The organism is Exiguobacterium flavidum (assembly GCF_003344535.1).
Classification (GTDB): domain Bacteria; phylum Bacillota; class Bacilli; order Exiguobacteriales; family Exiguobacteriaceae; genus Exiguobacterium_A; species Exiguobacterium_A flavidum.
Genome location: NZ_QPKS01000002.1, coordinates 253,300 through 304,056 on the forward strand (window position 1 = coordinate 253,300; position 50,757 = coordinate 304,056).

Consider the following 50,757-nt stretch of genomic DNA (forward strand, 5'->3'; position numbering starts at 1 on the left):
CCGATCGAAGTGACGGACGAGGTCGAGGAAGGATACGTCCCTGAGACGGATCTCGACCAGCTCATCCCTGACGCGCCGGAGTATGGACAGTACGGCCTTGAGACGGGAGAGGAAGAAGCGCCGGAGACGGACCTCGACCTTCCTGAAGTCGAAGCACCGGCACCGATCGAGATGAAGGACGATATCGTTTCTGATCCTCCAACGCTCGAGACGACAGAAAACGAGCATCTGATACTGAAGGAAATGGAAGAGATTGGAGAAGTATCCACGTCGGACGAGGGCTCGTCAGATGAGGGTATCGTGGCACGGGACGAAGCAATCGAGAAAGTCGTCCTTGCCCCAGCTATCAAAAAACCTACGGGACCGCCTGTCAACGTCATCATGACTACAAAAGACTTGATGGCGATGTACCGGACGCGACGTGAACAAAATAATTTACATGGTAAAAAATAAGCCGGTTTGTTATAATGATACAGGTTTTGTGTCCAAGCCCGATGACACGAACCGGAACGTGAATTGGAGGGCTCTTAAATGACAAAATATCATTTCGTCGGGATCAAAGGCACTGGAATGAGTGCGCTTGCCCAAGTGTTACATGAGATGAACCATGAGGTACAAGGTTCTGATTACGAAAAATCATTCTTTACTGAAGACGCATTACGCGCGAAGGGCATTCCGTTCTTCCCGTTCAATCCTGACAATATCCAATCGGATCAGGTCATCATTCAGGGGAACGCCTTCGGCGACGATCATCCTGAGATCATCCGCGCCCGTGAACTCGGCCTGACGATTTACCGTTATTATGATTTTCTCGGTCATCTTGCTGATGAGTACCGTTCTGTCGCAATCACGGGATCGCATGGTAAGACGTCTACGACTGGGCTGCTGTCCCATGTCTTCCAAGGCATTTTACCGACTGCTTACTTGATCGGCGATGGTACAGGTGCCGGTGCAGAGGATGCGAAAGCGTTCGTTTTCGAAGCGTGCGAATACAAGCGCCACTTCCTTCACTATCGCCCGGATTACGCGATCATGACGAACATCGATTTCGATCACTCGGATTACTTCACTGGTCTTGAGGACGTCATATCGGCATTCCAAGAAATGGCGATGCAAGTTAAACGGGCCATCGTCGCTTGTGGAGATGACGAAAACTTGCAGAACATCCAAGCGAACGTCCCTGTTCTTTATTATGGATTCGGTCAAGACAACGACTTCCGTTCGGAGAATGTGGAATCTACAACGAATGGTACGACTTTCGATGTGTATCTTCGTGACGATTTCTATGGAAACTTCCAGATTCCAGGTTACGGAAAGCATCACGTCTTGAACGCGCTTGCGGTCATCGCAATCTGTCAATATGAGGGGCTCGACAAAGAAGAGGTGGCTTCACGCCTTGCTTCTTTCGGAGGAGTAAAACGCCGGTTCAGCGAATCGACGCTCGGATCGCAGACGCTCATCGATGACTATGCCCACCATCCGAAGGAAATCAGCGCGACGATTGAATCGGCCCGCAAGAAATATCCTGGACGTGAGGTAGTAGCGATTTTCCAACCACATACCTACACGCGCCTGAAGTCGTTCATGGATGATTTCGCAGCATCGCTTCGGGAAGCGGATGCGACTTATCTATGTGAAATTTTCGGATCTGCCCGTGAACAGGAAGGAAGCGTCCGGATTGAAGATCTTCAAGAGAAGATTCCGGGAGCTGAAATCCTGTCACGTGAAGGCGTCGACATACTGAGCAAACATGAAGGAGCAGTCCTTCTGTTCATGGGAGCTGGAGACATCCAGACGTATCAGCGTCAGTATGAACAACTTTCAAAAGCATGACCTCACAACGCCCAATCTCGTATTGGGCGTTTTTTTTAGGTTTAACTTTTGTTATTTAAGGATAAAAATAAAGCAGCACAGATAATTCGACGAGGGGAGAAATGAACATGATCAGTACGCAGGCGAAGAAAGCTTTGAACCAGCAGGTGGCGAACTATGGGGTCCTGTTCGTCAAATTGCACAATTACCATTGGTACATCAACGGTCCGGAATTCTTGACACTTCACGTGAAGCTTGAGGAGCTGTACACTTGGGTGTCCGAACAGTACGATGTCGTAGCGGAACGCCTTCTCATGAACCATGGCGAGCCATACGCGACGCTCAAGGAATACCTCGAGCATGCGACGATCGAGGAAGCGAAACGCGGTCTGTCGGCAGACGAGATGGTGGAATCGGTCATCAGCGACTTCTCGCAGATTCGCAAAGAGATGCTCGATGCGATCGAACATCTCGAGACTCACGACATGACGGTCGAGGACGATCTGCTCGCCCAGGCGAAGGAAATCGAGAAGCAGATCTGGATGCTCCGCGCGACGCTTGAGAAATAAAAAAGTGCCGCAAGCTGCGGCACTTTCATCATTATTTCAAGTTTTCAGGATTGAGGACTTCGAGTTCAGGCAAGACGAACCGCCCGTCTTTTCGGATGAGGACGTCGTCGAACCAGATTTCGCCGCCGCCGTAATCCGGACGCTGGATCGAGACGAGATCCCAGTGAATCGATGAGTTGTTGCCATTGAAAGCTTCAGCATAGGCTTGACCAGGCGTGAAATGGAAACTTCCATCGATTTTCTCATCGAACAGGATGTCTTTCATCGGATGTTGGATGTACGGGTTGACGCCGATCGCGAATTCACCGACATAACGGGCACCTTCGTCCGTGTTGAACACGTCGTTGATGCGCTCCGTGTCGTTCGCCTTAGCGTCGACGATCTTTCCGTTCTCGAATGTCAGCACGACGTTCTCGAACGTGAATCCTTGATAAGGTGATGGCGTGTTGTACGAGATGACACCGTTGATCGAGTCACGGACAGGCGCCGTGAAGACTTCGCCGTCCGGGATGTTGGCGCTGCCTGCACATTTGATGGCCGGGATGTCCTTGATCGAGAACGACAAATCCGTGCCTTCTCCGACGAGGCGGACCTTGTCCGTCCGGTTCATCAATTCGACGAGCGGCTCCATCGCTTCGCCCATCTTTTTGTAATCGAGCGTACAGACGTCGAAGTAGAAATCTTCGAACGCTTCCGTCGACTTGTTCGCAAGTTGAGCCATCGAAGGTGATGGATAACGAAGGACGACCCATTTCGTTCCTTTGACGCGGTCTTCCGTATGCATCTTGCCGAGCGTCTGACCGTAGAGCTTCATCTTGTCGGCAGGGACGTCAGACAGTTCATTGATGTTATCACCGGAGCGAAGACCAATATAGGCGTCCATCGCTTGCATCTGTTTCCGTTCAATGTCGGCCATCAGCGCAAGTTGTTCTTCGCTTGCACCACTGTACAGCTTCCGAAGCACCCGGTTGTCCTTGAGGAGGACGAACGGGAAACCGCCGGCAGCATATGCTGCCTCGACGAGGGCTTCGACGAGCTCACGCTGGATGCCGAAGTTCTCGATCAGCACGTTTTCTCCTGGTTGTAGATCTACTGAATAGTTGATGAGATTGTTCGCTAATTCCGTTAGACGTGGATCACGCATATGTATTCCTCCCAAATATGTAGGTTTCATCCTCTATTGTAACGGAAATAATAATTTTGGAATAGAAGGAAAGAAACGTCCCGTGTCGAACTGCAAGTAGTACACGACAAAGACAAGAAAATGGAGGCACACAACATGGAAATCACTTTAGGCGGAATCGCCGGTCTGATTGCTGCAATCGCATTCGTAGTACTCGTCATCTTCCTCGCCCGCGTACTGTCTGGCGCAGCGAAGACACTTAACAACGTAGCGGATACGACTGCCGGGCTCGAGCGTCAACTCGACGGCATCATGATGGAGACGACGGCTCTTTTACATAAGACCAATCGTCTCGTCGATACGATCGAAGAGAAATCGGAATTGCTCGCTCCTGTAGCGAACTCGATCGAAGAGCTCGGAACATCTCTCAATAAGGTGACTGATTCGGTCCGAAACGTATCGGATACGGTCGCTGGAGCGGCTGATACGAACAAGGAACAAATCGCTCAGGCTGTGAGATGGGGATCAGTCGCAGTGGAATTGTTCAAGAAGAACTCTCCTGCGCCTGCTTCGACTGGTGCACAACCAACGACCGCTACGACGGTCGTTGAAAAGAAGCCGCGCCGCCGTTTCCGCAAGAAGGATGAGACGCCGGTCACACCGGAAGTCGTCTCTGTACCGGATGTAGCAAGTATTCCAGATAATCTGAAGGGAGATCGTTGATCATGACGAAAAAACAACCATACCAAGCACCTGTTACAGGTACGCATACAGGAACTGACACATCTAAAGGCAATGGAGGATTCATGACAGGAATCATCCTCGGCAGCCTGATCGGTGCTGCGGCAGCATTGCTATCGAGCCCGAAATCAGGACGCGAGGTGCGGACGCTCCTCGACGAGCGTACTGCTCCGACGCGCCAGCGTCTGACAGAGCAGACGCAAGTCGTTCGCGAGAAAGCAGAACCGCTCGTCGGTGAGTGGATTCAAATCGCGAAGGATAAGGCGGCTCCGATGATCGAAAAGGCGAAAAAGAACCCTTCGGTCCAGGAAGCAGCAAAATACGCAGGCTACGAGAAGGATCAAGCGAGCATCGACGCTGCTCTTGCAGACGCAGAGAAACTCGTCCAGGAAATCGAAAAAGAGATCGGAGACGACGTCAATGGCTCTTCAGTCGCTGCGCGTGTCGACTCTGAGACGGTTGCTGAACTCTCAGACTTCAAAAACGGTCTTGAAAAGAACGGTGCAGAAGACGCAGAAAAGTCGAACGATCCGCAAGCTGACCTCAGCAAACCCGCTGACGAGAAGCAAGGCGAGAAAAAACCGAAACAATAAGAGTATAGCTTCGACCTGAAAGCGTGGCGTTCATGGAAACGTCACGCTTTCTTTCTATACAATTTTAGGGCGTTCCGTTATAATTAGGTGCTATTAGTGGTAGTATTCGTAAGATGAATGAGGTGGACGAAACGATGGACCAACAAGCTGAATTGAAAAGATTACGAGAAGAACTCGATCAAGTGAACGCAGACTTACTTGATTTGATCAATAAGCGAGGCCGCTTGGCTGTAGAAATCGGTGAAGTCAAACGGGCGCAGGGACTTGATCGCTATGATCCGATTCGGGAACGACAGATGCTCGAGTCGATCGCAGCGAATAACGAGGGTCCGTTCGAGACGAAACGACTCCAGCACCTCTTCAAGGAGATATTCAAGGCGTCGCTCGAATTGCAGGGCGAGGACCGGACACGTAAGTTGCTCGTCTCGCGCAAGCAGAAGCCGACGAACACGGTAGTCGAAGTCGGTTCTGATTTGATTGGCGACGGAACGCAGCAGCTGATTGCCGGACCGTGTGCCGTCGAGAGCGAAGAACAGGTATTCGCGGTCGCAGCGCAGTTGAAGAAACATGGCATCCGCTTCATGCGGGGCGGTGCTTATAAACCTCGTACATCACCGTATGATTTCCAGGGGCTCGGCCTAGAAGGGCTCAAGTTGCTCAAGAAGGCGGCTGATGCACACGGACTTAAGGTCATCACTGAAATCATGACGCCGAGCGCAGTGGAGTCGGCGCTTCCGTATGTCGACATCATCCAAGTCGGAGCACGCAACATGCAGAACTTCGACTTGTTGAAGGAGGTCGGCCGGACAGATAAGCCGGTCTTGTTGAAACGCGGTCTCGCGGCGACGCTTGAAGAGTTCATCTACGCTGCCGAGTACATCATGGCCAGCGGAAATGATCAGGTCATTCTTTGCGAGCGTGGTATTCGGACATACGAGCGCGCGACCCGCAATACCCTCGACATATCAGCAGTGCCAATATTGAAGCAAGAGACACACCTGCCCGTCATCGTCGATGTGACCCATTCGACAGGGCGCAAGGATCTGTTGCTCCCGGCAGCGAAAGCGGCCTATGCAATCGGTGCAGATGCCGTCATGGTAGAAGTTCACCCGTTCCCGGCACTTGCCTTGTCGGATGCGAACCAGCAACTCGACTTCGAGGAGTTCGATCAGTTCGTCTTCGATCTCCGTCACACGTTTCCGGCACGAAATGTTCAATGATTTTCATGAAAGGCTGTGCTTAAGCCAATGAAAACGTTTTACAATGAAGGAAGAGTGGGAAAAGGAACATATCCTTTCCAATCTTCCTTTCGTCTTGCAGAAAAATGAAAATAAATGTTGAAAATGAGATGACAGTCTCAACTAAGGAGGAATTGCTTTGAACAGCAATATTACGATTTACGACGTAGCGCGGGAAGCGGGCGTCTCGATGGCGACGGTATCCCGCGTCGTCAATGGAAACCCGAACGTAAAACCGTCTACGCGTAAGAAGGTACAGGACGCGATCGACCAGCTCGGCTATCGTCCGAACGCGGTCGCACGCGGACTTGCGAGCAAAAAGACGACGACGGTCGGTGTCATCGTGCCGGACATCTCGAACATCTTCTTTGCAGATCTCGCACGAGGCATCGAGGACGTCGCGACGATGTACAAATACAATATCATTCTCTGTAACTCCGACCAAAATCCGGAGAAGGAGATTCACTTGCTCAACACTTTGCTCGGTAAACAGGTCGATGGAATCATCTTCATGGGCGGGCGTTTGCATGAAGATCTCGTACGCGAGTTCAAAACGTCGCCGGTCCCGATCGTCCTTGCTGCGACGCTCAATCAGGAATATGAACTTCCTGCCGTCAACATTGATTATGAGAGCGCAGCGCATGATGCCGTCACGATGCTGATCGAGCACGGGCATAAGCGGATCGGATTCATCACTGGACCACTTGAACAGCAAATCAACGGCGAGAAGAAGTTCGCCGGATACCGGAGCGCTCTCGAAGAGGCGGGTCTTCCTTTCGATGAGCAGAACGTCGTGCTTGGAAACTATACCTACGACTCCGGAATGAAAGCGATGAATCAGCTGCTCGAACTTGGTGATGATTGTCCCCGTGCCATCTTCGCGGGAACGGATGAGATGGCTCTCGGTGTCATCCACGCATTGCAGGACGCTGGGCGGAAAGTTCCGGAAGAGTTCGAAGTCATCGGACACGACAACACGCGCCTCGCGACGATGATCCGTCCGAAGCTGACGACGGTCGTCCAACCGATGTACGATATCGGTGCCGTATCGATGCGCTTGCTTACGAAAATCCTCAACAAGGAAGAAATCGAGACGAACGATGTCACGTTGCCGCACCGGATCGAGAAGCGCGACTCGACACGTTGAGCGAAGTATTTTGAATGAAAGAGGAAGGCAGTATCCCGATGTAGGGACACTGCCTTCCTCTTTTGTTGCGTTTTAGTTCGAGCTGACTTCGATGATTTGATCCTCATGATGGTGAAGCTCGGCGTTTTCGACGTGAAGTCTGAGCGTCGTCTTGCCGGCAGCAATCAGCGGCAAAGTCCCTTCATACTGATCGGCGACGAGTTTGAGCGGGATATACGTATGTTTCTCGACGCCTTCTTCGATCATCTCGACTTGGACATTCGCCTTCAAGACTTTTTGGTCCTTGAAGATGTGATAGGCGACGGGGAGTTCCTCGCCGACGTTCGCCTTGTCAGCTCCAGCATAGTGGATTGACAAGCCCGACGAATGGGAGTGACCGGCGGAGTGTCCCTCTTCCTCGTTCGCTTCTTCATGGGAATGATCCATTACCGTGAAGTCGAGCTTGTCCATGTGATGGATGCCGTTCTTATCATTGATGTGATAGAGGCCTTCATAATCACCGACGTCGAACTTCTGATTAGCCTCATAGTTGCCGGTCTTCGTCATCTCGGCCTTGATCTTCTCGTGCTTCGAATCCTTCTTGCCGGCAGGCCAGATTTCGAACGTCACGTCCTCGAGTGAGTCTGCAGTCTTTCCGTCTACTTTCGAGACTGCGAGGAAGCGGACTGCCTCGCCTGAATCCGTCTTCGCTGCGATTTTGACATCGACCTCGACTTGCGAAGAAGCAGCATTCGTCTGGTGTTCAGCATGTTTCGTGTCATTGCAGCCTGAAAGCACGAGTCCGGCCACAAAAACACCTGCCAAAGTGATCATGTTTCTTTTTTTCATAAATTCTTCCCCCAAGGATACCGGAATGGTACAGCTTGTTAAGTATATCAACAAGTTGTGAAATGCTCGCGAAGTATTTGTGAACAGTCAGGGGACTTTCACAGGGAAGGGGGTTCCGTGCTATAACGTTCTTTCTTCTCATCATCGATGAACGGCCATAACAGACGTTTCACCGTCTCCCAGTTCTTCTCCTCGATTTCCTGACGCCGGGGAATCGGTTCATATAGAGGCAATTCGTCCGACCAGCTGTCCGGTACGGTCGCACTCTCCTTGCGCCAGCGCTCGACCCACGATGGCGGCAGATTTCCGGAAAATGGAGGACGACCGGCGAGTGCCGCAAACACTTGGCTCCAAGCGCGGGGGACGACACGATACCAATCATAGCCGCCGCCCCCGAGCGCGACGAGTCGCCCTTCCGTATAACGGTTCGCAGCTTCGACTGCGATTTGTGGGATCTGCTCATAGCTCTTCATTGAAAGCGAGAGGTGTGTGAGCGGATCGAGAGCATGTGCGTCCGCCCCGTTCTGGGTGATGATCAGGTCTGGACTGAACATCTCGCATGCCTCGAACAATGCTGTCCGGTATGCATGAAGGAAGGAGTCGTCCTCCGTGAAGGCGTCGAGCGGCACGTTCCAGCTGAATCCGTATCCCTGTTCGTTGCCTCGTTCGGTCACCATCCCTGTACCGGGAAAGAGATAACGGCCCGTCTCGTGAAGTGAGAGCGTCATGACGTTCGATTGATTGTAGAACAGCCACTGGACACCGTCGCCGTGGTGGGCGTCCGTATCGACGTAAAGGACCCGGCAATCATATTTTTCGATCATCGCAGCGATTGCGACGGCGGTATCGTTGTAAACGCAGAAACCGGAAGCACGCCCGCGAAAGCCGTGATGGAGCCCTCCACCGATGTGGAACGTACGCCTGTAAGTACCGTTCATGACAAGTTCGCAAGCCTCGATCGTACCGCCGACGAGCAGGGAGGCCCCTTCGTGCATGCCGGCAAACATCGGGGTGTCCTCGGTTCCGAGTCCGTACATCTGGGCTTTGAGAGGTGAGAGTTTACCGGTTCCGGCTTGCTTCACCGCCTCTATGTAGTCGGCATCATGGACTCGGAGCAGCTCATCGTCCGTCGCGTGTCTTGGCGGGATGCAATCGATTCCTTCGAGCGCGCCTGCTGCCTCGAGAAGCGAGTGGGTCAGCTCGAGGCGGACCGGATTGAAGGGATGCGTATCGGAAAACCGGTAGGCCGTCTCCTCCTCGCTGTAGATATAGGCGAAATCTTTCATCGGCCGAACTCCGGGCCAAGGACGTCAAAGCCTTCCTTCTTCAACTTCTCGATGATGCGGATCGGATTCATCGTCTGGACCCGGAAGGCGACGATGCGCACGTACGGGTCGTCCGTCGGATAGACGAGTACGTTCAGGATGTTGACGTTCGTCTTCGCGAGCAAGGTCGCGATTTTTGCGAGCGTGCCGGCCGTGTTCTCAACCCGTACCTCGATTTGGGAACTCGGCTCGAGCGCGCCGGTCAGCTGAACGAACGTCCGCAGCAAATCCGTCTCGGTCAGGACGCCGACGAGGCGGCGTCCGCGGACGATCGGCAGGCAGGTCAGGCGCTGTTCGTAAAAGAGTACGGCTGCATCCTCGAGGAAGTCGAGCGGATGGGCCGTGACCGGATTTACGATCATGATGCTCGATACCGCGTTTTGCCTGTCATATTCTATCCTCTCAGGGTGGAAGACACTGAATGCGCTTTGAAGTTCCTTCAATCCGACGAGACCGACGACCTCCCGCTTCGCGTTCGTGACGATGAGATGGCGAATATTGTGCTTCTTCATCAGTTCTTCCGCGTGGGCGATCGAGTTCGTCGGCTGGACCGTCACGCAGTGCGTGTTCATGATTTGTTCGATAAGCATATAGTCCATCCTCCTCAATCGTACATGAAGCGCCGTCTCAGGCGGAGCGAGTTGAAGTGCTCGACGACGTCTTGCGAGACGTTTTTGCCGATGCGGGCCATCAGGCAGTTGGCCGGATGGGAAGCGATCTCCGGATCATCGGTCGGGAAAAAGACGAGTCCGCCGTGATTCATCATCTTCTCCATCACTTTCCGGTAATCCCAGATGGAAAGACCGCTTCCTTTCAAATCCCAGTGCCAGTAGTATTCCGTCGTCAGGATCAAGTAATTTTCCATCGCAGGGTCGAGCATCGATACTTCGAGAAGCTTCTTTCCGATTTGTTGACCGCGGAATCGCGACGACACCTCGATCGCCCCAAGTTCGAGGATGTAAGGATTGTTCCCTTCGCTCCACGTCTCGTATGGGTCAGGATAGAGATACGTCACGTAACCGATGACATCCTCTCCTTGACGAGCGACGATGATGCGTCCTTCCGGAAGAGCAGCTATCTCGACGAGCGCCTGATGTTGCTCGAGCGGTTCCCGAAATGCGGTCAGACCGGAATCAAGGCGATAGGACGCGAGGGTCTCGCTCGGGACAGGTCCTTCGATTTCGACCGGACCGAGCGACGTTTCATGGGTTCGATGATTGAACTGTTTCTCAAACATGTAAGCGTCACCACCTTCAGCTTCATTATAGACGATTGATTCCGGGAGAAGAGAGGGATTTTTTGACAAACTGTCGGAAAATTCATTGAATTGACTTCCAACTAGCTTATAATAAAGGGGATTACAACGAAGGGGAGGACTTGACATGAAAGTTTTGAAAGCGCTTCCGGGGGAGCATTGGCTCGCGGAGTATGATGCATCAGTCGATTCATATGACTGGAAAGAAGCAGAACAGTATTTTTCATGGGCGACCACGGGGAAGGTCAACATGGCATACGAAGCAATCGACCGTCACGCAGAAGGGGAACTTGCGGATAAGACGGCGTTGATCTATTATGACGGCACGACGGAACAGACATTTACTTACGCAGAAATGAAGCGCTTGACGAACAAGGCGGCGAACGTTCTCGTCGGGGCAGGGGTCACGCCTGGCGATCGCGTCTTCATCTTCATGCCGAGATCACCTGAGCTCTATTTCGCGCTACTCGGCGCACTGAAGGCGGGAGCGATCGTAGGTCCGCTCTTCGAAGCCTTCATGGAACAGGCGGTGCGCGATCGCCTGCTCGACTCGGAAGCGAAAATGCTCGTGACGACGAAGGCGCTCCTGCCGCGTGTCCCGGTCGAGGAGCTCGGTTCGCTCGAGACGATTTTCCTCGTCGATGAAAATGTCGAGGAGGAAGGAAAGGTCCGTGACTTCCGCAAAGAATTCGAGATGGCGAGCGAGGAGTTCGAACCGGTCTGGCTCGATCGTGAGGATGGTTTGATCCTGCACTATACTTCCGGCTCGACTGGAAAGCCGAAGGGCGTCCTCCATGTGCAGAACGCGATGATCCAGCATTTGATGACCGGACGCTGGGTACTCGATCTGCAACCGGATGACATCTACTGGTGCACCGCGGATCCGGGCTGGGTCACGGGGACGAGCTACGGCATCTTCGCTCCGTTCTTGAACGGCGCGACGAACATCGTCGTCGGCGGGCGCTTCAACCCTGATTTCTGGTACAGCGTCATCGCGAAGTATGGCGTGACGGTCTGGTACAGCGCACCAACTGCGTTCCGGATGTTGATGGGCGCAGGTGCTGAGGTGGCAGACAAATATGATTTGTCCTCGCTTCGCCATGTCTTGTCCGTCGGAGAGCCGCTCAACCCGGAGGTCATCCGTTGGGGCCAGGAATCATTCAACCAGCGGATTCACGATACATGGTGGATGACGGAGACCGGCGCGATGATGATTTGCAACTACAAGTCGATGGACATCAAACCTGGATCGATGGGGAAACCGATCCCGGGCGTCAAGGCGGCAATCATCGATGATCAAGGCAAGGAGCTGCCACCTTTCCGGATGGGGAACCTTGCGCTCAAGACGCCATGGCCATCCATGATGCGCGGCATCTGGAACAACCAACAGAAATACGAATCGTACTTCTGGGACGAGTGGTATGTATCGGGTGATTCGGCATATATGGATGATGAAGGGTACTTCTGGTTCCAGGGTCGCGTCGACGACGTCATCATGACAGCCGGAGAACGGGTCGGTCCGTTCGAGGTCGAAAGTCGCCTCGTCGAGCATCCGGCCGTCGCCGAAGCTGGGGTCATCGGGAAACCTGATCCGGTCCGCGGTGAAATCATCAAGGCCTTCATCTCACTCCGTGCAGGATATGAAGCGACGGACGAGTTGAAGAAGGAAATCCAGCAATTCGTCAAGGAAGGTCTCGCCGCACACGCTGCTCCGCGAGAGATCGACTTCCGCGACAAGCTGCCGAAGACGCGAAGCGGTAAGATCATGCGCCGTGTCCTGAAGGCATGGGAACTCAATCTCGAGACGGGCGACCTCTCGACGATGGAGGACTGATCCCTTTCTTTGAAATAGCGTCAAATATACAAATACCCCCTCGCTCCTGTTGCAGGCGAGGGGGTATTTCGTGTTCGATGATCGGACGGGGAGAGAACCGAGTGGATTATTCGGTCTCGTCCTTTTTCTTGTCATCAGTTGCAGGAGGTTCAGGCTTCTCCTCCTTCGGCTTTTCTTCACTTGGTTTTTCTTCTGGTTTCTCTTCAGGTTTCTCTTCTTCCGGTTTCTCAGCTGGTGGATCTTTCTTTTCTTCGGCAGGAGGATCCGGTTTTTCTTCCGGTTTCTTCTCATCCGTCGTCTCTGGCTTCTTCTCTTCAGGCGCCGGTTTCTGCTCGACCTTCTCTTCCTTCGGTTTCTTTTTCGGCTCTTCCTTGAATGAGCCGGAGTTCTTGAAGTCGTCTTCCTTGACCGAGGACGGCCGGACGAAACGAGCACCGGATTTGAAATAGGCATCATTCGCCTGATACGTCAGATTGGCCATCTGAGACCAGAGTGTCTGCGTCCGTTGATAGTAGTTATCGCCAGTAAGCGAGATGTTCTGGTCATGTCCTGTCCAGACTGCGAGCGTGACGCCAGGAGTCGACGCGACGAGATAGGAGTCGACACGGTCGTTCGTCGTACCCGTCTTTCCTGCCCAGTCGCCTGGCGCTTTCAAGAAGGCGTTCGCATACCGTGCTGTACCGTTCGTAAAGACGCCGCGCATCATGTCGAGCGTCAAATAAGCAGTACGGTCTTCATAGATGCGTTTCTTCTTCACTTTTGCTTTGTAGATGTTCTTGCCGTCCTTCGTGATCTTGTCGATGACGTGCGGCTTGACGTATTCACCGTAGTTGGCGAGTGTCGCATATGCGCCCGCAAGCTCGACCGGTGTGATCTCCATCGTACCGAGAGCGGCTGATGGTGCGTATCGGATCGCGTCCGGTACGGAGACGCCCATGTCGACGAGTTTTTGGATCGAGTCCGACATGTTCATCTCTTCGTATATCTTGACGGCAGGGACGTTCAGCGAGAGCTCGAGTGCTGTTCTGACCGTTACGTTCCCGCGGTACATGCCGCCTTCGTTCTTGATCGGCTTCTCCGGTTTGACCGGAACGTTCTGATAGTAATATTCCTCATCATTGATGGTCGACGCCGGTGTGATCAGCCCGTTTTCGATCCCATTCGAATAGACGAGAATCGGCTTGGCTGTCGATCCGATTTGCCGCTTCGCCTGGAAGGCGCGGTTGAAATCGTCCGCCTGTCCTTTGACGTACCGGCCACCGACGAACCCGAGGATCCGTCCAGTCTCGTTCTGGACCATGACTGCGGCAGTCTCTTCCGGATAGGCCTTCGTGACGTTCTTCTTCGTCTTTGGATCCTTGTATGTCAGATACTTCGGCTCGGCCGTGAAGTTTTTGCTGTCTTTGGCAGGCTTTTGCATCGCCTCGTGAATTTTCTTGTCGAGCGTCAAGTGGATTTTATATCCGCCCTGGCGCATGGCCACAAGTGCCTGTTCTTCGTATTTAGAACGGATGTCCGCCAGTTCCGTCGGCTTGATCTCGTCCTTTTTAAGCCCGTCCTTCTTCATGAAGTAGTCCGTCATCAGGTCGAGTGCTTCCTTTTGAGCGAGATCGACGACATATGGATACTTGTCACGTGCCCGTTCCCTCTGCTTCGAGAAGTCCTTCTTGATATCGTACTTCAATGCAGATTCGTATTGCTTGTCTGTGATCTTTCCTGCGACATGCATCCGCTTGAGGACAGTCTGCATTCGGTTGATGCTCGGAGTCAGATCCTTCTTGACGACGCCGCCTTGCAGGAACGGCGTATAATAGTACGGGTTTTTCGGAATCCCGGCAAGGAACGCTGCCTGCGGGATGTTCAGCTTCGAGGCAGGTTTGTTGAAGACGCCGCGTGAAGCAGCCTCGATGCCGGCGATGTTCCGCCCGAGCGAGTTACGCCCGAATGAGACGACGTTCAGGTAGGCTTGCAGGATTTCGTCCTTCGTCATCGCGTTCTCAAGGCGTAGCGCAAGCAGGATTTCCTTCGCTTTTCGTTCGAACGAGACTTCGTTCGTCAAAATCTGGTTCTTGATCAGCTGTTGCGTCAGCGTACTGCCGCCGGTCCGGGAAGATGAATTCGAGACTTCCTGGAGGATGGCGCGCAGCGTCGCTTTCGGTACGACACCTTCATGCTGATAAAACTCCGCGTCCTCTGTCGAGAGAACGGCATTGATCAGGTGAGGCGAGACTTTGCTGAGGGCGATCGGTGCGCGCTCTTCGTCCGTCGAGACGTTCGTCAGCTTTTCTCCGCTCCCCCAGTAGATCTCACTCGTCACGGCATAGTTATTGACTTGTTGTTTCATGTCAGGCAGTTCAGGAGCCTTCGTATCCTTGACGAGCGACGCGAAGTATCCGCCTGCCGCACCGACTGAGAAGCTACCGATCAACAGAACACCGATCAGGAGCAGCAGGATCAGGTTCCAGGAAACGTCATAGGTGATATTCGACCAGTTCCGAACGGTTTTCGTTCGGGGATGATTCCAAAACTTCGACCAATTCTCGAGCATAGATGATCTCCTTTGCGTATAGAAACTTTTTCATGAACATTCATTTAATCATAGGTGGAATAATTATACCATACCGCAATCCTTCAAAACGTACTTGACACCGGATTCGGCAAAGACGTAAGATGGAATCAGTTTTATAGACGACATGCCTTGATCGGAAATCAGTAGTGTGACGCTCCCTGTAGTAAAAGAGACTTGGTGGTGGTGCGAACCAAGACACAGCGATCCGCGAATTACGCTTCCAGGAGCATCTTGAGAAATCAAGCGGTCCGTCCCGTTATCGACGAACTAAGTGGCACAGATTGTGCAATTAGGGTGGTACCACGGAATTTTCCGTCCCTTCGTTCTCGAAGGGGCGGTTTTTTTTATCTTCATTTTAGAATACCCATAAATACAGAGGAGGCTGTTCAGTTATGAACCTATTACAAGATTTAGAATTTCGCGGCTTGATCAACCAGATGACAGATGAGAAGGGGATCGAGGAATTGCTTCAGACGCGGACGACGCTCTACACCGGATTCGACCCGACGGCGGATTCGCTTCACATCGGACACTTGCTCCCGATTCTCGTCCTCAAACGTTTCCAGGAAGCCGGACACCATGTCATCGGTCTCGTCGGCGGAGCGACTGGGATGATCGGCGACCCGAGCGGACGCTCGACGGAACGTTCACTCAATACGTCGGAGACGGTCGAGCTGTTCTCGAACCGGATCAAGGACCAGCTGTCGCGTTTCCTTCCGCTTGAAGGGGAGAACCCGGTCACGATCGCGAACAACCTCGACTGGACGCGTGACTTGACGGTGATCGACTTCCTGCGTGATATCGGAAAACACTTCCCGATCAGCTACATGCTTGCGAAGGACTCGGTCGACTCACGCCTCGAGAACGGAATCTCGTTCACTGAGTTCTCTTACATGCTCCTTCAGTCGTTCGATTTCCTGAAGCTCTACGAGAATGAAGGATGCCGTCTCCAAGTCGGCGGGAGCGACCAGTGGGGCAACATCACAGCCGGCATGGAGTTGATCCGCCGCGTCGGGCATGAGAAGAAGGCTTTCGGGATCACCGTGCCGCTCGTGACGAAATCAGATGGTCAGAAGTTCGGCAAGACGGCTGGTGGAGCGGTTTGGCTCGACGCAGAGAAGACGACGCCTTACGAGTTCTTCCAGTTCTGGTTCAACGTCGACGACCTCGACGTCATCAAGTTCATCAAGTTCTTTACTTTCCTGTCGCATGAAGAAATCAATGCCCTCGCGGAAGAAGTCGCGGCTGCTCCGGAAAAACGTGTCGCACAGCGCCGTCTCGCAGAAGAGATGACGAAGCTCGTTCATGGTGAAGCCGGACTCTCGCAGGCAGAACGCATCACGGCTGCTCTCTTCAGCGGTGACATCAAATCGCTCGAAGCAGCAGACATCGAAGACGCGTTCAAAGGGATGCCGCGCTTTACGCTCGGTGAAGCGACGAACCTCGTCGACGTCCTCGTCGAAGCAAAGATCAGCCCGTCAAAACGTCAGGCACGTGAAGACGTGACGAACGGTGCCATCTACATCAACGGGGAGCGCGAACAGGATCTTTCGAAGGAACTCTCGCGCAACGATGCAATCGGCAACTTCACGATCGTCCGCCGCGGCAAGAAGAAATACTTCGTGCTCGAGCACGCATGACTTGAAGTACAAAAAAGCAAGAAGAAGTTCCATGGCGGAATCTCTTCTTGCTTTTTGTTTGCTCTCAAACAGTTCGGAACAGGCGGACCGGCAAGAGGCGGATGGCGATCGCTGTCGCGAGAAGTGCTTTCAGGAGGTCGCCGATGATGAACGGGATGTTGATCGCGAGCGCGTCAGTGAACGGAAGATGGAGGACTGCCATCAAACCGAGGGAACCGATCAAATAGACGAGACCGATACCGAAGATGATCATACCGATGAAGAGCGGAGCGAACCGTTTTGTCCGTTCGGCGACGTAACCGATGAAGTAAGCTGCAATCGGGAAAGCGATCAGGTAGCCGACCGTCGGACCGACGAACGGCGCGAACCCGCCTTTTCCGCCAAGCAACGGAAGACCGGCCGCAGCAAGCATCAGGAAGATCAAAACAGCGAGCGAACCGCGTTTCGCGCCGAGCACGGCGCTGACCGTCATGATGGCGAGCGTTTGCAGCGTGATCGGTACTGGACCGAGCAGCTGAAACTGTGGCAAGAGGCTGACCGCTGCGATGATAGCGGCGCCGAGGGCGATGAATGTCATGTCTTTCGTTTTCATGGGATGAGACCTCTTTTCGTTTGTGTTAACCAAATATAAAATAAGGTTAACACAAACGGGGGGAGAGGGGAATACATGGAACGACAAAAAAAGACACCCGCGCAAGAGCGCGAGTGTCTGATAGAACAAATTAACGTGAGTAGTACTCGACGACGAGTTGTTCTTGGATCTGATCGTTCAATTCAGAACGCTCAGGAAGACGGACGTAAGATCCTTCGAGCTTCTCAGCATCGAAAGTAACGAAGTCCTTAGTTGCTGGTGCAACTTCGAGTGCTTCTTTGATAACGACAAAGTTCTTCGATTTTTCGCGAACTGAGATCGTTTGTCCTGGTTTTACGCGGTACGACGGGATGTCGACGCGTGCGCCATCAACTTGGATGTGGCCGTGGTTGACGAGCTGACGAGCAGCGCGGCGTGTACGAGCCATACCCATACGGTAAACGAGGTTGTCAAGGCGTGATTCAAGGAGGAACATGAAGTTCTCACCGTGGATACCAGGCATTTTGTCCGCGTCGTTGAAGATGCGGTTGAATTGACGTTCGTTAACGCCGTACATGTGACGAAGTGTTTGCTTCGCTTGAAGCTGAAGACCGTACTCCGAGATTTTACGACGGCCGTTGCCGTGTTGACCTGGAGCATAAGGACGTTTTGCGATTTCTTTACCAGTTTCGCTCAGTGAGATACCGAGACGACGTGAGAGTTTCCAAGCTGGACCTGTGTAGCGAGCCATAATGGGACTCCTCCTTCTGTTTCGTTATTATTTGCGAAAAAATAATAACGCCATCAAACCCGCATTACGCCCATTTCATGGTGCGGTACCCTCGCTTGATAGCAAAGTTACACGATACCCCTCCGGCAGAGCCGAGTCATGAAATGTGATACGTAAGCAATTTGACCGCTATCGTTATCATTTCTGCACTTTTACAAGTATACGTCGAACGATTCGGTGTGTCAATCAAATATGACGGAGAAGAACTTCACAGAATTTCTCGAGCCCCGCGCGGTCTGTCTCATCGAAACGATCGAACTCCGGGCTGTCGATATCGAGCACACCGATCGTCTTGCCGTCCTTGACGAGCGGCACGACGATTTCCGAGTTCGATGCTGCGTCGCAGGCGATGTGGCCCGGGAATTGATGGACGTCCGCAATCATTTGCGTCGTCTGGTCCTTCGCGGCAGTTCCGCAAACGCCGCGGCCGAACGGGATACGCAGGCAGGCAGGCAGTCCTTGGAACGGACCGAGGACGAGTTCGTCGTCACCGTCCGTCAAATAGAAGCCGACCCAGTTTATGCGGTCGAGGAACTGGTTGAGGAGCGCGCTTGCGTTCGCAAGGTTCGCCGTCTGGTTCGTCTCGCCCGTAGACAGGGCATCGAGTTGCTTTGCCAGCAGATCGTATTGTTTCGTGCGGTCACCGTCATAAGTCGTCGTTTGGAACATCATATTTCCTCCTCAGAGATAGCATTATTTTCTCATCTTATCGGGAAAATCAGGAGGTGACAATATTTGCGCTCGTCCCGTATGCAAAAAAATAGTAAGAATTAACAGGAACGATAGCGGTAAATCTATGCAAAGCGCTTGCGCTATACTATTATAAGTATAAGATTATAGCGAAAAAAATAGTCGCTTGAAGGTTGGAGGTCGTAGCGAATGTTGTATGTGGTGATCGGCGTGATCGTCATCGTCTTGCTCGTCATGCTAATGAGCATGATCAGTCGAAAAACGTACTACCGTAGAATCGACGAATTGGACATGCGGAAACAAGGGGTAGTCAGTGCCTCCGTCCCGCAGGAGTTACAAGAATTGAAGCAGTTGCCGATGGCGGGCGAGACAGAGACGAAGTTCACCGCGTGGCATGAGGCATGGGAGGAGCTGTTGACCGTCCATGTGGCGCAGATCGACGAGACGCTCTACCGGACCGAGGAAGGGCTCGACCGCTATCGTTTCTTTGCCGTCAAGAGTGATCTCGACGTGACGGAGCAGTTGATAGCCGATCTCGAGGGACTGATTAGCGGAATGCTGAGAGAGATGCACGCCTTCAAGATGAAGCAATCGGAACTCTCCGAGCTTCAGACGCAGGGCGAGAAGGAAGTCGCACAGCTCCGCAAGATGCTCCTGCTCCAAAGCAGTTCGTTCGGTCCGGCCTTGCCGGCGCTTGAAAGCCAGCTAGAGGAGACGGATGAACTTCGTCTGAAGATGCTCTCGCTCCAGCAGGCAGGTGAAGTGACGGAAGCCCATCAATCGAGCGAATCGCTCGGGAACAACGTCGCTATGCTTCGTCAAATGACAGAAACGTTGCCGAAGCACTGGAAGATGCTCTCGCTCGAGCTTCGTCAGCGGATCGATCAGCTCGGCGCTGGTTATAAGGAGATGACGCTCGACGGTTATCCGCTCGAGGCACTCGGTCTTCACGGGGAGATCAAACGACTCGGTGAGAGACGCCTTGAACTCGTCAACCGTTATGAACTGCTCGACCTTCCAGGTTTCGAGGGTGATGTCGAACAGCTCGCGGCAGACGTCGATCAGATGTATGACATGTTCAGACACGAGGTGGAAGCAAGACACTTCGTCAAGAAAGAGCATAAGGAACTCAAACAGAAGGCACTCCGGATGCGCGATAAGGTGCGTCAGCTGTCGGCGGAAGTCGAGACGCTCCTGAAGAGCTACGAAGTCTCAACGGAACTCGGAGACCATTTCGAGATGATCGAACGGGACACGGAATCGCTAGAAGGATATACGAACGACATCGAAGTCGCGATCCGCGAACAGCTCATCCCGTATACGATGCTGCAGGACAAGATGCGTGAAGCGATCCGCCTCGAGGAACAGCTCGTGTTGCAGGTCGAGCGTTTCATCATCGAGATCGAGACGCTGCGCAAGGACGAGACCGACGTCCGTCAAAAAATCACGGCATGGCGCCGTCTGCTCGCTTCCGCGAAACATCAGTTGAAGAAGCTCAGCATGCCGAAGGTGCCTGACGACCTGTCGGAGTCGATCGCCGAGTCATCCGCGTCGCTCATCCAGCTCGAACAGCGATTCGAGGAGACGCCGTTCAACGTCCAGCAGATCGTCTCACAAAGCGCGGACGTCGAAGGGACGTTTAGACTTCTGGAAGAACGGTTAGATAAAGTAATGTTCGACGTCGTATATGCGGAGCGGCTCGTGCAGTACGCGAACCGTTACCGGAAGCGTGACAACGAGGTACATATGTCACTGACGATCGCCGAATCGAAGTTCCTTGCCGGGGACTATAAGCGGACGATTTTGCTCGCTGAACGCGTTCTCGAGGAATTCGATCCTGCGGCGATCGAACGAATCAAGGAACAGTACGCAGGGGACTCGAATAACTGACAGTGAAGAAACAGGGTGGCCGAATTGGTCGCCCTGTTCGTATAAGGGGGAGAAACGATGGGAACACTCTATGTCAACGGAATCATCAGAACGATGGCGCATGAAGGCAAGATCCATTCCGCGATGTTCGTCGAAGGCGGGAAGATCGTTGCGATGAACGATGAAGCGAAGCTGCGGCGGCGCTTCGGGAAACGCATCACCCGAATCGAGAACCTGAACGGGCACGCCGTCTATCCGGCGTTCACAGATGCCCACATACACTTGATCGGATACGGTGAGGCGCTGAGCCGTGTCGATGCGTCTGAATTCGTCACTTTAGAAGCGCTAGGCCACGCTTTCAAGCAGGCGAAAGCCGTCAACGGGATCCGGATCGCCGAAGGGTATGATGAGACGAAGCTGGACGAAGCACCGACGAAGGAGTGGCTCGATCGTCTCTTCCCGGACGAGCCTGCATTGCTCAAACGGGTCGACCGTCATACGGCGCTCGTCAATGAGGTTCTATTGAAGAAACTAGGGATTGATTCCGACACTGCAGTCGAAGGCGGTAAAATCGGGCGCCTCGCGACAGGAGAGCCGGACGGTTTCCTCTATGACGCAGCACTCGAACCGCTCTATGCATTGCAGGCGGGATCACTCGAACGCAATAAGGAATCGCTGCGGCGCGCGATTGCCGACCTTCACGCACACGGAATCATCGGGGGCCATACGGAGGACCTCTCCTATCACGGTCCGCTCGACGAAGTGCTCTCTGCCTATCGTGAAGTCACGAAGGAGACCGGGTTCCGGGCGCACCTCCTCGTCCATCATCTCGTCATCGATGAGTTCGTCAAAGGAGAGCACGAAACGGACGAGATGTCGGTTGGGGCGATGAAGCTGTTCGTCGACGGGGCGCTCGGCGGGAAGACGGCACTCCTCAGCCAAGGATACTCGGACGATGCGACGACACGTGGCATCGAAGTCCACGCACCGGATCAGCTCGAACAGCTCGTCAAGCGGGCGCGAAGCTACGGTTATACGGTGGCGGCGCATGTCATCGGGGACCTTGCAATCGATCGCTTCCTCGACGTCATCGAGAAATATCCGGTACCGAAGGATAAGCGTGACCGGATCATCCACGCGACGGTCGTCAAACCGGAGACGTTGAGACGGATCCGGAAGCTGCCTGTCTTGATCGACGTCCAACCAGGCTTCCTGCTCGACGACGCGGACTTTGCCATCTCGCGCCTCGGGCTGAACCGGATCGATTGGGCATATCGTCTCCGTTCGCTTCAGGAGACCGGGGCTCTCCTCTGCGGCGGATCCGACGCGCCGATCTCGACCCCTGACGTGCGACGCGCGTTGTATTCCGCTACGACGGGGGATGCGGGGGCATTCAAGAAGAGTACCGAGACGCTGTCGATGTTCGATGCGCTCTCGCTCTACACGAAGAATCCGCACGTCGCGACCGGCGACCACGGGCGTCGAGGATTGCTCCTTCCGAGTTACGAGGCGGACTTCGTCGTCTTCGAACAGGACTTCTTCATGCTGAAGGGCGAAGCGATCCTCGACAATCGCCTGCTCCAGACGGTCCGCGGCGGCGAGACGGTATTCAGCGCGAACGCACCGGTCACGGTCTGACCACAACATCACATCCGCTCAAACGAAATCCCTCATCTGCTCGGATGAGGGATTTTCATGTCTTCACTTTTTTTCTTCGCAATAGTGCTGGATTGCGCGGTTGTAGAAGTCGGCCAGTCCATCTGCGTATTTTTCGTAGTGGGCCTTGAAACGTTCATCCTCGACATACATCAGGCCGAGCGAGCTGAACATCTCAAGCGAACAGACATAGAAGTTCCGGTTGATGAATTCATGTTGCGCCGCCGTGACCGCCTGAACCGCCTTGCTGTCGAACGAGGCGCCTTCCTGATAGAGCCTTGTCAATATACGTTCGTTTTCGCTCTGCTCCCGGTTGATGTCGTCCCATTCGTGTTTCGTACGGCACGCTGAACGTTGTTTGCTTATCCGGTAGGCATCGCTTTCGCCCCAACGCTCCCTTGTTTCTTCATCATATGCTTCTTCATGTTCGCGCATCTCCTCGTAGCTCAGACCGCGGAACAGGTCTTTCTCTGTCATCTTTTCTCCTCCTTCAAGTAGCGCCATCGTCCGCCGCGCGAGTTCGGCGAGCTCGCCGTAGTGGGCGGCCTTCGCCTCGAGCTTCTCGATCTGATCCCGCAATGTCGTGTGCCGGTCCTGTTTTTGAAGCAGTCCGCCTATTTCTTCAAGCGAAAGATCGAGCGACCGGTAGAGCAGAATTTCCTGAAGCCGTTCAAGATCGCCGGGCGTGTACAGGCGATACCCGGCCGGTGAACGTTCGGGACGCAAAATCCCGGTCGCGTCATAATGGCGGAGTGTCCGCTCGCTGACGCCGGCGAATGAAGCCGCCTGCTTGATCGTGTACTGCATGGCATCCCTCCTCTTTTTCAGTGTAGGGGGTGACGTCGCGGCAAGGTCAACAAAAAAATCTGCCCGGAGCGGACAGATTTTTCTGGATCAGAGGAAAGAACGCTGGATTTTATGCCAGAACGTATTGTTCGTCAGTTTGACGGTCTTCAGTTCGCGCTCTGACAGCTCGATGTCGACCGAGTCGGTCCGCTTGAGGCTGAGCGCCTCGTTATCCATCCCGATGATCGGATAGTCGTTCCCGTCCTCGATGATGCGCAGCGAGAGCTTGCGGCCGCGGTTCAACAGGAAGGCGGAACCGAGCGTCCGGTAGCGGTTGTTGTTGACGGACGCGATCTCGCTGACCTGAAGGCAGTGGATGAGCGGATCGACGATCGCGCCGGAGAGCGACTTGTTGTAGGCAGTCGAGCCGGTCGGCGTCGAGATGACCATACCGTCGCCGCGGAACGTCTCGAACAGGAAACCGTCGATATAGACTTCGATCGCGAGCGACTTGATGATGCTCGATTTGACGGAACATTCGTTCAGGCAGAGCATTGGCGGACCACCGTTGATCGATGCCTCGAGCAACGGATAGCGGCGCACTTCGACCTTGCCTTCCGATACCCGGCCGCCCGTGTCCTTGAGGGCCTTCTCGACACCGGACAGGTCGTTGATGTCGAAGTCGCAGTAGAAGGCGTTCTTGTCTTCGCCGAATCCAACATAGATGGCGTCGTCACGGAATCCTGTGAATCGCGCCGCCTGCAGGAAGGCGCCGTCGCCTCCGATCGCGACGATGATATTCGCTTGTTTATGGTCCGAAACGACGTTCAAGCCGTAACGCTTCCCGAGGTCGAGCAGCTTTCTGACTTGTACCTCGTATTTTTGTTTGTTTCGGTAATAGAGATAGACGTTATTCCGTGCCATGTTCATTCCCCCTCGAATTAATGTGACACTTCGATTATACCGTTTTTCAACGTTTGCCGACAGACGAAAGCAGGATAGTTGCGAAAGTGGTGTGACCTTTCTTATAGTAGATGGTGGAATGATTCAATCAGAAAAGGGGACATGCGAAATGGCTACATTCAAAGGCAATCCGATCACGCTCCAAGGTACACAGGTACAGGTAGGGGACAAGGCACCTGATTTCGAGGTGCTTGCGACAGACCTTTCTAAAAAGACGCTCTCTTCTTATGAAGGCGTCCGTATCCTTAGCGTCGTCCCGTCGATCGACACTGGTGTCTGCGACGCACAGACGCGCAAATTCAATGAAGAAGCGACGAAGCTCCCGAACGTCAGCGTTCTGACGATCTCGAACGACCTTCCGTTCGCGCAGCGCCGCTGGTGTGCAGCGAACGGTCTTGAGAACGTCGCGACACTTTCTGACCACAAAGACCTCTCGTTCGGTAAGAACTACGGCGTCGCGATCGAAGAGCTCCGTCTTCTCGCCCGCTCGGTCTTCGTCGTCAATTCGAACGATGAGATCGTCTACGTCGAGTATGTGCCGGAATCAACGGATGAGGTCGACTTCGCGGCAGCGCTCGAAGCAGCTGCTTCAGCTGAGTGACTGTTTACAAACAAAAAAGAAACGCTACAATGTAAGTAACAGAAGGCGGCTCCCGGAAAGATTCGGGGAGCCGTTTCGTTTTGGGAGGATGAGAGAGATGGAACCATTGGAGAAGCTGTACAAGGAACTGACGAGTCAAGCGAAGAAGGTCGAACGGGAGATCGAGGTGCCTTATCTCGATGCGCTCGCGCAAGTGATCTCGATGCTCGATGAACGTCACACGGATTCAGTCGAGCGGGATACCGTCCGAAAGGCGATCTCACTCGCCGTGCTTGAAGGAATGAAGGGTGCACAACCGAACCATCTGCCGACGCCTGACAGCGTCGCATTGTTTGCAGGATATCTATTGGGGAAATTGATGAAGAAAGGGGAGAATCGTCTGCTTGAGCTCGGAAGCGGGACAGGCGGGATGCTCCACGCCGTCCTCAGCCAGCTGCCTGACGAGACGGAAGGGCTTGCCGTCGAAGTCGACGAGACACTCGTCCGTATCTCGGCGGCGTCGAGTAACGTCCTCGAACGGAAGGTGACATACTTCCATCAGGATGCGCTGCGTCCGCTCTTGGTCGATCCGGCTGATGCCGCGATGGCAGACCTCCCTGTCGGCTTCTATCCGGATGAGGAAGCGGCGAGTGAGTACATCCTCAAGCGTGATGAAGGGATGAGCTACAGCCACTTCCTGATGATCGAGCAAGCGATGAACCATGTCAAACCAGGCGGGTATGGCGTATTCCTGATCCCGAATGCCCTGTTCGAACATGACACGGAAGGGAAACTGAAGACGTTCTTCGAAACGAAGGCCAGCGTGATCGGTATCCTGCAGCTGCCGCTGACGATGTTCAAGAAGGAGCAGGCGGCGAAAAGTTACCTGATCGTCCGCAACCGGATTGCCGGCATGACGCTCCCGAAACAGGCGCTTCTTGCCGAACTCCCATCCTTCACGGATACGCGCGCGTTTGGCGGAATGGTGAAACAGATTGATGAATGGATTAAGACAGAATTAAAATGATCGGTCAAAGTGATTGAAATGTCCAGTAGATTTGACTATTCTAATGTAGTACAGAAAAAGAAGTGTCACCTATACAGAAGTGATGGTTGCTGATTTTGAAATGAAAAGGGGATAATATCATGGCAAAGATTATGGCGGTAAACGCTGGGAGCTCGTCGCTTAAGTTCCAATTGCTCGAAATGCCTAACGAGACGCTGATCGCAGTCGGTCTTGTGGAACGTGTCGGGAAAGAGGACGCGATCTTCACGATGAAATACGGCGAAGGCCAAAAATATACGGACGTTCTTCCGATCCTTTCGCACAAGGAAGCGGTCGAAATCGCCCTCGAGAAGCTGATGTCGTTCAACATCATCTCTTCATATGATGAAATCAAAGGAGTAGGTCACCGCGTTCTCCACGGTAAAGAGAAGTATGCGGATTCTGTCGTCATCACGGACGAAGTGATGGCGGACATCGAATCGTATACAGAGCTCGGGCCGCTCCATATCCCGCCAAACGTGACGGGTATCCGTGCATTCCAAACGATCCTGCCGAACGTGCCGCAAGTCGCGGTGTTCGACACGGCGTTCCACCAGTCGATGCCGGAAGAAAACTTCCTGTATAGCCTTCCGTATGAGTACTACACGGAGTACGGCATCCGGAAGTACGGTTTCCATGGAACGAGCCATAAATATGTGACGGAACGTGCGGCTGAGCTGCTCGGCCGTCCGCTTGAAGACCTTCGTCTCATCTCATGTCACCTCGGTAGCGGTGCTTCGATCGCTGCGGTCGCCGGCGGTAAATCGATCGATACGACGATGGGCTTCACACCGCTCGAAGGTATCACGATGGGTACACGTTCCGGATCACTTGACCCGGCCCTCATCCCGTTCCTGATGGAGAAGACAGGCAAGTCTGCCGAGGCTGTCCTCGATGTCATGAACAAGGAGTCGGGTATCTACGGCCTGTCAGGTCTCTCAAGCGACCTGCGTGACGTCGAGACGGCTGCTGCTGAAGGCAATCACCGGTCTGAGATGGCGCTCCGCATCTTCTCGAACCGTATCCACGGTTACATCGGTCAGTATGCTGCTGAGATGAACGGCGTCGATGCGATCATCTTCACTGCCGGTGTCGGTGAGAACTCTGACCTCATCCGCGAGCGCGTACTCCGCGGCCTCGAGTTCATGGGCGTCTACTGGGATCCATCGCTCAACAACGGCGCACGCGGTGAAGAACTCTTCATCAACTACCCGCACTCGCCGGTCAAGGTCATCATCATCCCGACGAACGAGGAATTGATGATCGCGCGCGACACGGTCCGTATCGCAGGACTTGTCGCTCAAAACGTATAAGAACGATTCAACGGATGAACCCGGATGCTTGATAAAAAGACGACTTTCCACACGGAAAGTCGTCTTTTTTGCGTCCGCTCGTGTAACGTGCATTTCCAATGTTACACGCCATGTAATGGGTATTTCTTACTATTCACCCTTAATAGTGCTAAATACCCCCTGTAAACAGTCGAATTCAGAAAATTGGAGACTTTTGTAATCAAATCGAAACAATTCTGAAACGATACTGTGGTAGAGATGTAACGGCACGTCCTCCTTTTGTCATGTATATTAAACTCAGCTCACAAAACAACGACAACATGGAGGGAACATTACATGCTTATGAAACGAATCATGGTAAGTGTTTTAGCGCTTGTGTTAGCACTTAGTTCGTTCGGCAGTCTAGAGGCCGCAGCAGCGACATCTCAGAAAAAAGTAAAATCATCCGTCCAGAACCTTCTCATCCGTGAAAAAGCTTCCACAAAATCAAAGAAACTTGGAATGCTCGATAAATACGAGACGATTACTTATAAAGGAAAATCTGGCGTCTGGTACAAAGTCAGCTTCAACGGCAAGACGGCGTACGTGCATACGAAATACTCGAAGGTCGTGACGGTCTCGGCCGCGGCGGCTAAAGCTGCTTCAGGTTGGAAGACAGTGACGAACGTCAGCGCGACTGCCTATACACCATACGATCCAGGCAGCGGCGGCTATACGGCAATCGGCTGGGACATCAAGAGTTCGAAGAAGAAAGTCGTCGCGGTCGACCCGCGCGTCATTCCGCTCCGCTCGACGGTCAAAGTCTATTACAAAGGAAAGCTCCTTGGCACATATACGGCTGCAGATACTGGCGGCGCGATCAAAGGGAAAAAGCTCGATATCCTCTACTATTCGCGTGCTGAAGCATTCAAGTGGGGACGCCGTACGGTCACGGTCCAATACAAACGATAAGCAAAAGACTCGATGCACACCGGTGCGTCGGGTCTTTTTTAGTGTCAGTACACCTTGGATTCGTTCAACTCCGTACGGGCGTGCGCAATCTCCAGATGTACAAAAGATCAATTAGTGTGATGGTGACGAACGCACCGAGGTAAATCCATATACCTATTCCTTGGCTGATTCCATCTGTCTCTGTTGAAAACCACTAAATACTTCCTGTTCCTAAAATCAGTAAGTTGATCGTGACTACACGGATGATAGTGGAGGACGGTCTGCTTTCTGACCACTTACGGGTGAACACTAGAGAAACGATCAAAGTCACGACGATCAGGCTAAAAAAGGCGGTCAACTTCATCCGAATTGCCTCCCCTCAGAAAATTTTCACACTAGAAAAAAAGAACCGGCCGAAGCCGGTTCCCTTTGGATGATGGGTTAAATACGAACGATAAGGACGTCACACTTCGCATAGCGGGTGATGCTCTCTGAGACACTGCCGATGAAGAAACGTTCGACTGCGTTAAGTCCTGTAGCGCCACAGACGATCAGGTCGACGTTGTGGTTCGGAGCAAGTTTCTTTGCGATCGTGACTTTAGGAGAACCGTATTCGATTGCCACTTCCACTTCACGAACGCCGCGTTCCCGTGCGGTGTTCACATACTCTTCAAGAAGTTCCTTCGCATAGGACTCTGCCCGTTCCGTGATCGTGCGGTCATATGCTTCGACCGTTGCGAACGTACGCGTATCGATGACGTGCGCGATGATCAGCTTCGCGTCGTTTCGAAGCGAGACGTCGATTGCGGTCTCAAAAGCGCGTTCTGCTTCCTTCGATCCGTCAACTGCTACGAGGACATTGTGATAAACGATAGCCATGGTTCATCCATCCCTTCATCTCATATGCTGATTACATCTTCAGTATACCATTCCCAATTCATTGGAATTGTGAACATTTCGAGGGAGCGAAACGATTGTCGACGTCCCGGGAATTGCTTAGTATAGGAAAGAGAGTAGGGAGGGATTCGATGAGACATGCGTTCATCACAGCAGGTACGAAAGGATTAGGACAGGCGGTCACGAAGCGGTTGCTTGCGGAAGGGTGGCATGTGTCCGCGCTCCACCGGTCGCAGGCTGACTTCTCGCATGAGCGCCTGACGTTGTTCAAGGCGGATGTGACGGACCGGGACGACCTGATCGATGCGGTCAGGCAGGCGATCGAGAAGCATGGGCGGATCGATGCACTGATCCTGAACGCCGGACCATATATTTTCGAACGGAAACAACTCGTCGATTATACGGACACGGAATGGGACGAGGTCATCACGGGCAACTTGACGGCGAGCTTCTGGTTGCTCCGCGAAGTTTTGCCGTATATGCGGAAGCAGAACTTCGGGCGCATCATCACGTACGGATTCCCGGAAAGTGCCACGGCTCCCGGCTGGGTCTGCCGTTCTGCCTTTGCTGCGGCGAAGAGCGGAATGGTCAGTTTGACGAAGAGCGTCGCGCTCGAGGAGGCGGAACACGGCATCACCGCGAACATGGTGAATCCGGGCAACATCATCGGCGAAAACAAGACGAAGATGATCGCGGAGTCCGGTCCGGATGACAACACGCCCGTCGGACGTTCCGGCACAGGGGAGGACATCGCCCGGACGATTTCTTTCCTCCTGGACCAGAAATCAGGCATGATCACAGGTGCGGTCATCGATGTGACGGGCGGCGTCAACGTCGTCCATCAGGCGCGGCGGTGAACGAGAACGACGAAAAAAGTGCGACCCGAATCCGGGCCGCACTTCTTTGTGTTCAGCGAACAGGGAGGATCTCGAGTTCCTTCGGAGACTGGGTCAGTCGTTCAGGTCCTTCTGCCGTCAAGTGGATGTCGTCCTCGATCCGGACGCCGCCGACTCCAGGGACGTAGATGCCGGGCTCGAGCGTATAGACGATGCCGGGTTTCGCCGTCAACAGGTTGTTCTCGGCGAGCGACGGGTATTCATGGACATCGATCCCGAGGCCGTGACCGACGCGGTGGGTGAAGTACTCCCCGTAACCTGCCTCCTCGATCACTTGGCGAGCCGCCTGATCGAGTAGACCAAGCGTCGTACCGGCCGTGCTCGCCTCGATCGCTGCGTCGAGCGCGAGGCGGACGGTCTCATACATATTCTTCTGTTCGTCCGTGCCTTCACCGAACAGGAAGGTACGGGTAATGTCCGAACAGTAGCCTCCGTGGACGACACCGAGGTCGAACAGGACGAAATCGCCACGCTTCAAAGCGTTCGCTCCAGGAACACCGTGCGGGTCCGCGCTGTTTTCACCGAACAGGACGAGCGTATCGAAAGACATCTCGCGCACGCCCTTCTTCTTCATCGCGTATTCGATCTCGGCGATGACTTCAAGCTCGGTCACACCCTCGCGGAGTGCCTGCTTGCCGACTTCGATCGCTTCATCTGCGAGCCGTGCTGCTTCCCGCATGATCACGATCTCCTCATCCGATTTGATGAGACGAAGTGCCTGCAGTGCATCTCCGACGTCGATGATCGCTGCTTCGGGCAGGATCGACTCGAGCGAGCGCAGACGGCTGAACGTCAAATGTTCGCCTTCGATCCCGATCCGGTTGTTCGGGATTTCGAACCGGCCAAGGAGTTCCTTGATCTTCTCGAAGGGCTGCTCGTGGTCCTTGTAAGTAACGACTTCGCCTTCCCACTTCTCCTTTGCGATGTTCTCCTCGAGTGCCGGGCAGAATAGGGCGGAATCCCCGTTCGCGCCGATGATGACCGCGATGATCCGTTCGTGTGGCTCAGCAAGGATGCCTGAGAAGTAGAAGACGCCTGCCTTCGAGGTGATGAGGGCGACATCCACCCCGTTATCCTTCAAAATCGCTGATGCCTTGTTCGTCCGTTCCTGCATGAAATCTCCACCTTTCAAAGTCGATTCGCCCCCCATTATATCATTCTTGCAGGGGCAAAACATTTTTCGGAAATGGGACTGGTACACTTTTAATCACTTGAAGTAGTACAGTATAATGACAGGAGAGAAGAATACTGGAAGAAGAAGGGATACAGCATGCCTACCAAACATGAACAGATTATCCGGCATATCGAGGACCTCGATGTCGGCTCGAAGATTTCCGTCCGTCAGATCGCAAAGGATTTGACGGTCTCGGAGGGGACTGCGTATCGTGCAATCAAGGAAGCGGAGAACCTTGGATTCGTCTCGACGATCGAACGGGTCGGAACGATTCGCATCAAGAAGAAACAAAAGGAGAACATCGAGAAGCTGACGTTCGCTGAAGTCGTCAACATCGTCGACGGACAGGTGCTCGGCGGGCGCGACGGATTGCACAAGACGCTGACGAAGTTCGTCATCGGCGCGATGAAGCTCGAGGCGATGATGCGTTACATCGATGTCGACAGCCTCGTCATCATCGGAAACCGGGAAAAGGCGCATGAATTGGTGCTCGCTGCAGGCGCTGCCGTCCTGATCACGGGCGGGTTTGATACGACGGAAGAGGCGAAGCGCCTCGCTGACGAGATGGAACTTCCGATCATCTCGACGTCGTATGACACGTTCACCGTCGCGACGATGATCAACCGGGCGATCTACGACCGTCTCATCAAGAAGGAGATCCTGCTCGTCTCGGACATCCTGATTCCGCTTCATGACACGTTCTACCTTCAGACGTCAGAGCCGATCTCGCGCTGGCATGAGCTGAATGAGAAGACGAAACATAACCGTTATCCCGTCATCGACGATCAGATGAAGGTCGTCGGTGTCGTCACGGCGAAGGACATCATCGACCGTCCGCACGACTGGTCGGTCGACAAGGTCATGACGCGCCATCCGATCACGGTCGGAATCCGGACGAGCGTCACGAACGCCGCGCACCAGATGGTCTGGGAGGGCATCGAGATGCTCCCGGTCATCGATCAATATGGACGCCTCCTCGGCATCATCAGCCGACAGGACGTGTTGAAGGCGCTGCAGCTCGCGAACCGGCAGCCCCAAGTCGGCGAGACGTTCGATGATTTGATCACGGGACAAATCAAAGCGGGGGAAGATGAGAAAGGTCCGTTCCTCTCACTGGAAGTCTCGCCGCAGATGACGAACTTCATGGGTACGGCGTCAAGCGGCGTCCTGACGACGTTGCTCGTCGAAGGGGCGACCCGGATGCTGCGCCATATGAAGAAGGGTGATCTCGTCATCGAGAACATCAGCATCTACTTCATCAAGCCGGTCCAGATCGAGAGTACGATCACGATTCGCGCGAACGTCTTCGACGTCGGAAGAAAGTTCGGTAAGGTCGACGTCGAGATGTACCAAGGAACACAAATCGTCGCAAAAGCGCTCGTGACGTCACAACTGATTGACAGATAACAAAAAAAGACGGATTGCTCCGTCTTTTTTAGGATTGCTCCATCTCGCGAACGACATATGGATAGATTTTGCGGTAACGAATCGTCCCGGCGATGAATGAAGCGACGCCGACGACAATCAAGATTCCGCAGACGACCTTACCTACCGTCGTCGTCAGGCCGGGACCGGTGACGAACTGGTTGACTGCGAACAGGATGACGAACAGGCTGAGCCAGATGCTCGCCTGCGTGTTGAACAAGAGCTTGCGGTTCGGTGACTTCGTGTGAAAAGCCCGGCGCTTCGCGAGCAAGTAGCCGCCAAGCGACAGGACGATCAATACGATCAAGACGAATTGCATGGGTGTTGCCTCCTTCTGGTCGGTCTTCACCTATGTATCATACCAATTAATTAAGGGGCTGTGCAGTGTGAAAGAACAAATCAAAGCAGCAATCGAACAAGCGAAGACCATCATCATCCACCGCCACGAACGACCGGATCCCGACGCGCTCGGAAGCCAGTATGGATTGCGCGATGTGTTGCGGAATCGTTTTCCGGAAAAAGAGATCCTCGCAGTCGGAGGAGTGGCGGAATCACTCCGTTTCATGGGCGATCCGGATCACTTGAAGGAAGCCCACTACGAAGGTGCGCTCGTCATCGTCCTCGATACGGCGAACAAGGACCGGATCGATCTTAAATCGGCGTTCGAAGGAGAGCGGATCGTCAAGATCGACCACCATCCGGACGAGGACCCTTATGCGGAACTTCAAGTCGTCGATACGAGCGTCAGCTCGACGTCGGAGCTGCTCGTCCACCTGCTGAACGAATGGGGTTACACATTGACGAAGGCGGCTGCTCTCCAGTTCTATGCCGGAATCGTCGGGGACACAGGGCGCTTCCAGTTCCGTTCGACGACCCGGAAGACGTTCGAGGTCGCGGCCCAGCTGCTCGATCACGGCATCGACACGGATTGGCTCTACCGCAACATGTATGAGACGGAACTCGCCTCGCTCCATCTGCAAGGTTACGTCCTGCAACACATCGAACTGACACCTGAAGGAGTCGGATACGTCATCATGACGCAAGAGCTGCTGAAGCAGTTCGGGGCGACACCGGAGCAGGCATCCCTTCTCGTCAACAGCTTCTCCGGTCTGAAGGGGATGAAGTGCTGGGCGCTCTTCCTCGAGACACCGGAAGAGGTGCGCGTCCGGATTCGTTCGAAAGGACCGGTCATCAACGGGGTCGCGAAGGAATTCGACGGCGGCGGACACCCGATGGCTTCAGGGGCGACGATCGAGCGGATCGATCAGGCGAAGGACGTCGTGAAACGCTTGAACGAGGTCGCATCCGCATATTCGTTCGAATGAAAAAATGGCCGCTCCCGAGTCTCCGATGAACAGGAAACAGAGGTGCGGCCTTTAGTCATTTCGACTGTTCCGAATCACGCGGGATGAACCAAATCCCTCGTTCCGTGTGGTCTTCGATGACGTCGAGATGAAGTTCCTCTACAGCTTTGCGAATCTTTTCAGCAATCTCTTCCGTCTCCGTGAAGGCAGTGACGCCGAGCTTTAGTTGTTCGACCTTTTCACGGGCGATCTGGCTGCGGTTTAAAATCATGGCAATCTCTCCTTTCCAGGGTGTCATGATATTCCTATATTTATTGTATCGAATAATCGGGAGCGTGGCGAGTGCCGCGCCCGTATAACAAGTGAATCTTCTGAGGCGATCATATAGACGTTCAAAGAAATGACAGGAAGGAGCGAGCGCGATGGTCCAATTGAATGTAAGGAGTGCCTTCAGTCATCTCGAGAGTACGATTCGGCTCCCGGAATATTTAGATGAGCTGAAGGCGAGAGGTGCTGGCATGGCGGCGCTTTGTGAGACGACACTGACCGGGCTGCCAGCTTTCGTCTCGCTTTGCGAGGAACGGAATCTGAAGCCGATCATCGGCATCGAAAATACGCTCGAGCTCGAGGAGCCGCTGCAGGTGCTATGGTTCGCGAAGTCGACGCAAGGGCTCTGGACGCTGTACCGGATTGCAAGCAAAGAGACATATACGGCTGATGAGCAGTTGTACGCCATCGTGATTCCGGCGAAGCAGGCAGCAGACCCGGAGAGATTGCGCCGGGAAATCGTCCAGTGGGTCGGAGCACTCGGTAAGGCTGAAGTGCTGATCGGTGTGCGTGCAGCGAAATCGACAGTCGACCGGGACAGCCGTGATCGCTATCGGCAAGTCGCGGGAGAATTCGGGCTCGAGACGATTCCGGTCGACCCTGTCCGTTTCCTGCGACGCGGGGAGCATGAAGTCTACCAGGCGCTCCGCTCGATTTCCGAGTCTCTTCCTCTTGAGGACGTCAAAATCGAGAAGGATGCCTACTTGAAGACGGTGGCGGAGATGCGTGATCAATTCACGGAGCAGGAGCTGAAGACAGCGAGCCGAATCGCTCAGAGCATCCGTTTCGAATTGCCGGCACAGTCAAGCCCGCTCCCACAGGTCGCGCCGGACTCGAACGATGCGTTGCGGAAAAACGCTTCGGCCGGCCTGCTTGCACGGGGGCTCGATTCGCAGGAGGCGAAGGAACGGCTTGAGTATGAGCTCGGGGTGATCGGGAAGACCGGATTCGCTGATTACTTCCTGATCGTCGAAGACCTGGTGCGCCATGCGAAAGAGGAGGGGATACGGGTGGGGCCCGGACGCGGTTCCGCTGCCGGATCGCTCGTCAGTTATGCACTTGGCATCACGGAGGTCGACCCGCTTCGCTATGGACTGCTGTTTGAGCGCTTCCTGAACCCTGAGCGGATCTCCCTCCCGGATATCGACATCGACATCGAGGATGAGCGGCGGGAAGAAGTGCTCGACTACCTGGTCGAACGGTACGGGGCGACGCATGTCGCGCAAATCGGGACGCTTTCAACGCTCGGTGCGAAGGCTGCGCTGCGCGACGTCGCGCGGGCACTCTCCTTCTCGAAGGATGAGACGGACGCCGCCGCTAAACAATTGAAGCAGTTGACGACGCTTTCTGACATCGAATCGTCGAAGGACATCTATCGCTGGTTCTCGGGCAGTGAAAAAAGGCGGCACCTGTTGCACCTCGCTCAGGCGATCGAAGGACTGCCGCGTCAACGTTCGGTTCACGCGGCCGGAGTCGTCATCGGTTCGAGACCGCTGCTTGAGACGACGCCGCTCGATGTCGGGAACAATGAACGCCGTGTCACGCAATATTTGATGGGTGCACTCGAACGACTCGGGCTGCTCAAGATCGATTTGCTTGGACTTCGGAACCTGACGCGGCTGAGTCAGATGGAACGGCTGATCCGTCACGTCCATCCGGATTTCGATGTCGCTCTGATTCCTGAAGACGACAAATCGACCTATCGGCTGTTCGCACGCGGAGACACCGATCATATCTTCCAGTTCGAATCGAACGGGATGAAGCAGACGCTGCGTGACGTCAAACCATCCGAGTTCGAGGACCTCGTCGCGACGATGTCTCTCTTCCGGCCGGGTCCGATGAAGTTCATCGATGTCTATGCAAAACGCAAGGCGGGACTGCCGTATCAGATTCCCCATCCTGCGATCGAGCAAATCCTGAGACCGACCTACGGCGTCATCATCTATCAGGAGCAGGTCATGGAGATCACGCGCAAAGTGGCAGGCTTCAGTCTGGCAGAGGCGGATTTGTTCCGTCGCGCCATCTCGAAGAAGAGCAGTGAGACGCTCGACAGGGAGCGTGAGCATTTCATCTCGGGTGCTCTCGCGAACGGCTATCCGAAGGAGGATGCCGATACGCTCTATGAGCAGATTGAAAGGTTCGCAGGATACGGCTTCAACCGCAGCCATGCCGTAGCCTATACGAAGATCAGCTACGCGCTCGCCTATATCAAGGCGCACTTCCCGCAGATTTTCATCCTCGTCTCGACGGATCAGCCGGCGGAACTCGTCCGGTCGTTGCGCGAGAGACGAATCCCGGTCCATCCGCCGGACGCATGGCTCTCCTCCTATACGGCTTCGCTAGAAGGGAAAGGTGTCCGGCTCGGACTGAAGACGTTGAAGGGAATCTCCGAACGCGACGCGACCGCCATCAAGGAGGCGGCGAAGGATCACGCGACGATCATGGGGCTGCTTGAGACGCTCGGCTGGGGAAAGAAGGAGCGCGCAAAAATCGAACTTCTTCTGTACGGCGGTGCATTCGACCGGGCGACGCACGGTGACCGGGCACTCGCCGAGCAGGAAGTGCTCGACTACTTCACGGTGTCCTCGAGCACGCTGCTTCCGGACGAACTCGCCTCGCTCGGTAAGCGGCCGTCGATCGTGCGGGAACGCCGGGAGGACGCCGACTGGGCGCGACTCGAACGGGATGCGCTCGGTTTCTGGCTGACCTATTCTCCGCTCTCGACCGCGAAGGACCCGGGCGTCGAGACGAAAAAGTGGCATGAGGCAGAACAGGATGCGTTCTATCTCGTCTGCTATCTTGAAGAGGTTCGGAAGTTCAAGACGAAGAGAGGGCAGACGATGGGCGTACTCAATGCCGCCGATGGTTATTCGACGGAAGAGGTCGTCGTCTTTCCTCAACAATTCGCGGCTTATGGGCGATCACTTTATGAAGGCAACGTCCTGCTGCTCGAGGTCAAGCCTCAAGAGCGGGAAGGTCGCCGGCAATTCGTACTCGAGCGGCTCAAACCGCTCGGCCGGGATGTGCTGTTCGTCAAATTGCCGTCACGCAACGAACTCGCGATGCTCGAACAGGTGCTCGAGATCGTTCCGGGCGATATTCCCGTCGTCGTCCACTATGCGGACGTCGCTGAGACGAAGTCTCTGCCGGAGATCTACGCCATTCGGCCTGAAGCCGATTTGATCGGACGCTTGAAGGCTGAATACGGCGAAGATAACGTCGTACTGAAAAATGTGAAACGCAGTGTCTAGTAGTAGGTACTAAGTTTTGTTATAATAAGGCGTAATTGGTCTGACCAATGCCGCCGAACAGATTTCGAAAGACATTCTGTCAGAAAGGTGGTGCCGTAAGATGGGGAAAAAACAATCCAGCGCGTTCGAGAAGAACATCACGGCCATAAAGACAATGATAGAACACGACGGATTCGTCCCTGGGGACAGAATTCCGTCAGAACGCGAATTAGCGGAGCGACTCTCGATCAGCCGTCCGGCTGTGCGCGAAGCGCTCCGGACGCTCGCTTATCTTGGGATCGTCGAGACGCGGCACGGTGGCGGGAGCTACCTGCTCAATCGCGATGACCACGCTTATATCGAAATCATCGCGCATTTTTTAGTGACCGGAGAATCGAAATTCGAAGATTTGGCAGGAACGCTCCGATTGATCGAACATGCAGCGCTTTGCAAATTGGAAGACCGTGAAAGCTTGCGGGACCACCTCGAGACGGACGCCCTCTTTCGGGAGGTGCTCATCCAATCGACGGGCAATGACCTGTATGAGAGAATCTGGAGACAAGTGAATGCCTTCTATCTGAGTTTCGGCCAAGGTGATCTATACACACGGGCGGAACGGGAGAGTTTCCTGAACGACCGGTCGCGATGACCACAGGAGGGGACGACGTGCAAGCATTCTTTCGAAAACCAAAAAAATTCGTCACGTTGACGAGCAAGGAACAACGTGTCGATGTGCCAGTCGGATTGATGACGAAGTGTCCGAAATGCACACTCATCCAATATACGAAACAACTTGAAGCGAATCTGCGTGTGTGTACGTGCGGATATCATCATCCGCTGACGGCCGCGGAGCGGTTCCGCCAACTGTTCGATGCGGGAAGCGTCGAGCTGTTCGAACTGCCTGAAGTAAAAATCGATCCTTTGTCTTTCAAGGACTACCCGGAAAAGCTCCGGGGAGATGAGGCACGGACAGGTCTTCGGGAAGCGATCGTGTGCGGTGTCGGCAAGGTGAACGGGTATCCGCTCGTCGCCTGTGTGATGGACGCCCGGTTCCGGATGGGCTCAATGGGAGCGGCCGTCGGGACGGCGATCGCGGAAGCGGTGCGTTACGCGACGAAAAACGGTTTGCCGGTGACGATCTTTTCTGCTTCCGGCGGGGCACGGATGCAGGAGGGAATGGTCAGCCTGATGCAGATGGCGAAGACATCGCTGTTCCTTAAGCAGCACGCAGAGGCCGGGCTTCTCTATATCTCTTGCATGACGCATCCGACGACAGGGGGCGTGTCTGCGAGCTTCGCGATGCTCGGGGACGTCAACATCGCTGAACCGGGCGCATTGATCGGATTCGCCGGAAGACGCATCATCGAGCAGACGATTCGGGAAAAGCTGCCGGAAGACTTCCAGACGGCTGAATTTTTGCTCAAGACCGGACAGCTCGATGAGGTCGTGTCGCGTCGGGATTTGAAGAATTACTACACGCGATTACTTCGCATCCACGGGGAGGGAACGAATCATGCAACCATTTGACCAGCCAGTCATTGCGCTGCGCGAGAAGATCCTTGAACTCCATGAGATGGCGGATCGCCAGGGTCTTGACTTCAAGGAGGAACTCAATCTTCTCGAAGAGCGGCTTCGCCGATTAGAACGTGATATTTATGGGAATATGAAAGCGTGGAACCGCGTTCAACTGGCGCGCCACCCGGAACGTCCCACTACGCTCGACTATATTCGCGAGATGTGTGAGGACTTCATGGAAATGCATGGGGACCGCCATGGATATGACGACGCAGCAATCGTCGGAGGGGTCGCTCTCTTCAACGGGCGGCCAGTGACGATCATTGGTCACCAACGCGGGAAAGATACGAAGGAGAACATTCGCCGAAACTTCGGGATGCCGCATCCGGAAGGATATCGCAAGGCGCTCCGGCTCATGCAACAGGCGGAGAAATTCAACCGCCCGGTGATCACCTTCATCGATACGAAGGGTGCATACCCGGGACGGGCTGCAGAAGAGCGCGGACAGAGCGAAGCGATCGCAAGGAATCTGTTCGAGATGGCAGGACTTCGTGTCCCGGTCATCTCGATCGTGATAGGGGAAGGCGGATCGGGCGGCGCACTCGGTATCGGAGTGTGCGACCGTCTGCTGATGCTCGAGAACTCGACTTACTCGGTCATCTCGCCTGAGGGAGCGGCTGCATTGCTTTGGAAGGACGCGGGCCTCGCCGAACGGGCGGCTGAATCGATGCGTATAACGGCACCCGATCTCGTCAATCTCGGCATCGCGGACGGTATCATTCCTGAAGTGGTCGGAGGAGCACATCTGGATGTCTCACTACAGGCAGATAAACTGAAGACTGTCATAGCACAGGAGCTTGAGGAACTGGTGCGACTTACGCCGGAAGACCTTATTTTGCAACGTACCGAAAAATATCACCAAATTGGCACATAAGCTCTCTGTAAACGCTAACACGGTTGGGGGATGTAGTGTCACGTCGGAAAAAGCAAGCGGTCCGCTTGCTTTTTGCCGTAAACGCCTGTTGTAAAACAATAAAATGCCGTGCTATTTTATACTCAGATTTAATGGAGAGGTGATTATCGTGAGTTTAAAGCGTATTGCTGTTTTGACAAGCGGCGGAGATGCACCGGGAATGAATGCCGCGGTGCGTGCTGTCACGCGTAAAGCAATTTTCCACGGTCTCGAGGTATTCGGTGTCTACAATGGATACCAAGGACTGATCAACGGAGATCTCGTCCAATTGAACCTCGGTTCTGTAGGGGATATCATCCAGCGCGGAGGTACTTTCCTCCGCTCGGCTCGTTGTCCTGAATTCCGGACGGAAGAAGGACGCGCGAAAGCTGTCGTCAACTTGAAGAAGTTCGAAATCGACGCGCTCGTCGTCGTCGGTGGTGACGGGTCATACCGCGGTGCCCAAAAGTTGACTGGACTCGGGTTCCCGACTATCGGGCTTCCTGGGACGATCGACAACGACATTCCGGGTACGGACTATACGATCGGTTTCGATACAGCCCTCAACACGGCGCTCGAGGCGATCGATAAGATTCGCGACACGGCGTCTTCGCATGAGCGGACGTACGTCATCGAGGTGATGGGACGTGACGCAGGCGACATCGCGCTTTATGCCGGTCTAGCCGGTGGCGCGGAATCGATTCTCGTACCGGAACGTCCGGAAGACCTCGCTGGCGTCCTTGAACGGATCCGCAGCGGCGTCAACCGCGGTAAGAAGCACTCGATCGTCATCGTCGCGGAAGGTGTCGGCCGGGCGCAGGACGTCGGCGACCGCATCGCGAACGAGACGGGTCTCGATACGCGTGTGACGGTTCTCGGCCACGTTCAGCGCGGCGGTGCTCCGACTGCTGCTGACCGTGTACTTGCAAGCCGGATGGGCGCATATGCGATCGACATCCTTCTCGAAGGAAAACAAGGGCGTGTCGTAGGTGTCCGGGGCGGCAAGATGATCGATCTCGACATCGACGAAGCTCTTGACGGTAACAAACACGTTCTCGACCTCGATATCCTCGAGTTGTCGAAGCAGCTTTCGATCTGATATCCAGGTCGACGGCATATAGGTACAGTTGGCACTGTTTTTCTTAAACGGCCAAACATCGTAGGAGGTTTATTGAAAATGCGTAGAACTAAAATTGTATGTACGATCGGTCCAGCTTCAGAGAAGCGGCTGCCGGAAATGATCGAAGCGGGGATGAACGTCGCCCGTCTCAACTTCTCACATGGTGATTACGAAGAGCACGGCGCACGTATTGCAGACATCCGCAAAGCATCTGAAGCATCAGGTAAGCTTGTTACAATCTTGCTCGATACGAAAGGTCCTGAAATCCGCACGCATACGTTCGAAGAAGGTAAGGCCCTTCTTGAAAAAGGCCATGAAGTAGTGATCGTCAGTGGCGACTCGAATGAGATCGTCGGTACGAAGGACAAGTTCTCAGTGACTTATGAAGGTCTCTATGATGACGTTGAAGTCGGTTCGATGATCATGCTCGACGATGGACTGATCGGTCTTCGCGTCGCTGAGAAGCTTCCAAACCGTGAACTTCGCTGCACGATTGAAAACGAAGGTGTCATCAAGACGAAGAAGGGGGTCAACCTCCCGAACGTCAAGGTCAACCTTCCTGCACTCACTGACAAGGACATCGCAGACATCGAGTTCGGTATCAAGAATGACATCGACTTGATCGCAGCTTCGTTCGTCCGTCGTGCTTCTGATGTCATCGCGATTCGTCAGCTTCTCGAGAAGAACAACGCGAGCCACATCAAAATCTTCCCTAAAATCGAGAACCAGGAAGGCGTCGACAACATCGAGGAGATCCTCGCCATCTCTGACGGCCTCATGGTCGCTCGTGGAGATCTCGGTATCGAGATCCCGACTGAAGAAGTAACACCTGCTCAAAAGAATTTGATCAAGTTGTGCAACGACTTCGGTAAGCCGGTCATCACAGCGACGCAAATGCTCGATTCGATGCAACGTTTCCCGCGTCCGACACGTGCGGAAGCATCTGACGTAGCGAACGCCATTCTCGACGGTACGGACGCAATCATGCTTTCAGGCGAGACGGCTGCAGGGGACTACCCGATCGAGTCGGTCCAAATGATGCATTCGATCGCGAAACGTACGGAGAAGATGCTCGACTACAAGCAACTTCTGAAGGATCGTCAAGTACGCAGTGAACATACTGTGACGGACGCGATCGCACAAGCGGTAACGCACACAGCGATCAACCTGGACGCGAAAGCGATCCTCACACCGACGCAATCGGGCTACACGGCTGCCCGGATCTCGAAATATCGTCCGGAGCCGAACATCGTAGCTGTGACGCCGAGCTCGCGCGTCGCGCGTCAGCTCAACATCGTATGGGGTGTGTATCCGATCGTCGTCGAGCACCTCTCCGACAACACGGATGACATGCTCAACCTTGCAGCAGACACTGCGAAGGAAGCAGGATTCGTCACGGACGGCGACCTCGTCGTCATCTCTGCAGGTATCCCTGCTCTTACTGCGGGCACGACGAACATGCTCAAGATCCACATCGTCGGTAAAGAAATCGCGATGGGACGCGGTATCGGCGAGCGCGGAGTCGTCGGTGAAGTCGTCATCGCGAACAACGCAGAAGAAGCGAACGCGAAAGCGAAACCGGGTATGATTCTCGTGACGTCATCGACTGACCGTGACATGATGCCTGCAATCGAGCAATCGGTCGCGATGATCACGATTGACGGCGGACTTACGAGCCACGCCGGCATCGTCGGACCATCACTCGGCATCCCGGTCATCGTAGGTGTCGAAGAAGCGATGAGCACCTTCAAGGACGGTCAGATGATTTCGATCGATCCGCTGACAGGTAAAATTTACAACGCTTAAGATTGAACGGACGGATTTGGTGCTTGCGCCAAATCCGCTTTTTTCATGGGGGGAATCGGAATGGAAGCGTATCTCTTTTTGCTGGCGCTCGTGCTGATCGGCGTGATCGCACAGAACAAATCACTGATCATCGCGGCGTCGTTCCTGTTGATCATCAAGGCAATCGGTCTGGAGGACCGCGCCTTCCCGTCACTCCAGGCGAAGGGGATCACCTGGGGGGTGACGTTGATCACGGCAGCCGTCCTCGTCCCGATCGCGACAGGAGATATCGGATTCCGGGAGCTTGCCCAGAGCATTCGCGGGCATGTCGGCATCATCGCCTTCCTGTCGGGGATATTCGTCGCGATCGTCGCTGCGAGCGGCGTCGGTCTGATGAAACAGGATCCGGTCGTGACGACCGCGCTTCTGGCAGGAACGATTCTCGCGGTCGGCGCGTTCAGAGGTGTCCCGGTCGGACCGCTGATCGGGGCCGGCATCGCAGCATTGCTGATCAGCCTGTGGGACGTCATCGCGAAGTTCATCAACGGATAATCGACAGACGTCAGATTAATTTTTTTGATAAAGTATGCAAGTTCGTTCACTTTTTGGTTAATTTTGTTTATACTAAGAACAGAAACAAGATGGTCTGGTCAGAACGCAAAGATAGTGCGGGGGAGCACCGCTGACCAGACGTCTTTTTTTCAATACGGAAATGAAAGCGTTTTACTATTTCTGGGGGGAAAAAGGGGGATTTACAGCATGACACAAACTAAAGGTTTAGAAGGTATCGTCGCTGCTACCTCGAAGATCAGCTCGATCATCGATGGCCAGCTGACATATGGTGGTTATACAATTGATGACTTGGCGGAGCACGCCACGTTCGAGGAAATCGTCTTCCTGCTATGGAACGATCGTCTTCCAAAACAAGAGGAGCTCGACCAGCTCGCGAAAGCGCTCGTCGACGAAGCGCATGTCGATGACGCCGTTCTCGAGACGCTGAAGAAAGCACCGAAGACCGCTAACGCGATGGCCGCCATCCGAACAGCGGTTTCACAGCTTGCTCTCTATGATGAGGCATCCGAGGATATGTCGCGTGAGGCGAACTACGCCAAGGCCATCAAGCTCCAGGCACAAATTGCAACACTCGTCACGGCCTATGCCCGTATCAAAAAGGGACTCGAGCCGGTCGCACCGAAAGCAGGACTTTCATACGCGGCGAACTTCCTCTACATGCTGAACGGTGAGGAACCGACGGAAGTGGCAGAAAAAGCCTTCAACCAGGCGCTCGTCCTCCACGCGGACCATGAACTGAACGCATCTACGTTCACGGCGCGCGTCTGCGTCGCGACATTGTCTGACATCTATTCAGGTGTCACGGCTGCGATGGGCGCACTCAAAGGTCCTCTTCATGGTGGCGCGAACGAAGCTGTCATGAAAATGCTGGTTGAAATTGGCTCTGTTGAAAAGGTGGAAGAGTACGTTCATAATAAGATTGAGAACAAGGAAAAGATCATGGGCTTCGGTCACCGTGTCTATAAGGACGGCGATCCGCGCGCGAAACACTTGCAGGAGATGAGCCGTCAGCTGACAGCTCAAATCGGCGAGCCGCAATGGTACGAGATGTCGATCAAGATCGACGAGATCATGCAGGCTGAAAAAGGCTTGAAGCCGAACGTCGATTTCTATTCTGCTTCTACGTACCATGCACTTGGTCTCGATACAGAATTGTTCACGCCGATCTTCGCGGTCAGCCGGATGTCTGGATGGCTCGCACATATTCTAGAGCAATATAGCGATAACCGTCTCATTCGTCCACGCGCTGACTACATCGGTGAAACACACCGGACGTACGTGTCCATCAACGAACGTTAAGAGGACGGAGAGGAGAAATCCTCTCCTACTTTTTTGACGTCGACTATCTTTAAGGGGGATTTTAACATGGCAACACTACAAGGCGAGAACATCACAGTATCAAACGGTAACCTGAACGTCCCGAATTCACCGATCATTCCGTTCATCATCGGTGACGGAACTGGACCTGACATCTGGAACGCGGCAGTCCGTGTCTTCGATGCGGCAGTCGAAAAAGCTTACGGCGGCGAGAAGAAGATCGAATGGAAAGAAGTCTACGCTGGGGAGAAAGCCTTCAACAAGACGGGGAACTGGCTTCCTGAAGAGACGCTCGATCTGATCCGCGAGCACATCATCGCGATCAAAGGACCGCTCACGACACCTGTCGGCGGCGGAATCCGTTCGCTCAACGTCGCACTCCGTCAAGAGCTCGATCTTTACGTTTGCTTGCGTCCTGTCCGCTACTTCAACGGCGTTCCGTCACCGGTAAAACGTCCTGAGGATACGGACATGGTCATTTTCCGTGAGAACACGGAAGACATCTACGCAGGTATCGAGTACGCAGAAGGCAGCGACGAAGTGAAGAAGTTGCTCAACTTCCTCCAGACAGAGATGGGCGTCAACAAAATCCGCTTCCCTGAGACTTCAGGCCTCGGTATCAAGCCGATCTCGAAGGAAGGAACGGAGCGTCTCGTCCGCGCTGCGATCGAGTATGCACTCGAGAACAAACGCGCGTCGCTCACACTCGTCCACAAAGGTAACATCATGAAGTTCACGGAAGGCGCGTTCAAGAACTGGGGTTATGAACTCGCTGAGCGTGAATACGGCGAGCAAGTCTTCACATGGGCTCAGTACGACCGCATCAAGGAACAAGAAGGCGCAGACGCTGCGAACACAGCGCAGGCTGACGCTGAAGCGGCTGGCAAGCTGATCGTCAAGGATTCGATCGCTGACATCTTCCTCCAGCAGATTCTCACTCGTCCAAAAGAGTTCGACGTCGTCGCGACGATGAACTTGAACGGGGACTACATCTCGGACGCGCTCGCTGCACAAGTCGGCGGTATCGGTATCGCACCGGGAGCGAACATCAACTACATGACAGGCCACGCGATCTTCGAAGCAACTCACGGTACAGCTCCGAAGTATGCTGACCTCGACAAGGTCAACCCGTCTTCGGTGATCCTCTCGGGTGAGATGATGTTCCGTCACCTTGGCTGGAACGAAGTCGCTGACCTCATCATCGCATCGATGGAGAAATCGATCGACGCGAAAGTCGTCACATATGACTTCGCGCGTCTGATGGACGGCGCGAAAGAAGTGAAGTGCTCTGAGTTCGCTGACGAGCTCATCAAAAACATGTAATCGTTTCACCACTTTAAGCGAGGGGGAACACGACATGAACAAGCGCAAGAAGATTTCGGTCATCGGAAGCGGCTTCACGGGCGCTACGACTGCGCTCTACATCGCGCAGAAGGAGCTCGGTGATGTCGTTCTGGTGGATATGCCGGCGATGGAGAATCCGACGAAAGGAAAGGCGCTCGACATGCAAGAGACGGCGCCAATCCAAGGATTCGATTCCTGGGTCACGGGGACGTCCGACTATGCGGAAACGAAGGATTCGGATATCGTCGTCATCACGGCGGGCGTCGCGCGTAAACCCGGCATGAGCCGGGACGATCTCGTCGCGACGAACGCATCTGTCATGAAGGCGGTCACGAAGGAAATCGTCAAGCATTCGCCGGATGCGATCCTGATCGTCCTGACGAATCCGGTCGACGCGATGACCTACACGGTCTTCAAGGAGTCCGGATTCCCGAAGGAACGAGTCATCGGGCAATCGGGGGTACTCGACACGGCACGTTTCCGCGCGTTCGTCGCGATGGAGCTGAACGTGTCGGTCAAGGACATCTCGGGCTTCGTGCTCGGGGGGCACGGGGACGACATGGTGCCGTTGCTTCGTTACTCGTATGCAGGAGGTATCCCGCTCGAGAAGTTGATCGAACCGGCCCGTCTTGAAGCGATCGTCGAACGAACGCGAAAAGGCGGCGGGGAAATCGTCCAGCTTCTAGGAAATGGGTCTGCCTACTATGCGCCAGCCGCCGCCATCGCTGAGATGGCGGAAGCAATCCTGAAGGATCAGCGGCGCATTCTGCCGGCGATCGCGTACCTCGAAGGAGAGTACGGGTACGACGACATGTATTTCGGTGTTCCAACGATCATCGGAGGAAACGGGATCGAACGCGTCCTCGAACTTGAACTGACGGAAGATGAACGGACTGCGCTTGACCGGTCGGCAGAAGCCGTCCGGAAAGTCATGGGGATCCTCGCTTGACCAAAAGCGAATACGAAGGGCGAATCCGCGAGGGTTCGCCCTTTTTTAGGGGGAATCGTTAATGAAAAAAGCAATCGTGACAGGTGTCGGAAGGCTTGACGGCATCGGCGCTGCTGTTTGCCGCAGGCTCGCGCAGGAGGGGTACGATCTGTATATGACCTACTATGCTCCATACGATGAAAAGCTCGGCGGTGCCATGCAAGACCGGGCAGCGTTCGAGACGGAGCTCGGACGGGAGGGGGGACGCATCCATTCAGCATCCTGGGACCTGACGGATCCTGTGGCCTGCAACCGGTTGATCGAGGATGCGGAACGGGTGCTCGGAAAGTTATCATGTCTCGTCCACACCGCCTGCTATTCGACGGAGGATGACATTTTCACTGTGTCGGCTGAAACGCTCGACGCACACTACGCCGTGAATGGGAGAGCGACGGTATTGCTCGTCCGGGCGTTCGCGGAGCAGTTCGAAGGAAGCGACGGGCGAATCGTCCTTTTTACGTCCGGCCAGTCGAACAGTCCGATGTCCGGTGAACTCTCATACGCTCTGACGAAAGCGATGAGCGAGACGCTCGTCCGGACGGTCGCGTCCGATTTGATGGGGAAAGGGATCACGATCAACGCGATCAATCCGGGACCGACGGATACGGGCTGGATTACACCGGACTTCGAGAGCTCTTTACGCGAGCGATTCCCTTCCGGTAAGATCACGCAACCGGAGGATGCGGCGAAGGCCGTCGCGATGCTGCTCGGTGAAGACGCATCCTTCGTCACGGGACAGGTCGTGCACGCGGAGGCCGGTTTCCGTCATTGATGTTTTTTTAGAAAGACGTAGTTTTTCCTCAGAATCAGGGTAAAAGTTAATTGTTGTCACAAAAACCTGGATTTCAAAGGAGGAAACTGAATGCGCGCAGTTACTTACCAAGGAACGAAGAGTGTAGAAGTCAAGAACGTAGCGGACCCGAACATCGAGAAGAATGACGACATCATCGTCAAGATTACTTCGACGGCGATCTGCGGGTCTGATTTGCATATCTATCAAGGGAACATGGGGGCGCACAAGGACTATGTCATCGGACATGAGCCGATGGGGATCGTCGAGGAAGTCGGACCAGAGGTGACGAAGGTCAAGAAGGGCGACCGTGTCGTCCTGCCGTTCAATGTCGCTTGTGGACATTGCTTCTACTGTGAGCACGACATGGAGAGCCAGTGTGACAATTCGAACGGCAACCCGCACGTCGATACGGGCGGCTACTTCGGCTTTACGGAGCAGTTCGGCGGATATGCTGGAGGACAGGCGGAATACCTCCGCGTCCCGTACGGAAACTTCATGCCGCTCGTCGTCCCGGAGTCGTGCGAACTCGAGGATGAGGCGCTGTTGTTCCTGTCAGACGTCATCCCGACCGCCTACTGGAGCGTCGAGAACTCCGGCGTCAAGAAGGGGGACACGGTCGTCGTGCTCGGGTCCGGACCGGTCGGTTTGATGACGCAAAAGTTTGCCTGGATGAAGGGCGCGAAGCGTGTCATCGCCGTCGATCAGGAAGTCTACCGCCTCAATCACGCGAAGATGACGAACAAGGTCGAGACGGTCAATTTGAACGATCAGAGCGAGACAGGGCAATACGTGAAGGAATTGACGCAAGGCGGGGCGGACGTCGTCATCGATTGTGTCGGCTTCGACGGTAAGATGTCACCGATCGAGAAGGTCGAGCAGAAGGTCGGGCTTCAAGGCGGCACGCTCAGTGCAATCAACATCGCGAAGGATGCGGTCCGGAAGTTCGGTACGGTCCAGCTGACCGGCGTCTATGCGAAGAAGTACAACCAGTTCCCGCTCGGCGACTTCTTCACGCGCAACATCACGCTGAAGATGGGGCAGGCGCCAGTCGTCCACTACATGCCGGAGCTGTTCCAGAAAATCGTCAACAAGGAGTTTGATCCGACTGACATCATCACGCACCGTATCCCGCTCGAAGATGCGGCGAACGCCTATCAGACGTTCAATGACCATGCGGATGGATGTATCAAAGTCGTTCTGAAACCTTAAGGCAAAAAAAGAGGGTGACTCATAAGTCGCTCCACAATCAATCCTTGTGACGGGCAGTTCCGTCGCACTCGCTTTCCGCGGGCGGGACGCAAGCCGCGGCCGGACCGCACTCCCTGCGGCCGTGCCGGGTCTCGCCTGTCCCTGACTGAAGCGCTGATCGCGCTTCATCTTCCCGTCGGAGTCGAGCGGCGACTATGCCTGCCCTGTCTGAACAAAAAAATCCGACCGTCCCGATTTATTTCTCGGGACGGTCGGATTTTTCTATGCTCTGCCATCTCTTCCGAGACACTCTGCCGCGCACCTTTGGCGCGCATGAAAAAAGCCCTCATCCCTTGTACAATGGAGCTGCGAAACAACCATGAAAGGAATGAGGACCATGCGAGAGCAGACCGGAGCCGCCCTCTACCGTCACTATAATACGAACCGCCGTCAGAGCGCAATCACGCTCGACGAGTATGTACCAAAAGAGCATATGGCCCGGCTCGTCGACGCCGTCATCGAGGGGATGGACGCGGACCTTTTCCTCGCCCACTGCAAGACGATGGGCCGACCGCGCTATCACCCGAAAATGATGACGAAGGTCGTCGTCTACAGCTACGCCGTCGGCGTCTATTCCGGGCGACGGATGGAGCGCCTTCTCCACGAGCACCTCCCGATGATGTGGCTCGCCGCGCTCGAGAGCCCGGACGCGAACACGATCAACCGGTTCCGGACGGGACCGATGGCCGCGCTGCTCGGGGAGGTGTTCCGCGCCGTCCTCGGCCTCCTGATCGATCGTGGCGAGGTGAAGTTCGAGGACTACTTCGTCGACGGGACGAAGATCGAGTCCCGCGCGAACCGCTACACGTTCACCTGGAAACGAGGCGTCCAATCTCACCAGCGCAAGATGGAGGAGAAGTTCGACGGCTTGATGCGCCAGATCCTCGAGGAAGGCAACGAGAGCGTGGAGATGCCGGAGACGCTCGAGGAGAAACTCGGGCTCGGACGCGCACTGATCGGCGAGCGCCTCGCCGAGGCGCCGAAGGACCGGGAACTGAAGAAGGCCGCCAAGCAGGTCGACGGGTGGATCGAGCGGCAAGCGCGCTACGCCACGCAGCTCGCGACCTGTGGAGACGACCGGAACAGCTACAGCAAGACGGACCCCGACGCCACGTTCATGCGGATGAAGGATGATCATATGAGGAACGGCCAGCTCAAGCCCGCGTACAACGTCCAGATGGCGACCGAGAACCAGGTCGTCCTCTTCTACAGCGTCCATCAGCGTCCGACGGACGCCCGTTGCCTCGTCCCACACCTCGAGGGGATGGAACGTTTCTTCGCACCGCTCGGCCGACGGCCGAAACGGATCATCGCGGACGCCGGATACGGGTCCGAGGAGAACTTTCTCGCGCTGAATGAGCTAAGATATGATGCCCTCGTCAAGTACAACAACTATGCCAAGGAACAGAAACGGAGCTACGCGAAGGACGCGTTCGTGACGGAGAAATGGCCACACGACGAAACGACCGACACGCTGACCTGCCCTGCCGGCAAACTACTCCGACGCTCCGGAACCCGTCGCCAACAGACCGGTTCCGGGTTTGTCATCGAGCAAGCGGTGTACGTGTGCGACGAGTGTGTCGGCTGCCCGTTCCTCGATGACTGCATCCGCCATCGCCGTTCCGAGCGTTCCTTCGAGAAGCCCCGGAAGACGGTGCGCCGTTCCTCGAGATGGCTTCGGCTCAAACGCGCCATGAAGGAGAAGTTGGAATCCGGGACCGGGAGGGCCATCGCAGCAAGACGCAAGATCGAGGTCGAGCCCGTGTTCGGCTCGATCAAGTCCAATTGGGGCTTCCGGCGATTTCGGCTCCTTGGCCTCGAAGGGGCCTCTCTGGAGTTCGGACTGGCAGCCACCGCACATAACCTCCGGAAACTAGTTAATACAACCGTAGCGATGAGGTAAATCGATTGAAAAAGAGGCAAGGCAAGGAAAAAGACAGCGCGTTTTCGAGAAAAATCCTCGAAAACGCGCTGTCTTTCATTCATTAGAGAGAGGTGATCGTTCTACTTTTGAGTCACCCTC

General features: G+C 54.5%; 45 protein-coding genes, 1 pseudogene and 1 other annotated feature. Of the genes and pseudogenes, 31 read left to right on the top strand and 15 right to left on the bottom strand.

The window, feature by feature from the left end:
* The 3 genes and pseudogenes from DFG60_RS03055 to DFG60_RS03065 form a co-directional block, all read left to right on the top strand.
* Positions 1–453, top strand: a pseudogene (locus DFG60_RS03055) (hypothetical protein); the annotation flags it as partial.
* Positions 454–531: 78 nt separating this feature from the next.
* Positions 532–1,833: a UDP-N-acetylmuramate--L-alanine ligase gene (gene murC / locus DFG60_RS03060; RefSeq protein ID WP_114570263.1), complete on the top strand. Its 1,302-nt coding sequence runs from the start codon at positions 532–534 to the stop codon at positions 1,831–1,833.
* A 101-nt stretch (positions 1,834–1,934) separates the two neighbouring features.
* Positions 1,935–2,381: a Dps family protein gene (locus DFG60_RS03065; RefSeq protein WP_232818600.1), complete on the top strand. Its 447-nt coding sequence runs from the start codon at positions 1,935–1,937 to the stop codon at positions 2,379–2,381.
* Between the two features lie 31 nt (positions 2,382–2,412).
* Here the strand turns inward: DFG60_RS03065 and DFG60_RS03070 are convergent, their stop codons facing one another.
* Positions 2,413–3,525, bottom strand: a complete 1,113-nt coding sequence (locus DFG60_RS03070) for an aminopeptidase (RefSeq protein ID WP_114570264.1) — start codon at positions 3,523–3,525, stop codon at positions 2,413–2,415.
* A gap of 135 nt (positions 3,526–3,660) precedes the next feature.
* On the opposite strand from DFG60_RS03070, the gene DFG60_RS03075 reads away from it, so the two are divergent.
* From DFG60_RS03075 to ccpA, 4 genes are all read left to right on the top strand, one after another.
* Positions 3,661–4,227, top strand: a complete 567-nt coding sequence (locus tag DFG60_RS03075; protein WP_114570265.1) for a DUF948 domain-containing protein — start codon at positions 3,661–3,663, stop codon at positions 4,225–4,227.
* A gap of 2 nt (positions 4,228–4,229) precedes the next feature.
* Positions 4,230–4,838, top strand: a complete 609-nt coding sequence (locus tag DFG60_RS03080; RefSeq protein WP_114570266.1) for a YtxH domain-containing protein — start codon at positions 4,230–4,232, stop codon at positions 4,836–4,838.
* A gap of 134 nt (positions 4,839–4,972) precedes the next feature.
* Entirely contained in the window at positions 4,973–6,058 is a 1,086-nt protein-coding gene (locus tag DFG60_RS03085; protein ID WP_114570267.1) for a bifunctional 3-deoxy-7-phosphoheptulonate synthase/chorismate mutase, read from the top strand.
* Positions 6,059–6,215: 157 nt separating this feature from the next.
* Positions 6,216–7,223, top strand: a complete 1,008-nt coding sequence (gene ccpA / locus DFG60_RS03090) for a catabolite control protein A (RefSeq protein WP_114570268.1) — start codon at positions 6,216–6,218, stop codon at positions 7,221–7,223.
* A 72-nt stretch (positions 7,224–7,295) separates the two neighbouring features.
* Here ccpA and DFG60_RS03095 read toward each other — a convergent pair whose 3' ends face one another.
* The 4 genes from DFG60_RS03095 to DFG60_RS03110 form a co-directional block, all read right to left on the bottom strand.
* Positions 7,296–8,051 (bottom strand): hypothetical protein, encoded by a 756-nt coding sequence (locus DFG60_RS03095; protein WP_114570269.1) that lies wholly within the window; start codon positions 8,049–8,051, stop codon positions 7,296–7,298.
* A gap of 98 nt (positions 8,052–8,149) precedes the next feature.
* On the bottom strand, positions 8,150–9,337 hold the full coding sequence (locus DFG60_RS03100) for an acetoin utilization protein AcuC (protein ID WP_114570270.1): 1,188 nt from the start codon (positions 9,335–9,337) through the stop codon (positions 8,150–8,152).
* Entirely contained in the window at positions 9,334–9,966 is a 633-nt protein-coding gene (locus DFG60_RS03105) for an acetoin utilization AcuB family protein (RefSeq protein ID WP_114570271.1), read from the bottom strand. Before DFG60_RS03105 ends, DFG60_RS03100 begins: the two co-directional genes overlap by 4 nt.
* 14 nt (positions 9,967–9,980) lie before the next feature.
* Positions 9,981–10,613, bottom strand: a complete 633-nt coding sequence (locus tag DFG60_RS03110) for a GNAT family N-acetyltransferase (protein ID WP_114570272.1) — start codon at positions 10,611–10,613, stop codon at positions 9,981–9,983.
* Between the two features lie 145 nt (positions 10,614–10,758).
* On the opposite strand from DFG60_RS03110, the gene acsA reads away from it, so the two are divergent.
* Positions 10,759–12,465 carry an acetate--CoA ligase gene (gene acsA, locus DFG60_RS03115; RefSeq protein ID WP_114570273.1) on the top strand — a complete coding sequence of 569 codons (1,707 nt, stop codon included), beginning with the start codon at positions 10,759–10,761 and terminating at the stop codon, positions 12,463–12,465.
* 106 nt (positions 12,466–12,571) lie between these two features.
* On the opposite strand, the gene DFG60_RS03120 is transcribed toward acsA, so the two are convergent.
* Positions 12,572–15,013 carry a transglycosylase domain-containing protein gene (locus DFG60_RS03120; protein WP_114570274.1) on the bottom strand — a complete coding sequence of 814 codons (2,442 nt, stop codon included), beginning with the start codon at positions 15,011–15,013 and terminating at the stop codon, positions 12,572–12,574.
* Between the two features lie 141 nt (positions 15,014–15,154).
* Positions 15,155–15,357, top strand: a binding site (T-box leader).
* A gap of 69 nt (positions 15,358–15,426) precedes the next feature.
* On the opposite strand from DFG60_RS03120, the gene tyrS reads away from it, so the two are divergent.
* The gene (gene tyrS, locus DFG60_RS03125) at positions 15,427–16,674 is read left to right on the top strand and encodes a tyrosine--tRNA ligase (RefSeq protein ID WP_114570275.1); all 1,248 of its coding nucleotides are present in this window, start codon (positions 15,427–15,429) and stop codon (positions 16,672–16,674) included.
* Positions 16,675–16,738: 64 nt separating this feature from the next.
* Here tyrS and DFG60_RS03130 read toward each other — a convergent pair whose 3' ends face one another.
* From DFG60_RS03130 to DFG60_RS03140, 3 genes are all read right to left on the bottom strand, one after another.
* Positions 16,739–17,266, bottom strand: a complete 528-nt coding sequence (locus DFG60_RS03130) for a biotin transporter BioY (RefSeq protein WP_114570276.1) — start codon at positions 17,264–17,266, stop codon at positions 16,739–16,741.
* A 130-nt stretch (positions 17,267–17,396) separates the two neighbouring features.
* On the bottom strand, positions 17,397–17,996 hold the full coding sequence (gene rpsD, locus DFG60_RS03135) for a 30S ribosomal protein S4 (RefSeq protein WP_114570277.1): 600 nt from the start codon (positions 17,994–17,996) through the stop codon (positions 17,397–17,399).
* 225 nt (positions 17,997–18,221) lie between these two features.
* On the bottom strand, positions 18,222–18,704 hold the full coding sequence (locus tag DFG60_RS03140; RefSeq protein WP_114570278.1) for a GAF domain-containing protein: 483 nt from the start codon (positions 18,702–18,704) through the stop codon (positions 18,222–18,224).
* Positions 18,705–18,914: 210 nt separating this feature from the next.
* Here DFG60_RS03140 and DFG60_RS03145 point away from each other — a divergent pair, with 210 nt between their 5' ends.
* Complete coding sequence (locus DFG60_RS03145) at positions 18,915–20,615, top strand: septation ring formation regulator EzrA (RefSeq protein ID WP_114570279.1); 1,701 nt, start codon at positions 18,915–18,917, stop codon at positions 20,613–20,615.
* A 57-nt stretch (positions 20,616–20,672) separates the two neighbouring features.
* A complete protein-coding gene (locus tag DFG60_RS03150; protein WP_114570280.1) occupies positions 20,673–22,232 on the top strand; it encodes an amidohydrolase in 1,560 nt (519 codons plus the stop codon).
* A gap of 63 nt (positions 22,233–22,295) precedes the next feature.
* Here DFG60_RS03150 and DFG60_RS03155 read toward each other — a convergent pair whose 3' ends face one another.
* On the bottom strand, positions 22,296–23,057 hold the full coding sequence (locus DFG60_RS03155) for a MerR family transcriptional regulator (RefSeq protein ID WP_114570281.1): 762 nt from the start codon (positions 23,055–23,057) through the stop codon (positions 22,296–22,298).
* Between the two features lie 87 nt (positions 23,058–23,144).
* Complete coding sequence (locus tag DFG60_RS03160; protein WP_114570282.1) at positions 23,145–23,960, bottom strand: NAD kinase; 816 nt, start codon at positions 23,958–23,960, stop codon at positions 23,145–23,147.
* 148 nt (positions 23,961–24,108) lie between these two features.
* Here DFG60_RS03160 and tpx point away from each other — a divergent pair, with 148 nt between their 5' ends.
* The 4 genes from tpx to DFG60_RS03180 all read left to right on the top strand — a co-directional run bounded on the left by tpx (position 24,109) and on the right by DFG60_RS03180 (position 27,867).
* Positions 24,109–24,600 carry a thiol peroxidase gene (gene tpx, locus DFG60_RS03165; protein ID WP_114570283.1) on the top strand — a complete coding sequence of 164 codons (492 nt, stop codon included), beginning with the start codon at positions 24,109–24,111 and terminating at the stop codon, positions 24,598–24,600.
* Positions 24,601–24,697: 97 nt separating this feature from the next.
* Positions 24,698–25,606: a class I SAM-dependent methyltransferase gene (locus tag DFG60_RS03170; RefSeq protein ID WP_114570284.1), complete on the top strand. Its 909-nt coding sequence runs from the start codon at positions 24,698–24,700 to the stop codon at positions 25,604–25,606.
* Between the two features lie 119 nt (positions 25,607–25,725).
* A complete protein-coding gene (locus DFG60_RS03175; RefSeq protein WP_114570285.1) occupies positions 25,726–26,937 on the top strand; it encodes an acetate kinase in 1,212 nt (403 codons plus the stop codon).
* A gap of 315 nt (positions 26,938–27,252) precedes the next feature.
* Entirely contained in the window at positions 27,253–27,867 is a 615-nt protein-coding gene (locus DFG60_RS03180) for a 3D domain-containing protein (RefSeq protein ID WP_114570286.1), read from the top strand.
* A 420-nt stretch (positions 27,868–28,287) separates the two neighbouring features.
* Here the strand turns inward: DFG60_RS03180 and DFG60_RS03185 are convergent, their stop codons facing one another.
* Entirely contained in the window at positions 28,288–28,725 is a 438-nt protein-coding gene (locus DFG60_RS03185; RefSeq protein WP_114570287.1) for a universal stress protein, read from the bottom strand.
* 149 nt (positions 28,726–28,874) lie between these two features.
* On the opposite strand from DFG60_RS03185, the gene DFG60_RS03190 reads away from it, so the two are divergent.
* The gene (locus DFG60_RS03190) at positions 28,875–29,600 is read left to right on the top strand and encodes an SDR family oxidoreductase (RefSeq protein WP_114570288.1); all 726 of its coding nucleotides are present in this window, start codon (positions 28,875–28,877) and stop codon (positions 29,598–29,600) included.
* A gap of 52 nt (positions 29,601–29,652) precedes the next feature.
* Here DFG60_RS03190 and DFG60_RS03195 read toward each other — a convergent pair whose 3' ends face one another.
* Positions 29,653–30,753: a M24 family metallopeptidase gene (locus tag DFG60_RS03195; protein ID WP_114570289.1), complete on the bottom strand. Its 1,101-nt coding sequence runs from the start codon at positions 30,751–30,753 to the stop codon at positions 29,653–29,655.
* 156 nt (positions 30,754–30,909) lie between these two features.
* Here DFG60_RS03195 and DFG60_RS03200 point away from each other — a divergent pair, with 156 nt between their 5' ends.
* Positions 30,910–32,220, top strand: a complete 1,311-nt coding sequence (locus DFG60_RS03200) for a DRTGG domain-containing protein (RefSeq protein ID WP_114570290.1) — start codon at positions 30,910–30,912, stop codon at positions 32,218–32,220.
* Positions 32,221–32,248: 28 nt separating this feature from the next.
* On the opposite strand, the gene DFG60_RS03205 is transcribed toward DFG60_RS03200, so the two are convergent.
* Complete coding sequence (locus DFG60_RS03205; protein ID WP_114570291.1) at positions 32,249–32,557, bottom strand: YtpI family protein; 309 nt, start codon at positions 32,555–32,557, stop codon at positions 32,249–32,251.
* 67 nt (positions 32,558–32,624) lie between these two features.
* On the opposite strand from DFG60_RS03205, the gene DFG60_RS03210 reads away from it, so the two are divergent.
* Positions 32,625–33,563 (top strand): DHH family phosphoesterase, encoded by a 939-nt coding sequence (locus DFG60_RS03210; protein WP_114570292.1) that lies wholly within the window; start codon positions 32,625–32,627, stop codon positions 33,561–33,563.
* Positions 33,564–33,618: 55 nt separating this feature from the next.
* Here the strand turns inward: DFG60_RS03210 and DFG60_RS03215 are convergent, their stop codons facing one another.
* Entirely contained in the window at positions 33,619–33,813 is a 195-nt protein-coding gene (locus DFG60_RS03215) for a hypothetical protein (protein ID WP_114570293.1), read from the bottom strand.
* Positions 33,814–33,964: 151 nt separating this feature from the next.
* Between DFG60_RS03215 and dnaE the strand changes: the two genes are divergently transcribed.
* The 13 genes from dnaE to DFG60_RS03280 all read left to right on the top strand — a co-directional run bounded on the left by dnaE (position 33,965) and on the right by DFG60_RS03280 (position 50,637).
* Positions 33,965–37,120: a DNA polymerase III subunit alpha gene (gene dnaE, locus DFG60_RS03220; RefSeq protein ID WP_114570294.1), complete on the top strand. Its 3,156-nt coding sequence runs from the start codon at positions 33,965–33,967 to the stop codon at positions 37,118–37,120.
* 100 nt (positions 37,121–37,220) lie between these two features.
* Positions 37,221–37,748 carry a FadR/GntR family transcriptional regulator gene (locus DFG60_RS03225; protein WP_114570295.1) on the top strand — a complete coding sequence of 176 codons (528 nt, stop codon included), beginning with the start codon at positions 37,221–37,223 and terminating at the stop codon, positions 37,746–37,748.
* Positions 37,745–38,626, top strand: coding sequence for an acetyl-CoA carboxylase, carboxyltransferase subunit beta (gene accD / locus DFG60_RS03230; protein ID WP_114570296.1), 882 nt, complete (start codon positions 37,745–37,747; stop codon positions 38,624–38,626). The genes DFG60_RS03225 and accD overlap by 4 nt, the downstream gene beginning before the upstream one ends.
* Positions 38,613–39,548, top strand: coding sequence for an acetyl-CoA carboxylase carboxyl transferase subunit alpha (gene accA / locus DFG60_RS03235; RefSeq protein WP_114570297.1), 936 nt, complete (start codon positions 38,613–38,615; stop codon positions 39,546–39,548). The genes accD and accA overlap by 14 nt, the downstream gene beginning before the upstream one ends.
* Before the next feature lie 103 nt (positions 39,549–39,651).
* Positions 39,652–40,665: a 6-phosphofructokinase gene (gene pfkA / locus DFG60_RS03240; RefSeq protein WP_332871672.1), complete on the top strand. Its 1,014-nt coding sequence runs from the start codon at positions 39,652–39,654 to the stop codon at positions 40,663–40,665.
* A 78-nt stretch (positions 40,666–40,743) separates the two neighbouring features.
* A complete protein-coding gene (pyk, locus tag DFG60_RS03245) occupies positions 40,744–42,492 on the top strand; it encodes a pyruvate kinase (protein WP_114570299.1) in 1,749 nt (582 codons plus the stop codon).
* Between the two features lie 60 nt (positions 42,493–42,552).
* The gene (locus tag DFG60_RS03250; RefSeq protein WP_114570300.1) at positions 42,553–43,023 is read left to right on the top strand and encodes a DUF441 domain-containing protein; all 471 of its coding nucleotides are present in this window, start codon (positions 42,553–42,555) and stop codon (positions 43,021–43,023) included.
* Between the two features lie 207 nt (positions 43,024–43,230).
* Positions 43,231–44,343 (top strand): citrate synthase, encoded by a 1,113-nt coding sequence (gene citZ, locus DFG60_RS03255; protein WP_114570301.1) that lies wholly within the window; start codon positions 43,231–43,233, stop codon positions 44,341–44,343.
* Between the two features lie 66 nt (positions 44,344–44,409).
* Positions 44,410–45,684, top strand: coding sequence for an NADP-dependent isocitrate dehydrogenase (gene icd / locus DFG60_RS03260; RefSeq protein ID WP_114570302.1), 1,275 nt, complete (start codon positions 44,410–44,412; stop codon positions 45,682–45,684).
* A 34-nt stretch (positions 45,685–45,718) separates the two neighbouring features.
* On the top strand, positions 45,719–46,654 hold the full coding sequence (mdh, locus tag DFG60_RS03265; protein WP_114570303.1) for a malate dehydrogenase: 936 nt from the start codon (positions 45,719–45,721) through the stop codon (positions 46,652–46,654).
* 61 nt (positions 46,655–46,715) lie between these two features.
* Entirely contained in the window at positions 46,716–47,465 is a 750-nt protein-coding gene (locus tag DFG60_RS03270) for an SDR family oxidoreductase (protein WP_114570304.1), read from the top strand.
* Between the two features lie 90 nt (positions 47,466–47,555).
* Positions 47,556–48,695 carry a zinc-dependent alcohol dehydrogenase gene (locus DFG60_RS03275; protein ID WP_114570305.1) on the top strand — a complete coding sequence of 380 codons (1,140 nt, stop codon included), beginning with the start codon at positions 47,556–47,558 and terminating at the stop codon, positions 48,693–48,695.
* Between the two features lie 376 nt (positions 48,696–49,071).
* Complete coding sequence (locus DFG60_RS03280; RefSeq protein ID WP_157964450.1) at positions 49,072–50,637, top strand: IS1182 family transposase; 1,566 nt, start codon at positions 49,072–49,074, stop codon at positions 50,635–50,637.
* The last annotated feature ends 120 nt before the right edge of the window (positions 50,638–50,757 follow it).

What these genes read in the sequence shown, in the direction of transcription:
- murC (WP_114570263.1), top strand. Translation starts at nt 532, where the DNA reads ATGACAAAATATCATTTCGTCGGGATCAAAGGCACTGGAATGAGTGCG.
- DFG60_RS03065 (WP_232818600.1), top strand. Translation starts at nt 1,935, where the DNA reads ATGAACATGATCAGTACGCAGGCGAAGAAAGCTTTGAACCAGCAGGTG.
- DFG60_RS03070 (WP_114570264.1), bottom strand. Translation starts at nt 3,525, where the DNA reads ATGCGTGATCCACGTCTAACGGAATTAGCGAACAATCTCATCAACTAT.
- DFG60_RS03075 (WP_114570265.1), top strand. Translation starts at nt 3,661, where the DNA reads ATGGAAATCACTTTAGGCGGAATCGCCGGTCTGATTGCTGCAATCGCA.
- DFG60_RS03080 (WP_114570266.1), top strand. Translation starts at nt 4,230, where the DNA reads ATGACGAAAAAACAACCATACCAAGCACCTGTTACAGGTACGCATACA.
- DFG60_RS03085 (WP_114570267.1), top strand. Translation starts at nt 4,973, where the DNA reads ATGGACCAACAAGCTGAATTGAAAAGATTACGAGAAGAACTCGATCAA.
- DFG60_RS03095 (WP_114570269.1), bottom strand. Translation starts at nt 8,051, where the DNA reads ATGAAAAAAAGAAACATGATCACTTTGGCAGGTGTTTTTGTGGCCGGA.
- DFG60_RS03100 (WP_114570270.1), bottom strand. Translation starts at nt 9,337, where the DNA reads ATGAAAGATTTCGCCTATATCTACAGCGAGGAGGAGACGGCCTACCGG.
- DFG60_RS03105 (WP_114570271.1), bottom strand. Translation starts at nt 9,966, where the DNA reads ATGCTTATCGAACAAATCATGAACACGCACTGCGTGACGGTCCAGCCG.
- DFG60_RS03110 (WP_114570272.1), bottom strand. Translation starts at nt 10,613, where the DNA reads ATGTTTGAGAAACAGTTCAATCATCGAACCCATGAAACGTCGCTCGGT.
- acsA (WP_114570273.1), top strand. Translation starts at nt 10,759, where the DNA reads ATGAAAGTTTTGAAAGCGCTTCCGGGGGAGCATTGGCTCGCGGAGTAT.
- DFG60_RS03120 (WP_114570274.1), bottom strand. Translation starts at nt 15,013, where the DNA reads ATGCTCGAGAATTGGTCGAAGTTTTGGAATCATCCCCGAACGAAAACC.
- tyrS (WP_114570275.1), top strand. Translation starts at nt 15,427, where the DNA reads ATGAACCTATTACAAGATTTAGAATTTCGCGGCTTGATCAACCAGATG.
- DFG60_RS03130 (WP_114570276.1), bottom strand. Translation starts at nt 17,266, where the DNA reads ATGAAAACGAAAGACATGACATTCATCGCCCTCGGCGCCGCTATCATC.
- rpsD (WP_114570277.1), bottom strand. Translation starts at nt 17,996, where the DNA reads ATGGCTCGCTACACAGGTCCAGCTTGGAAACTCTCACGTCGTCTCGGT.
- DFG60_RS03140 (WP_114570278.1), bottom strand. Translation starts at nt 18,704, where the DNA reads ATGTTCCAAACGACGACTTATGACGGTGACCGCACGAAACAATACGAT.
- DFG60_RS03145 (WP_114570279.1), top strand. Translation starts at nt 18,915, where the DNA reads ATGTTGTATGTGGTGATCGGCGTGATCGTCATCGTCTTGCTCGTCATG.
- DFG60_RS03150 (WP_114570280.1), top strand. Translation starts at nt 20,673, where the DNA reads ATGGGAACACTCTATGTCAACGGAATCATCAGAACGATGGCGCATGAA.
- DFG60_RS03155 (WP_114570281.1), bottom strand. Translation starts at nt 23,057, where the DNA reads ATGCAGTACACGATCAAGCAGGCGGCTTCATTCGCCGGCGTCAGCGAG.
- DFG60_RS03160 (WP_114570282.1), bottom strand. Translation starts at nt 23,960, where the DNA reads ATGGCACGGAATAACGTCTATCTCTATTACCGAAACAAACAAAAATAC.
- tpx (WP_114570283.1), top strand. Translation starts at nt 24,109, where the DNA reads ATGGCTACATTCAAAGGCAATCCGATCACGCTCCAAGGTACACAGGTA.
- DFG60_RS03170 (WP_114570284.1), top strand. Translation starts at nt 24,698, where the DNA reads ATGGAACCATTGGAGAAGCTGTACAAGGAACTGACGAGTCAAGCGAAG.
- DFG60_RS03175 (WP_114570285.1), top strand. Translation starts at nt 25,726, where the DNA reads ATGGCAAAGATTATGGCGGTAAACGCTGGGAGCTCGTCGCTTAAGTTC.
- DFG60_RS03180 (WP_114570286.1), top strand. Translation starts at nt 27,253, where the DNA reads ATGCTTATGAAACGAATCATGGTAAGTGTTTTAGCGCTTGTGTTAGCA.
- DFG60_RS03185 (WP_114570287.1), bottom strand. Translation starts at nt 28,725, where the DNA reads ATGGCTATCGTTTATCACAATGTCCTCGTAGCAGTTGACGGATCGAAG.
- DFG60_RS03190 (WP_114570288.1), top strand. Translation starts at nt 28,875, where the DNA reads ATGAGACATGCGTTCATCACAGCAGGTACGAAAGGATTAGGACAGGCG.
- DFG60_RS03195 (WP_114570289.1), bottom strand. Translation starts at nt 30,753, where the DNA reads ATGCAGGAACGGACGAACAAGGCATCAGCGATTTTGAAGGATAACGGG.
- DFG60_RS03200 (WP_114570290.1), top strand. Translation starts at nt 30,910, where the DNA reads ATGCCTACCAAACATGAACAGATTATCCGGCATATCGAGGACCTCGAT.
- DFG60_RS03205 (WP_114570291.1), bottom strand. Translation starts at nt 32,557, where the DNA reads ATGCAATTCGTCTTGATCGTATTGATCGTCCTGTCGCTTGGCGGCTAC.
- DFG60_RS03215 (WP_114570293.1), bottom strand. Translation starts at nt 33,813, where the DNA reads ATGATTTTAAACCGCAGCCAGATCGCCCGTGAAAAGGTCGAACAACTA.
- dnaE (WP_114570294.1), top strand. Translation starts at nt 33,965, where the DNA reads ATGGTCCAATTGAATGTAAGGAGTGCCTTCAGTCATCTCGAGAGTACG.
- DFG60_RS03225 (WP_114570295.1), top strand. Translation starts at nt 37,221, where the DNA reads ATGGGGAAAAAACAATCCAGCGCGTTCGAGAAGAACATCACGGCCATA.
- accD (WP_114570296.1), top strand. Translation starts at nt 37,745, where the DNA reads ATGACCACAGGAGGGGACGACGTGCAAGCATTCTTTCGAAAACCAAAA.
- accA (WP_114570297.1), top strand. Translation starts at nt 38,613, where the DNA reads ATGCAACCATTTGACCAGCCAGTCATTGCGCTGCGCGAGAAGATCCTT.
- pfkA (WP_332871672.1), top strand. Translation starts at nt 39,652, where the DNA reads ATGCCGTGCTATTTTATACTCAGATTTAATGGAGAGGTGATTATCGTG.
- pyk (WP_114570299.1), top strand. Translation starts at nt 40,744, where the DNA reads ATGCGTAGAACTAAAATTGTATGTACGATCGGTCCAGCTTCAGAGAAG.
- DFG60_RS03250 (WP_114570300.1), top strand. Translation starts at nt 42,553, where the DNA reads ATGGAAGCGTATCTCTTTTTGCTGGCGCTCGTGCTGATCGGCGTGATC.
- citZ (WP_114570301.1), top strand. Translation starts at nt 43,231, where the DNA reads ATGACACAAACTAAAGGTTTAGAAGGTATCGTCGCTGCTACCTCGAAG.
- icd (WP_114570302.1), top strand. Translation starts at nt 44,410, where the DNA reads ATGGCAACACTACAAGGCGAGAACATCACAGTATCAAACGGTAACCTG.
- mdh (WP_114570303.1), top strand. Translation starts at nt 45,719, where the DNA reads ATGAACAAGCGCAAGAAGATTTCGGTCATCGGAAGCGGCTTCACGGGC.
- DFG60_RS03270 (WP_114570304.1), top strand. Translation starts at nt 46,716, where the DNA reads ATGAAAAAAGCAATCGTGACAGGTGTCGGAAGGCTTGACGGCATCGGC.
- DFG60_RS03275 (WP_114570305.1), top strand. Translation starts at nt 47,556, where the DNA reads ATGCGCGCAGTTACTTACCAAGGAACGAAGAGTGTAGAAGTCAAGAAC.
- DFG60_RS03280 (WP_157964450.1), top strand. Translation starts at nt 49,072, where the DNA reads ATGCGAGAGCAGACCGGAGCCGCCCTCTACCGTCACTATAATACGAAC.